Source organism: Microcoleus sp. PH2017_08_TRC_O_A (assembly GCF_020738665.1).
Taxonomy (GTDB): domain Bacteria; phylum Cyanobacteriota; class Cyanobacteriia; order Cyanobacteriales; family Microcoleaceae; genus Microcoleus.
Genome location: NZ_JAEQCE010000022.1, coordinates 57672 through 115342 on the forward strand (window position 1 = coordinate 57672; position 57671 = coordinate 115342).

Below are 57671 nucleotides of genomic sequence, written 5' to 3' on the forward strand. Positions count from 1 at the left end.
TTTTCCTACAATTGGCGATCGTTACATTCGAGCAAGACAAGCTGAAGTGCATTTAAATTGTATAGTCAAGTTTAAAAAAAGTTCTGTGGGGTGGGCCAGAAAGCCCGCCCGAAAAATACAATTTAGACGCGAAACAGCTTATTCAGCCGAGATATATTTGAAATTGAAGCAACGCCTGATATTACAGTCGCCAAACCTCGATATCATAGAATCCGTTTAACAAAAAAGTCGCCTCCCTACTTAAGCATCCAGCTAATTCTAGTGAGGACATCATTGTTTACCGTCAAAGCCTCAAACCCTTAAGTATATTGAATGCTTGATGAATATCAGATTCTGTAACTGCACCATATCCAAGTACCAAATAATAATTTGCCTCTTTTGCATCAGGCTCAAAGTAAGCTGCCCCTGACCACAAACCCACTCCTCGTTCTGCTGCGAGATCCACAATCTCGTCTGCGGGCTGATTAGGTGGAAGCTTAATCCAAAACTGCATACCACCACCAGGGAGTTGCCAACTCCACTCTGGAAACAACTCTCGTAAATACAGCGGTTATCAGAAAGATTCGCGGACGTTGTTGGGCTTGGGCCCTCTTGGTTTAAACGGTTATGTAAGCTGTCAGTTATACCTCATCTTTTTGAGAAAGGCTATACGTAGCGATCGAGTCTCGTTCTCGAACTTTCAACGAAACTTTTAGGACTAAGGGTAAGCATCCTATGGATAGTAACCACTAGAGGGTTTGCCCATACAAAGCACCATATATTTGGGCATTGTGTTGATACTAGGATTGGTATCGCTAGATTTTTAGTATCCTTTTTCGTTAGAAATCATACAAGACGAAATATTCCAGCAATGGTACACTCAAAATATCTTTAATTGGAGCATTAGTTAGCTCCAATGACGCCACATCATATATAGTAGTAAATGTTTGTTACTAATGAAACGGAGTTGATTAGGAATTGTAAATATTTATTGCCTGTAACGTTGTTTCCCTTAATGTCAAGGAACTTTTTCATGATGACAGTGAACAAGCTAGGTGCATCTATCTTTCAGGAAAACTACAAAAGCCCTTTGGGCCGATGGAATGAATCAAGTTGGATACGGAACAAACCTCTTCGGGAAGGTAACATTGAAGGTTTACCCTTTTCTCCAGATCTCGTCCCGTTAGCCGATCATCCTGCCATTGCGTCAGATTCAACTCATCGGGTAACGGTTCTAGCTTATCGACTCCTTGCTCATTTACAATTCACAACTTTGTTGGAATTGAGTCATGTCAATCCTGTTTGCAGCAGTCTGGCTCAAGGAAATGCACCCATTTTTTTAAGCACGCTTCAGCGCAATGATGCTCTGCGAATTTATTGCGATGAAGGAGGACACGCTCTCTTTGTTGAATTATTTTCAACTCAGGTGGAGGAGGCATTCGGACTCGATCGATCGGTTATTGGTCGTCCACACTTCGATCGCATCATCGAGAAAATTATTGCTGAACATCAAACTCGGCTGTCGCCCCATCTCATTCAACTGTTTTTTGTCACAATCTCAGAAACTCTGGTGACAAAGGTTCTTAACAATGTTCCCCACGATCCTCAAGTCTCTCCTATTGTCCGTGCGGTTATCGGCGATCATGCGGCTGACGAAGCGTTGCACAGCGTTTATTTTCGTGGCTTGTTCCCCATCCTTTGGCAAAGCCTTGGATCCTATGAGCAAGAGGAAATGGGACAATTACTGCCACAACTGGTATGGGCATTTCTGGGCCCCGATCGCCAACTCGAATACAGTATTCTGAGGCGCTTAGGCTTTAATGCAAAGGATTCGGAAGGAATTCTAGAAGAGGTTTACGTACCCAGCCAAATTGCTAAATTTGTTCGACAAGCTGCCAATCCAACCTTAAAAATGTTTGCAGCCGCTGGAGTGTTGGACGATCGTACAATTGAGCAAGTTTTCGCAGATTACGAATTGATTTAAGGGTGACTACTTTGAAACACGCCACTGTCATTAGACATATTGCCTTTGAGGATCTGGGAAGTTTAGTTGAAGCATTGAATCAGCAAAACTACACAGTCAGATATTTAGAAGCTGGATCGGATGATTTGACTCAGATCGATCGCAACACAAGTCTGCTGATAATTCTTGGAGGCCCAATTGGAGCTTACGATGAGCAGGATTATCCGTTTCTAATTGATGAGTTACGTCTATTAGAATATCGTCTTGCTAACGATTTGCCTACGCTAGGGATTTGTTTGGGGGCACAGTTGATGGCTCGTGCTTTAGGAGCGAAAGTTTATCCTGGATTGCAAAAAGAGATTGGATGGTCTCCTCTAAACCTGAGTCTAGCAGGTCAGCAAACACCACTTGCTCACTTAGCAGGAGATAAAACAGCCGTTCTTCATTGGCATGGAGATACCTTCGATCTGCCTACTGATAGCACTCATTTAGCGGCTAGTGCGATTTATCAAAACCAAGCTTTTTCATGGAAAAAAGGAGGATTGGCGTTGCAGTTTCATCCAGAAGTCACAGCTCAAGGATTAGAACGGTGGTTCATTGGTCATGCGTGTGAAATTGGAGCAACGCCTGATATCACAGTCGCTAAACTTCGAGAGGATACAATTCGTTATGCTGGACATTTATCAGTTCAAGCAGCGAAGTTCTGGGAAGATTGGTTAGCGTCTTTACCGCAGGCTTTCAACAGTTGACAGTTGACAGTTGACAGTTGACAGTTTGAGAGTATATGTAGGGTGTGTCGCCCTAAACAATCTCTAAAAAAGAGTGAAAATCGGTGGGGCGACGCACCTTACACATTGGGTGAACGAAACAACCCTCCGTTTCACATCGCCCAACAATTTTATTGTTGCAACATTTTTTCACGCATGATATTACAAGGGCGAAGCATTTCGGTAGACAATTTATTAGTGAGAACCAGAGATTGACTACCGAAATGCTTCGCCCCTACGAATATATTTGCACTCATTGAAATGCACCCGTCCGAATCCCTGTCATGGGAGCATCTCAGTTTTGCAAGAAGCATTGTTTATGGTAGTGCGAGCTTAAGAGCTCGCACTGTAAATGCAAAACTGAGATGCTCCCCCTGTCATGGCTTCCTTCTTTGTTCTGCTCAAGTCTTGCGGCTGACAGCGTTAATTCGATCGCTCAATTGACGCAAAGTTTGGGCTAAAGTCGGATCGGTATTCCGCAACTGAGCAATTTTGTCGCAACTATAAAGCACTGTCGTGTGATCCTTGCCGCCGAAAACTTCGCCAACCTTCGGCAAACTCAAATCGGTATGCTGCCGAATTAAATACATCCCGATTTGACGGGCAAAGCTAATTTCTCGCCTGCGGGAAACACCCTTCAAGTCTTCCACAGAAACATCAAACACCTCAGCCACAACTGCAATGACTGCATCGGGTGTCGCCTCTACGGTTTCAGTTTGCGGGTTCAAAATCGGGGTGATATTCTCCACAGTCATCGGCAAACCGGTAATAGAAAGATATGCTACGGCTCGAATTAAAGCACCTTCTAATTCCCGAACGTTGGAAGTGTAACTAGAAGCAATGTATTCTATGACATCTCGCGGCAGCCTCATGTTTTCATACTCGGCTTTTTTCTGCAAAATTGCCATGCGTGTTTCCAAGTCTGGCAATTGAATATCGGCAATTAATCCCATCGAAAATCTGGAACACAAGCGCTCTTGCAGGCGGGGTATCTGCTGCGGCGGGCGATCGGAAGCTAAAACTACCTGATTTCCGGCTTCGTGCAATGTATTAAAAGTGTGAAAAAATTCTTCTTGGGTGTATTCTTTGCCTTCGATAAATTGGATGTCATCTATTAATAAAACATCGGCTGCGCGATAGTGATCGCGGAAAGTTTGCATACTATCTTTGCGAATGGCAGCGATTAAATCGTTAGTGAATTTTTCAGTTGAAACGTAAAAAACTTTGGCGCTGGGGTCAATTTCTAAGCGATAATGACCGATCGCCTGCATGAGATGAGTTTTGCCCAAACCAACGCCGCCGCACAAAAATAGGGGATTGAATTCTCGGCCCGGAGACTCGGCTACTGCGAGGGCTGCTGCGTGGGCCATGCGGTTGTTGGAACCGACGACAAAGCGGGAAAATACGTATTTGGGGTTTAAATGGGCAGGTTTCGGCGGGTGTAGGGAGTGGCTTTCGGGGCTATCGGCGATCGGGGATGGCCAAATCATGGCGGAGTCGTTGCTACCACCTGTTTCATTTCCCCCGGCAATTGTCAAGTAAATTTCTACGGGATAGCCGAGAATTTCTTCAACTGCGTCGGCGATCGTTTTGACGTAGTATTTTTGCAACCAATTGCGAGCAAAGGGGTTGGGGGCGCTGACGATCAAACAGTTATTTTCGAGTTGTTCGGCTCTGGCCGTTTTGATCCACGTCTCAAAGCTAGGCCTGCTCAGTTGTACCTGGAGACGTTCAAGTATCTGATTCCACAGACTTTCGAGCGTAATGTCCACTGCTTACCTTTGCCGATCGGCATTCAAGAGATTCAATTTGTATTCTCACAGAACTCAGTTTAATCGAAGTGGCGATTTTGAATGTCGATCGATCGAGCGACATGGTGTCGGCTTGGGATCTGTTTGGGAACCCATATCTAGAGGCTCTGCCTCGTTGATAGTGGAGTAAAACAATTGCCCAAAATATTTTCCGTAACAATTATATACACGCTAAAGCAGTGTTAGACTCACCTTAACAAGCAAACAAGCGCCCCTAGCTGTTACTAGAGACGCTTTCGATCGCTTGTTTTTTTCAGAGCGACTGGCTGCCACCAAAAACGCTCGTCAATTTCCCATTTTTATGGTCTTTGTACAGACCAAGGAGTTTATATGCCGCTTCTAAAAACCTACAGAAATCTGTAAATCAAACTTAGCGGTCTATGTTTTGCCTAGAGCAAGTGCTATATGCTTGCCTTTTTGCTCAGGTTGGCCTACTCTTCCCAGTTAGAGACTGCCTTGATTAGCAGAGGACTTGAAATATTTGGTTTTTTGACGATCAGTTTGAGCCAAGTGTTTTTCTGTGGTTTTCATACCCAGTAAGCTTTAGCAACCCGCACTAATCAAGCGTTTCCCCAGTTTATCACAATTATTGTTGGTTTTCGTCAAATTCTGAGAAAACCTAGACAAACCTATGTATTTTGGCAACTGCCTAAAACCCTGAACAAAAAACACAAATAGCCCTTATTTCCCAGGCTCTTCCTCGCTTGTGTCTGATTCACGGGAGGTAGAGCCGATCGATTTATGTCCCCAAGTAGAGCCGGGAGACGAAAAAAAATGAGAAAAAATTTGAAACATGAGTGTAGATCAACAAGTTGTCTGAAATATTAACCTTAGCTAAAATCTACAATCGGCTGACCAAATTACTTTCGGTCAATGCTAGAGTTTAAGGGAGTCTGCCGATCGCCCAAAAATTTTGTTTGTGGCTCTGCGGATATAGCAGGTATCAAAGAGCTGCTAGGCAAGTATTTAAATTTGGCCCGAAAGCCTTAAAACGTAGCGATGAAGAGTTCTACTGGCAAATTTTGGAAGCAACCGGCAATTTATATATTGCTGCTGGTAACGGGAGCAGGAGCCGCCATGTTGGGCGATCGGCTGTCGGTTTCTCAATTGCGTGCAAATTCGGGGGATGGGGGACAAAGAACCCTGCAACCGAGATTGGAAGTGCCGCCTGCTAATACTAAGCCTCAAGCTAGCAAAGTCTTGTCGCCTGTTCCCTTGTCGGGGGATGCGGCTAATGTGAATTTTATTGTGGCTGCGGTGGCAAAAGTGGGGCCGGCTGTGGTGCGGATCGATGCTTCGCGCAAGGTGAAACCAGGAAATAGAGGGGTTTCGCCGGAGGATTTTTTTGGTGGACAACCAAATTCGGGCGGCAGGGGCGGAATCGAACGGGGTACTGGTTCGGGTTTTGCGATCGGGACTGACGGCGTGATTCTCACTAACGCTCACGTTGTGGAGGGCGCGGATACGGTAAATGTCACTCTCAAGGACGGCCGCAGCTATCAGGGGCGGGTGTTGGGGGCGGATAAGGTGACGGATGTTGCTGTGGTGAAGATTGAGGCGAATGATGTGCCTGTGGTGACGATCGGCAATTCTGATAAGCTGCTGTCTGGGGAATGGGCGATCGCGATCGGCAATCCTTTGGGTTTGGACAATTCGGTGACAGCGGGGATTATTAGCGCTACAGGGCGATCGAGTACCGAGGTGGGCGTACCCGACAAGCGCATTGGTTTTATTCAAACAGACGCTGCAATCAATCCGGGAAATTCCGGCGGCCCGCTGCTGAATGCTTCGGGTGAAGTGATCGGGATGAATACGGCGATTATTCAAGGTGCTCAAGGATTGGGGTTTGCGATTCCGATTCAGGCGGCGCAAGAGGTGGCGCAGGAACTGATTTCGACGGGGAAAGTCGAACACGCTTATCTGGGTATTGAAATGGCGACGCTGACTCCGGAGGTGAAGCAGCAAATTAACGGCAATGCTAACAGCAATTTGCGAGTTGCAGTCGATCGGGGTGTGGCGATTGTGAGTGTTGTTCCTAATTCTCCCGCAGCCGCCGCAGGTTTGCGGGCTGGAGATGTGATTCAAAAGATTAATAATCAGCCGATTATTCAGTCGGAAGCTGTTCAGGACTTCGTGCAAAATGCGAAGGTTGGCGGCAATTTGCAAATGGAAATCAACCGCAACGGGCAAATAGTTAATTTGAGTGTGAAACCGGGGAGTTTGCCCGTTCAACAAGTTCGATAATCAGTTGTCAGTTGGCAGTTGGCAGTTGGCAGTAGTTATTTAACAATAACCAAATAACAAATAACAAATAACCAATAACAAATAACAACTAACCAATAACTATGCCAGAAATCTTGCAAATTTCACAATTAGGAAATCCGGTACTGCGCCAACCGTCGCAAGTTGTCGAGAATGTGAAGGACGATCGCATTCAACAGCTAATCGACAACCTAATTTCTACCGTCCAACACGCGCACGGAGTGGGAATTGCCGCCCCTCAAGCTGCGATGTGCGATCGGCTGTTCATCGTCGCATCCCGCCCCAACCTGCGGTATCCCCAAGCACCGCACATGGAACCGACAGCGATGATTAATCCCCGGATTGTCGCTGCATCAACAGATACAGCCAAAGACTGGGAAGGCTGTTTGAGTATTCCGGGGATTCGGGGATTGGTGCCGAGAAGTAGGGCGATCGAAATTGAATACACTTGTAGAGATGGGAAACTTCACGGACAACAATTGACAGACTTTGTGGCCAGAATTTTTCAGCACGAATACGACCATTTAGATGGGATCGTGTTTTTAGACAGGGTGGAAAGCACGACAGAACTGATGACAGAGGATGAGTATCAGCAGCAATTTGTTAAATTACTTTAGCTGTGCAATACTGTTAGCCGATTGTTACTCATTGTACTGGTGAGCAGACTGTTCGTGCAACCTATACAAAGTAGTAAATTCGAGATTTTGAGATTACATAAGTACGGCGATTGCATCCTCAAGATGCCATCTTTTTTCTTTGCTTGAAACCCGCAAAACCAACCAATGCTAAAGCAGTTCCCGCAACAGTCATTGGTTCGGGAACTGGTTCGGCTGCCGTGTCTGCCAGTTCATACAACATAGTGTTACCAGAGCGATAGGGCGATCGCTCAACACCAAGAAAATGAGTGCGAGCGTAGATATAAGTTTCAGTATATCCCTCAAATCCAGATATCCACCGACCGGGATTAGATAATCCATTGGTATCCAAAGACCAGGCTGCTCCTGACTCGTATCTCGTGTAATACTCTCCAAATCCTGTGTCTGGAATGTCAACTACTTCGGTTAATCTGTCTGAACCCCTAGCTTTTATGCCGCGAAATTCCCCTTCAAAAAATAAAGCTATTGCTCCTGCTAAATCATAATATTCTCTGCGTGGCAATCGATATTCTGGCGAACTTGGTCCAGCTAATCCGGCAACAAATACAGTATTTAATCTCCCTTCAGAAACTGTAGCTTCTTCTATGCCTATTCCTGCAATCCCAGAGTTGCTAAACTTAACCAAACCGCTGGCAAATCCGGGCGCCTTCAAATTATACGTGAGAACTGCCGAGCGGGCGATCGGCATATCGGCTATTGAAATTGCTCCGTAGCAGATCGCTGTCCCTGCTAAAACTGCCAGTATGTTTCGAGTATTATTGGTCATAACTTTTCAATGAAGTCCCTAATCAACTCGCTCTCTAATCGATGTAACTAGAATATCCCTCATAATAAATAATGGCAAGCAAGTATCTACAATATTCACAAACGTTTACGTTTTAAAATATTTTTATCACTCATTTTCTTGTATAGTTGTTATTGATATTAAAAGTTGGTGGTATAATTTTTAACATTATGAACAGCAATCAACAACCTGAAAATCATCAGCCACAAATTATTTTAATTACCGGAAATATGGCTGCTGGAAAATCAACAGTTGCCCAATCACTTGCCGAAAGGTTGCCCAAAAGCGTTCACCTGCGCGGGGATATCTTTCGTCGCGCGATCGTGAATGGGCAGGCCCAAATGACGTTAAATTTGTCAGCAGAGGCATATCAGCAACTTCAATTGCGCTATCACCTGGCAGCAATGGCAGCGCGACAATATCTCCAGGCTGGCTTTACCGTTGTCTATCAAGACATTATCATTGGTTCGGCACTTGCTGAGATAGTTGCCTCGTTTCATGATGTGCCGTTGTGTGCGATCGTTCTGTGTCCCTCGGCAGAGGTTGTAGCGGCACGGGATGCAGCACGATTGAAGACCGGATATGCCAACGAAACCATGGTTTATGAATTCGATCGCATCCTCCGCACCGAAACCCCTCATCTCGGTTATTGGCTGGATTCAACCCATCTAACGGTTTCAGAAACGGTCGATCGGATTTTGGCACATTTACAAGATGAATCAGTGAGTTGACATCGCTATGTGCCGAATGCGCGCTCCTAAATCAATCGTTTAAAGAGAAGACATATGATCCTTGACATTTAAAATTTGTCGTATAATTGTTAAATAACATCAGTGATGTCGCGAACAGGAGAGCAAATGTCAATCAACTTGGAAAAAGGCGGAAGAATCAATCTTTCTAAAGAAGCACCGGGGCTGAAAAATGCCGGGATCGGTTTGGGATGGGATATCAACGCTACAGACACCGGAGCGGCATTTGACTTAGATGCTTCCGTGTTTATGCTGGGCGCTGCTGGTAAAATTCCCAGCGAAAAATACTTTGTTTTCTACAATAACAACGAGTCGCCGGATTCTTCTGTAAAACATCTGGGAGATAGCAGAACCGGAGAAGGAAGTGGCGATGATGAAAGAGTTACAGTCGATTTAACCAAGGTAGATCCTGCGGTGCAAGAAATTGTGTTTGTGGTGACAATCCACGAAGCGGAATCGAGAAGGCAAAATTTCTGTCAACTGCGGAATGCTTTTATCAGGATTTACGACACTACTACTGACATTGAAGTCACTAGATACGATTTGGATGAGGATTTTGGGAAGGAGACTGCGGTGGAGTTTGGCAGACTTTACAAGAAAGATGGCGAGTGGAGGTTTCAAGCTGTCGGACAAGGTTACAATTCAGGTTTGCAAAGCTTTGTAGATAAGTACGCCTGATCAGAAGGAAATAGAGAAGACGTAGGATTGAAACCTCGTCTAAAAAAACAAAGTCCCCAGAGGCGGACTGAAGAAAGTCAGGTAATTTCAATCGCCCGTTCTTCAACCCGCTGATATCGAGCTTTGTTTGTATAGGCGCGGTTTCAACCTAAATCTGATCAGAACTGTATTGCACGATAAACCTTACACAATTACAAAGATATGGCTATTAACTTGACAAAAGGACAATCGATCGTACTCAGCAAAAGTGAATTCGACTTATCCCGATTAACATTAGCTTTGGGCTGGGATGTAGCGCAAGCTAAAACAGGTCTTTTCGGTAGAAGCAGCGGTGCAAATTTTGACTTAGATGCCTACGCTTTGCTGCTGGGAGAAAATGGCAAATTAAAAAATTACAAAGAAGATGTAATTTATTACTCTCATTTAGAGTCGAAGGATAAAACAGTTGTTCATTCCGGCGACAATCTCACGGGAGCCGGAGACGGAGATGATGAACAAATATTTGTGAAACTAAGCTCTTTACCAGCAGAATATCACAAAATTATCTTGGGCGTAAATATTTACAATGGAAAAGACAGACAACAGCATTTTGGCATGGTAGAAAATGCTTTTGTGAGGGCTGTAGATGCAGCCGGAAAAGAAATTGCTCGCTATCGCTTGTCAAGCGATCCTTCCTATGAAGGCAAATTAAATATGTTGATGGGAGAAGTTTATCGAGAAGGTGGCGAGTGGAAATTTAAGGCCTTGGGAAATCCTTTGGCTGAAGATTTGAACGGTGTTGTCGGTTCGTTTATGCGGTGAATAAAAAGCTTCACTTGTGTTCAAAAGATAATTCATCTTTTCACATATACCCGCCTTCATTCAGTTGACAGTTGACAGTTGACAGTTGACAGTTGACAGTTGACAGCACTTGGGCTAGAAGGAAAAAGATAGGAGCAATGAATAGTCTGATTTTAGTTTATTCCTACAAGGGAGAGAGGCTTGAAACCAATTCTTTCTGGTAAAACAGACGGGGATTACATTTAGTTGAATAAATCAAAAATTGACAACCACAATTTTTGATTTAAATAAAAATCTATGTTTATCTAGGTTGTCTGTGGTGGTGGGGCGGGTTTATATAGATTGTTTGTGGGAAGTAAATGTGATTGGTGAACCCGCCCTTACAGATTTGTTGAAAATTGTACAAGATTTATGGGTAGGGACACAGCATTGCTGTGTCCTAATTTGTATGCTAACCAATCAGTTATTCTTGGATAGCCATGCAGGTAGAAAGCATTTTTGCCACTCCAACAATCGGCAATTGATTGAGCATTTCCGCCGCAAAAGCATCAATCAGCAAATAGCGACTTCTTTCTAAATCTAAGCCGCGGCTTTGCAAGTAGAAAAGTTCATCATCTTCCAACTGGCTGACAGTTGCACCGTGGGAACATTTAACGTTATCCGCCACAATTTCCAACTGCGGTTTTGTATCGACACGTGCTCTCGGCGACAGCAACAAATTCCGGCTCAATTGTCCGGCATCTGTTAATTGTGCGGCTTTGCGAACAAAAACTTTGCCGTTAAATACAGCGCGGGCTTTGTTACCGACAATGCACTTGTGCAATTGCCGACTTGTGCCGTGGGGATGATTGAAATCGATTAAACTGTGAGTGTCCGCCAACTGTTCGCCAAAGGCTACGGTTAAGCCGTTTAAAGTTGTTTCGGTGCCTTCCCCGCGCTGAAATACTTCTAAATTGTGCCGCGATATTTTGCCGCCCAAACTGATAGCATGACAAGTATAACGACTATTGCGCGCTTGCTCGATCGCGCTTTTGCCAATATGCACCACATCCAAACCTTCGCGCTGAAGCCGAACATGATTCACAGTGGCGTTTTCGCCGACAACAACATCCGTCACAGCATTCGTAAAAGCGGGTACATTGCCGATAGTTGCGTAATCCTCAACGACAGTGATGTTGCTGCCAGCCTCAGCTATGATTAAGCAGTGCGGCTGACACATCGTCCCAGATGCACCTGGTGCGGTCAAGAACAGCAAATGAATCGGAAGGTCGATCGACATATTAGCCGGTACGAACACCACCGCAGCATCCACCAAACCCGCAGTATTCAAGGCTGTGAACACTTCAGTTTGCTGTTTGTGCTTGCTCAAAACATCGGTGATGCGCGATCGATATTTTTCCGGTACATTGGATAGATTACCTACATAAAAGTCCGGCAAATTCCCCGTTGACAAATCCGGCGCATAAAAACCGTTAACAAATACCAATCTTAATGGTAAATCATCCCGATTTTTCACAGGCATAATAATATCAGTCAGCTTAACATTTGACTGATTGCTCTGCGGTACATGAAAAGGAACTTGCAAAACCGGCGACAAATCAGTAAAGCGCCATTCCTCATCCCTCACCGTCGGAAAACTCGCAGCCAGCACATATTCAGTCGCCGCATCCCGCAAATCCTGCAACCCGTAAGTCGAACTTTCGCTATTAGCAACCTCCAACTTACCGCACTGATTAACCAAATCAGCCAAAAACATTTCCCTAGTAGCAACCTGAGTATTTATCATCGCGCGCCAACTCCTGCTGCTTCTTCTTCCACAACCCAGTCATAACCGCGCTCTTCCAATTCCAGCGCCAACTCTTTCGGGCCAGTTAAGATAATTCTACCAGCTTCCATGACGTGAATGAAATCAGGGATAATGTAATTCAACAACCGCTGATAGTGAGTAATCACCAACATCGAATTTTCAGCATTTGACAACTGATTCACACCGCCAGCAACAATTTTGAGAGCATCGATATCCAAACCAGAATCAGTCTCATCCAAAATAGCTAACTTCGGTTCTAATATAGCCATTTGCAAAATCTCATTCCGCTTTTTCTCGCCGCCGGAAAAACCTTCATTGACGCTGCGGTTCAAGAAAGAGTCATTCATCTTAACAATATCCAGCTTTTCCTCGACAAAATCCTGGAAATCAAAAGCATCTAATTCTTCCAATTCGCGATGTTTACGGTGAGCATTGTAAGCCACGCGCAAGAAATCCAGATTGCTGACACCGGGAATTTCCAAAGGATATTGGAAAGCTAGAAACACGCCAGCTAAAGAACGTTCTTCTGGCGGTAATTCCAGTAAGTTCTGCCCCAAAAATGTTACTTCTCCGCCTGTTACTGTATAAGCGGGATGGCCTGCTAATATTTTGGATAAGGTGCTTTTTCCTGAACCGTTCGGGCCCATGATGGCGTGGATTTCGCCTGATTTAATTTCCAGGTTCAAACCCTTGAGGATTTGAGTATCTTCGACATTCGCAGTTAAATTGCGGACTGATAGAATCACTTGACTATTTTCAACAATCATCTCTTTTTTTCCTTGGCCTCAATGCAGTTTACAGTGGGTGGGGGCGGGTTTATTTAACCTGTTTGCACCGTTTAAGGTTTTTGGTGAACCCGCCCCTACAAGTTTTTGATAATGGTGCAAGATGTGAGTTCTATCAGGGGCTTTTTGGTGGGTGGGGGCGGGTTTATTTAACCTGTTTGCACCTTTTAAGGTTTTTGGTGAACCCGCCCCTACAGTGAGTTCTATCAGGGGCTTTTTGGTGGGTGGGGGCGGGTTTATTTAACCTGTTTGCACCTTTTAAGGTTTTTGGTGAACCCGCCCCTACAGGTTTTTTGATAATAGTGCAAGATGTGAGTTCTACCCGACACTTCCTTCGAGTTTCAGGCTCAACAGCTTATCAGCTTCCGCCGCAAATTCCATCGGTAACTGATTGAAAACGTCTTTGCAGAAACCGCTAATCATCATCGAAATGGCATTTTCTGCGGAAATTCCCCGCTGCGCGAAGAAGAACAATTGCTCTTCCCCAATCTTAGAAGTCGAGGCTTCATGTTCCACTTTAGCAGTATGGTTCTGCACTTGAATATAAGGGAAAGTATTCGCTTGAGCGTTATCGCCAATCAGCATCGAGTCGCACTGGGAATAATTGCGAGCGCCTTTCGCACTCGGCCCCATTTTCACTAAGCCGCGATAACTGTTAGAAGAATTCCCCGCCGAAATTCCTTTGGAAATAATCGTGCTGCGAGTGTTTTTGCCGACGTGGATCATTTTGGTGCCGGTATCAGCTTGCTGCTTGTTGTTTGTCAGCGCTACCGAGTAGAATTCGCCCACCGAGTTGTCACCAACTAACACGCAACTGGGATATTTCCAAGTAATCGCGGAACCGGTTTCTACTTGTGTCCAAGAAATCTTGGAATTGACTCCTTGACACAAACCGCGCTTTGTCACAAAGTTGTAAATGCCGCCTTTCCCATTAGCATCGCCGGCGTACCAGTTTTGCACTGTGGAATATTTGATGTCGGCATTGTCCATTGTTACCAATTCCACGACGGCGGCGTGCAGTTGGTTGGTGTCAAACATCGGCGCAGTGCAGCCTTCCAAGTAAGACACAGAGCTGTTTTCTTCTGCGATAATTAGGGTGCGCTCGAACTGGCCGGAATCTTCGTTGTTGATGCGGAAATAGGTTGACAATTCCATTGGGCATTTTACGCCTTTGGGAATGTAAACGAAGGAACCGTCGGTGAATACGGCGGAGTTGAGGGCTGCGAAAAAGTTGTCGCCGACTGGTACGACAGTGCCAAGATATTTTTCGATTAGTTCGGGATAATCTTTGACGGCTTCTGTGATGGAACAGAAGATAACGCCGTCTTTGGCTAGTTTTTCTCTAAAGGTTGTGGCAATTGAAACGCTATCGAAAACGACATCGACGGCGACATTTCCCAGCCGTCTTTGTTCGGATAGGGGAATTCCCAATTTCTCGAAGGTTTCTAATAGTGCCGGATCAACTTCGTCCAAACTGTTGAGCTTTTTGGGCTTTTGTTTGGGCGCGGAATAGTAGATAATGTTTTGGTAGTCGATCGCGGGATAGTTGACATGAGGCCAGGTCGGCTCGGTCATGGTCAGCCACTTGCGGTATGCTTTGAGGCGGAATTGCAGTAAGAATTCCGGTTCGTTTTTCTTGGAGGAAATCAGCCGCACTACATCTTCGCTCAAGCCGCGAGGGATGGTGTCTGACTCGATGTCGGTGACGAAACCGTATTTGTAGGGCTGGTTGACTAGGGTTTGGGCTGTGGTAGAACTCATTATTTTGCGTGTTCAGTGTTCTAGATAATGCTCTCAAAGATGGCAGACGGGCAATCAACGGAATTTTAGATTTTAGATTTTGGATTTTGGATTGGGGAATCTTGGTGCAAGCCCTGTCCTTTAAGGACGGAACAATCGTAAATAGTAAATCTAAAATTTCTAAGCTTCACACTGAGCGGGTGGAGTAAATCTAAAATCCAAAATCGTAAATCCAAAATTGGTTGGCTGTCTGGGCTTGAGCGAGTTTTGCTGGACTGCTCTGTTGAGTTAAACAACAAATCTGTTGCTTTACTATATTTTAAGCTACATTAACAATAGTGATATTGTCAAAGTCTCAGAAATATTTTTTTGTGAAGATGATGCAGACTCAGCAGACTTCCACTAAACAAGACATCTTGCAGTTTTTGCTCAAGGGGGGTCAAGGGACGGCTCTCCAGTTGGCGGAGTCTTTGGATGTCAGCCCCCAGGCGATTCGCCGTCATTTGAAGGATTTGGAGGGGGAGGGGCTGATTCAGTATCGGTCGGTTCAGGCTGGGATGGGGCGACCGCAGCACATTTATGAGCTTACCAGTCTGGGGCGCGATCGCTTCCCGAATCGTTATGGCGATTTTGCGGTTTCTTTTCTGCATACTTTGGCTGAGACTGTTGGCCGCGAGCAAGTGATTTCTATCCTGCGAAAACAGTGGCAAGGTAAGGCGATGGAGTACCGCAGGGTGATGGGTGCGGGTTCGCTGCAAGAGCGGGTGGCTAGGTTGATGGAGCTTCGCAGGGATGAAGGTTACATGGCTGAGTGGTATCCTGTAGATTCTGTGGATGATGATTTGTGCGATCGCGATAAGGGCGATCGATTTGTGTTTATGGAACACAATTGTGCTATTTCTAATGTGGCTGAAACTTTTCCGAGTGTTTGTGGTAATGAGTTGGAGATGTTTGCTGCTGTGTTGCCGGATTGTACGATAGAGCGCACTCACTGGATTATTGATGGGGAACACCGCTGCGGTTATTTGATTATTGCAAGGAAGGAAGTTCGGCAACGGATTTTGTAACGGATTTTGTAACGGATTTAACGGATGTCACGGATGTCATGGATTAGCAGTAACAAATAACAAGTAACAAGTAACAAATAACAAATAACAAATAACAAATAACAAATAACAAATAACAAGTAACTAATAACTATGGAACCATTAGCTGATTTTTTAAAGCCGGAAGAGTGTGCGGAAGTTGATATGGCGCTGTTGTCGTCGAAGGAAAAGTTTTCGGCGCGGCTGGCAATTTATGCTTTGAGGGTGTTGAAGCAAATTGCTGGGGAGACTGGTTTGCCGGTGGCTGAGGTGACTAATGGGCAGGTGATGGATTGGGTTAAGAATGATGAGAGTATTCAGCAGTCAATTCAAGTTGATGCTAGTTTTGAAAACTTTTTTACGAATTTGGTGGTTGCGTCTTTGCGGCCTTTGAGGCAAATTGCTGTGGAAGTTGGAGGGGCGATCGAGCAATTAACAGTTAAGCAGGTTGTGGCGTGGTTTGTAAAGGATGGGAAGATTCGCAGAGAACAGGGTGTGGATGCGGCGTTTTTGGATTTGTGATAGGACTGATGGGCGGGCAGGATGCCCACCCCACAAGAAAATTTACTCTTTGTGTCTTTGTGGAACAGGCATCTTGCCTGTTCAGTGAGAAAGGTGCAACATCTCAGCAAAAAATCTTTCAAAAAGGGGTTGACAAACTTAGGGGAGTTTGGTAATGTAATGGATGTCGAGCGAAAGAGATGCAAAACATCAAATTTAACGCAGACACAGGATTCAAAGTTTTCAAAGCTTTCCTGGTGCTTATGATGTAATGGAACCACTCCGATCCATCCCGAACTCGGTTGTTAAACGTTGCTATGGCGAAGATACTCGGCGGGTCACTGCCCGGTAAAATAGCTCGGTGCCAGGTTAATAATAAATTAAAGCTCTTTTCCCGCAACAACGGAAAGGAGCTTTAGTTTTTTGGGGAGTTGTTAGTCATTATCTTTATCACTCGGCGGTTGAAACCGCTTCTACACAAACGAAGTCCGCCTTCGCGGACTGAAGAATAAGAGGTAAAACTTTATGAAGATTAGTTATGATTCCGAAATTGACGCTCTATACATTAGACTTGTAGAAGGTAAGCATGAGTGCCGAACTTTACAGTTAACTGACGAAATTGCTTTAAATATTGGGGAAAATGAGTTATTGGTAGGGATAGAAGTTTTAGATGCTACACAGGTTTTAGGTAGTGGAAATGTACCTAATGTGGTGCTAGAAAATATAGCTTTTACTGTAGCTTAAACAGGGAAAGCGATCGCTACCTGTGCAAATCTAAGTAAGGATGAGTGGAAAAATGATCCGTACTTTTGATGCAAAATCTTATACAGATTTAGTGGTTCGGTATCAACCAAAACCGATCGCCAATGAAGCAGAAAACGAGGCTGCGATCGCTCTCGCTTGCGAACTGGAACACGGCCCTATGCGATCGCAGGAGGAAGAGCTATTTCTGGAGCTTTTGATAACGCTGATTGAAAAATTTGAGGCTGAAAATTATCCAATTCCCGCAGGAAATGGTGGTTCAATGTTGCAACATTTAATGGATGCGAGAGATTTGGACAAATCCGATCTGATTCCTGTTTTGGGAACGGAAACTGAGGTTGATAAAGTTTTTGTTAGTGGAAGGGCGATCGAAATAGATGAAGCCAGAAAATTAGCCGATTTTTTCCACGTGGATATTAGTTTGTTTCTTTAATTGCGATCGCAGTTATCGGTTGGGAAGGGCGGGTTTATCAAGATTATCGGTGGGTGGCAAGAGCGATCGGTGAACCCGCCCTTACAATTTTTATTCAATATCGCCCTTAAACCAACTCCACATCACACTGGAAATGCCGAATGACCGTAGGGGCGGTGCCCCCGTGCCCGCCCGATTATAGCCGTTATCGCCGCGTCAAGCCCTCTACCGAAGTAACCGTATAGACGTTCTCCAAGAAATCTAGGGGATTAGGAGCTCCAAGAAGATCGAATGATAGTTGTTTGTAATCATTAGCAAATAGTCCTCCTCCCCGTCCATTCCCAATCCCAACGTCTAAGAAATTATCCAAGCTTTCACTACCCGGTCCTCCTAGCTCTCTCCCGCGATTTGTCAAAGTGAAATTTAACTCTCCTTGACCCTTTTTATCTTCTGGAATTAGAAAACTGGTAGATCCCAGACCTTTTTGACCACTACCCGTGATCTCTACAATTCTGCTGTCGTTGGCCGGATTCGAGTATTTGACATTCAGGTTAGCAGTCCCCAGATAAGGGATAGCAGACGGTTTTATCTCTATTTTTAAGGAGGCAGTGGCTGGTGCTGGGGGACTTGGATTTGTACTTGGCGGTGGCGGAACTGTCGGAGATTGCGGATCGCAAGCATTGATTCCTAATTCTTTGCGAAGATTAGATGATAGTTCGCCTTTACCATCAAAGAAAAATTTGTTGATGCCACTAAATAAGTTTTGAACTGAATCGCCAATCTTAAGAAGTTTTGTCAGTGGCCCAGGAAGAGGAATTTTATCTTCGGCCGCTCCTGTTACTGCTTTTTTGAGGGCTTCGTCGTTGCCAAACAAAGCTGTACAAATAACACCAGAAGTTTGACTGATTACTTCAAATTCCTCAATGGCACTGCTACTCCCATTTACTGGTAATCGAAATTTTTCCAACACAGATCCAACCTTTGCAGCACCATCTTTCCATTTACTTACCATATCTGCTGTTTGCTCAAATGCGTCACAAAAACCTTTGCCAAAAATGCAACTAATCTCTAATGCTAAATTTCTGGCAAAGTCAGTTCCAAAGTCTCCTATTTTCCCAACTTCGGTTTCGCCTGTCGCACTTTTCTCTATTACGCTGCCTGATTTATTGTCAATTCGTTGCAGGATAACTGAGTTGGAGGAACCTGCTTTTTGAAGTTCGCCTCTTGTCCCATCTGGATTGTAGCGAACTGTGAATGGTTGAAGGCCACTGTTGCCCTGATTCGATGGTGTGTATCTGACAGATTCCTGATACACTTGAGTGTCAGTTTTTTTGATGGTAGAAACAAACTGACTTCCATCACTGCCTGCAAGAGTCATTTCATAAGTATCGGCTGATATCTGTCTGGCTTTTGGGATGTCATAAGTTACAATGTTTGCTTTTACTAAGCGTCCTCGCACGTCTGTTGGTGACACTCCTGCAACTCGACCCAAGATCGCACCAGTAGCACTATTTTTAATTACCGTATCTGAACTTCCTGGTACGATAGAAGCTGCTTCTAAAGTCACTCCTGCTTCTGTTAAACCGTCAGTTAATCCAATAAAATCATCGCCTTTATTGAAGTCGGTGATTATATCGGCAGCAGAGGTCGTGATCGCAGCACTACCACTGGGCAAAACAAAAATATCTTGACCCGTACTGCCAGTCAAAGTATCTATCCCAAAGTCACCGTACAGGACATCATCACCATTGCCACCGTCTATTAAGTCATCACCCTTTCCCCCATAAATTGTGTCGTTCCCTTCGCCGCCGGAAAGATTATCGTTCCCTTGATTTCCGTTCAGAAAATCGTTTCCCGCGCCACCCTTGAGCAAATCAGCACCACCTCGGCCCTCAATTCGGTCATTTCCTTCGTCGCCATAGACGATATCCCCGGATTCTGAGCCTGTAATCGAATCCGCACCGCCTAAGCCTCGCAAACCACCTAAAAGAGTATCGAGCAAGCCAAGGGGAATCGTAAATGTGTCGCTTCCCTCTGTCAAAATGTAAGCACTACCATCGATCGAAAGTGAGCCACTACCGACTTGAGAAGTCGATCGCCCAATATCGCCATCAGCACTACCGGAGATAAAGTCGTTTCCTGTGTTACCATTCAAAAAGTCTTGCGTGACAGAACTTTCTAGCGTATCGTTGCTTCCCAAGCTAAAGATATTCTGGATATTCTGAGAATTTGATACCGTCTCTTGAGTCGCGGCTTTTTTGAAAGGACAGCCGCAATCCGCTTGATCTTTGGCGCTGCTACCGTTCAGTATGTCATCGTTCTTGTCCAGCAAAGCTAAATTGTCAGGCATATAGTGCTTCTTTGTGTTGGTGATTTAAGAAATCTACCTCACCTGTCTCATCTATGTCATGGCTGAAAAAGCCCGAAAAAGACTGAAAAAGCCCGAAGTTTCCCCAACTTTATATTTTCTTCACTTAACCCATGCAGCCCAACGACGATCGCCCGTTGCAAGCCGTCCCTGACGATAACGAATTGCTGAAATTGGTCGATGGTCTAATATTTGAGAAAACAGGCAAACATCTCAACACGCTACAACAGCTAGTGTTGCAGGGAATGTATGATGGCAAAACCTACGAAACGATCGCCCGCGACACCCGCTACACTACAAAATATGTCCGAGAAGTCGGCTACAAGCTGCTCAAAAATCTCTCCGCAGTGATGGATGAAGAGATGCAAAAAGGCAATCTCAAAGCTGCGATCGATCGCCGAAATATCAGCAACACTTCAAACTTCGGTAGAGATTATATTCAATACGTCGAATACGTTCACACCCTCAACCTTAAACCCTGTCCTTTTTTGCCTAGCAACTCCGACAGCGATCGCTCCACTGAATCGAAATTCAAAACTCAGATCGAACGGCTCGAAATTGATGTCGCTGAAGTCGTTTGCAAATTGCACAGTCAAGGTATCGAACCATCTCAAATCGCTCAGTTGCTTGGCTTGTCGGATACGGTAATCGACAAAATATTGCGTGAATTATCATAGATAAGGGCGATATTCAATAATTTATGCTGCTTTATAACTTAATGCTTTACTGTCTTCCAAGTACCAGAGAAAAGTATGAGTATCTAGTAGAATATTCATGTTTACATATAATCCTTTAAATCTTCGATAGGTTCATCAAAATCATCAGAGATCCAGATTTTACCTTTCCACATTCCAAGCCCCCCTCGCTTTGTCGGCTTTTCTTGGGTTGAGTTTTTAGCCTGCTTTTCTATCAAAAACTCAATATAATGAAGCACTTCTGTCTGAAGAGACTCAGGGAGTTCTGCTAATTTTTCTAAAATGAGTGGCTGTATCATGGTTTCTGCTCGCGATCGCACCATTTACTCCATTAAAGCACCAAAACCCAATGTCAGCAACAGAATAGCCCATTATCTGGCCCGATCGCCCAAAATCGCACTCACACCATCATCATTCTGCAACTTGCCGAAAATCACCCGATCGACTATTATTCCTAGTAGCAGTCCTAGACGCACGGGTAGTCAGAAACCGGGTTTTTTCCGAGATTCTTTGTTACAGCCCAATTCAATCGCAAAAACCCGGTTTCTTGGGTTTTGATGCGTAATTCCTATTGATATAACAACCGACAAAAACATGACAGCAATATTGCCACCTTGGATAGTTTTAGACTCCCTACTGCACAACTGGCTGCTAGAAGATATCGGTAGGGGCGATCGCACAACATCGGCTTTATTCCCCGCAGCCAGCATCCAGGGTACTGCTAAATGGATTGTCAAGGAGGCTGGAGTCGTCGCTGGATTGCCGATCGCACATCGCACATTTAAACTTTTAGACAGCAGCCTCAGTTTCATCCCCCAAGTACCCGAAGGGAAACTGTGCGAAAAAGGAGAAGTAATCGCCGAGATTTCCGGCAATTTCGATGCGCTGCTAACCGGAGAAAGAGTAGCATTAAACTTGGCAATGCGTTTGAGCGGCATCGCTACTTTAACTCGGAAATATGTTGACAAAATTGCCGATTTACCCGTGCAATTGGTGGATACCCGCAAGACAACACCAGGATTGAGATTGCTCGAAAAATACGCGACTCAAATCGGTGGCGCTTGCAATCACCGGATGGGATTAGATGACGCGGTGATGATTAAAGACAATCACATTGCGGCGGCTGGGGGAATTGCCGAGGCGATCGCCCTAATTCGCAATTCTATCCCCTATCCGCTGACGATCGAAGTTGAAACCGAAACTCTGGCTGAGGTGGAGACAGCTCTTCAGCACAAGGCGGATATTATCATGTTAGATAATATGTCCTTCGATTTGATGCGGCAGGCTGTGGCAATAATTCGGGAAAAGAGCGATCGGGTAAAAATTGAAGCTTCCGGGAATGTGACTTTGGAAACTATTCGGAGTGTGGCGGAAACCGGAGTTGACTATATTTCTACGAGTGCTCCAATTACGCGATCGACTTGGCTGGATTTAAGTATGAAAATCAGTTGACAGTTGACAGTTGACAGTTGACAGTTGACAGTTGACAGTTGACAGTTGTCAGTGGGAGCATCTCAGTTTTTTATCTATAGTGCGAGCGTCCCCGCTCGCGTTTTTTATCTATAGTGCGAGCGTCCCCGCTCGCGTATTGTACAATACGCGAGCGGGGACAGCACTATAATAAGACAAATGCTTTTTATAAAAATGAGATACTCCGGTTTACAACTATCAACTGACTACTGTTAACAGTCAATTATTAGACATCTCCCATAATTGTTGTGGAACAGGCATCCTGCCTGTTCAAAATTGGCATTTTGGGAGGGTTCTATTGGTTAGTTATTACCAATAACAAATAACAAATAACCAATAACCAATAACTACTTCGAGATAAAATGCACCCAAAAATTCCCATCAGCCATACAAACGCTGCGGATTAAGCGATAGGAATAGTGCAAGTAAGAACCGCTGACAGTTGTGTCATAACCCGTGGGGAACCATTCGCCATAGGGATCGTGAACGAAGAATCCTTCGCTGTCGTAGCCTGCGGCAACTATAATGTGACCGAAAGATGTGAAGTATCCGTGGATGACAGCGGGATTTCCGCTGGCGAGCCAATCTTGAACATCATCAATCGTTGCATTCTCGGTAAAGTAATCTTGAGCGCCGTAATCTCTAACAATTTTGGCTAAATCTCTCGGTTCCCAGCGACTGTAACCTTTGTCGATCGCATATTGGTAGAGTTCATCTTCATATTGTCCGGTTTTTTGGCGCCGGGGAACTCTCAAAAAGTCCAAACACATCGCGATGGAAGTAACATTGCAAGAACCTGTAGGATTGTACAAGTTATCCATTTGCGATCGATAAGGAATGCCCAGTCTGACAGTCGGCGGATTCGGTTTGGGATACAGCAAAACGCCGTCTAGAGTAACTTGAGCGTGTCCTCCGTAAACATACCAAATCCCTGAACCTTTGAAAGACTCGTTGCGGAGAGCAACTCTAATATGGCCGCGAATCGGAGCAAAAGCCAGCAGTTCAAACTCTTTTCCCGCTGGGATTACTTGTTTTTCCGCTTCCTGAAGTTGAGAAGACGCCAGCGGTTTTGATTTAAAAATTGTGTCTTTGAGGATTTTCAGGATGGGGCGAGGTTTGGGAATGTCCGCCGGTTTGGTTTCGATCAGCTTTTGGGCTGTGATTGCTCCCAAAAAACCCGGCTCGCCGCACTTCATCAGGGTTTGAAATCGGTGGAGGGCTGCGGTAGAAAGAGGGCCAAAGATGCCGTCTACTGGAGGTTTCAGTAAACCTAGGTCAATGAGGCGACTTTGAATTTGGCGGCTCAGTTCGTCGTCCGCAGCGATCGCCCTAGAATCATACCTAATTTTTGACTTGAGAAAGTTTTGTAATTTCATGATTCCCTGCGCGCTTCAATGATTCCAAGTTTATCCTCTCAGAAATTTACGGCAATTTTACCGATCGTCCGCACCTTAAGGGCTTTGTATTCATGATTCGATACAAACCTTTAAGGCGACAGCCGATCGGACTTGACGGAGTATTCTCTAATTAAACATGACGGTGATTTAACTTTTTGGTGCCGTTGCAAGTCTCCCTAGCTTAGCCATGAAACGATCGCGCTGTTTAGCAAAAAGTCGATTTTATGCTTCGCTGGGGCGAATTACCACCACACCCATGGCGTCGGGAGATAGGTATTTGACGGCGGCTTCCCGGATATCCTCCGCAGTTTGAGCTTGGATGCAGGCTGCGTAGTTGAGGGCGGGAGCGATATCTCCTACCATCGACTGATAGTAACCGTACAAACTTGCTCGATCGCTCGGAGTTTCGTTACCGAAGATAAACCGATTTGCTACTTGGGTGCGGATGCGGGAAATTTCGGCATCTGTCACCAGTTCGGTTTGTAGAGTGCGGATGTGTCCGACGATAGCTGCTTCCACTTCTTCTATATTTTCTGTCGCTAGTTGAGCAGAAATCGAGAATACACCGCCGAGTCGCTGAGTCATGTTGCTGACAGAAATTGACGAGACTAGCCCTCTGTCTTCGCGCAAATCCTTAACCAAGCGAGTTGTGCGCCCGTGGCCCAAGACTGTCGCCAAAACGTCGAGGGCATAGGTTTCGGACATTTCCACGAAACCTGGCACCCGCCACATGACAATCAGTCGGGCTTGCTGGAGGGCTGAGTCTACAAATTCGCGGCGGACTGTTTCGGTAAATGGCGATTCTTGGCCGTAGTTGAGAATTTCGGATTCTGGGTGAAAGCTGCTGACGGCGGGCAGATTTATGGTGCTGTTTTGTGCTGTGCTTTTGGCGGCAAAACTTTCTGCGACAATTTCAATTAGTCGATCGACCGGCAAATTACCTACTGCGACTGCTGTCATCGCCCCTGGCTGGTATCTGCTGCTGTGGAAATCCCGCATTTGTTGGGCGGTAAGATTTTCGATGACGGAAGTCGGGCCGAGTACGGGTCGCTTGTAGGGCAGGACTTCAAAGGCTAATTGCATCGATCGCTGATAGGTGCGGCGGCGCGGATTGTCTTCCGATCGTCTAATTTCTTCCAATACTACCAGCCGTTCGCGATCGAAGGCGTCGTCGGGAATGCTGGCGTTGAGCAAGACATCGACTTGGAGGGGAGCTAGTTCGGCAAAATCTTTAGGAGCTGTAGTGATGTAATAGTTCGTGTAATCTTGGCTGGTAGCTGCATTGGTGACAGCGCCGCGTTGTTCGATCGCCCGCTCAAATTCTCCGCTAGGAATGCTGGGAGTTCCCTTAAAAATCATATGTTCTAAAAAGTGCGCCATGCCGTTGATTTCGTCGGATTCAACGGCTGAGCCTAAATTCATCCACACGCTGAGGTTAACGGCATCGACCGGCAAGTGTTCGGCTATAACTGTGAGGCCGTTGGGGAAATGGCGCACTGTTGGGGCGTTGAGGGGCGATTTGGAGGAGGCTTTGAGTAGGGTTGATGTCATGCGCTTTTAAAATTATCTTGTTATCTATATCTTAAAGGGTCTTTTACGAAGGGATCGGGCATTTGGCATCTGCCATTGGCTATAAAAACTGCGATCGTTCTGGTTTTTCACTCTTGGACGCACCAAATGGCTAAAAACCCGGTTTCTTCCTAGATACCTCGTTACCAAACCGAATATTCTGCGAGAAACCGGGTTTTTTCCTCACTCCTAGGCGGAAGTCCTGTTAAGATTTCTGCGATGGCTGCTCCGTCGTTGCCGATCGCGATCGTTAATTTATTTTAATAATTTGTGCAAAGTCCTCAGTTTTTTGGTGACAGCACTCAATGGACAATCGAAAATTGCATAAAAATTTAATATTTTCACAGCCTGCTTGGCAGCGATTTGGGCGATCGACCTCTGGGAAAATCGGCTTAATTTTGACTGTAGCGCTGATTGTTGTGGCAGTGTTAGCCCCCCTAATTTACCCTTATAATGCTGCGGTCGATCGCGATTATTTATCCCGATTAGTGGCTCCTAGCGTCAAACATTGGTTCGGAACCGACAGTTTGGGGCGAGATTTGCTGGTGCGGGTATGGCACGGATTGGGGATATCTTTGATTGTCAGCCTGGTTTCTGTGGGTGCGGGATTATTTGTGGGCTCTCTGTTGGGGCTCTTCGCCGGATATTTTCGCGGATGGGCTGAAGTGGCGATCGGGATTTTGGCGGATATTTTGCTAGCTTTCCCTTCGATCTTACTGGCGATCGCCATTGTTACCGTCACCGGGCCCAGCTTGCAAAGCGTAATTATCGCCGTCAGCGTCGTCCAAATTCCGATTTACATCCGCCTCACACGCAGCATGGTGCTATCCCTGCGAGAACAAGAATTTGTGTTAGCTGTCAAGGCCTTAGGCGCCAGCGACTTGCGGATTATTTTTCGCCACATTTTGCCGGGAAGTCTCGCCCCGCTTGTTGTACAAGCAACTCTTTCCACAGGTACAGCGACGCTAGAAGCTGCTGGTTTGGGTTTTCTCGGTTTGGGCGCGCAGCCGCCAGCCCCAGAGTTGGGGACGATGCTTTCCGATGCTTTCAAAGGCGGATACGCTCTTTCGTCTCCTTGGACGATTTTGTTTCCCGGTTTGTTGATTACCTTGACAGTTCTGGGTTTCAACCTTTTAGGCGACGGGCTGCGAGACGTTTTAGACCCCAGGGGGAATTAAAGGGGAGAGTCGGACAGTGGGAGAATTTATACTTTTGGCTTCAAAATCTAAAATCTAAAATCTAAAATCTAAAATCAACTTGACTGGTGTCACAATGTACGCGAAACTTTACATACAACTGATGTATTGCTTCTACCTATTAATAACTTCTGTTAAGTTGTGACTCAAAACCTATCAATTAGTCAAAATTGATATAGCGGTTTGTGAGTCCGCCAACTCTTAAGAAGCGACCTCAGGAGGCATCGTCCCCGGCTTGCTGGTGTCGGTGTCATTATTGTTCCTATTCAGTCAGCCCGGATTATGGAAACACTAGAATTTGTCATTTATCCAGATGGCCGCGTACAGGAAACAGTCACCGGCATTGTCGGTGCTTCCTGCGCTGAGGTAACGGCAGCAATTGAAGCCCAGCTCGGTGTGGTGCTTCATCAAGAGTCAACATCTGAATATTTCGCGCAAGTGCTGCATCAGTCAGCCGAAGCGACGGCCCAAGTGGCTTTTAGCGATTGGTAATCTTTTTTGTTCAGTTCACTTAAATTTTTTTGGAACCACCATGTCACACTTTAGCCAAATTAAAACCCAGATCCGCAATTTGAATTCTTTGGAAGCTGCTTTAACTGACTTGGGTATCGACTGGAAGTCTGGCCCCACTGAGGTGCGCGGCTATCGCGGCCTCACCAGCACTGCTGAGGTGGTGATTGAGCAAAAAAACGGCTATGACTTAGGTTTTAGCTGGAACGGGACTGAGTATGAATTGGTGGCGGATTTGCAATTTTGGCAGCAAGCTTGGTCTGTCGATCGTTTTCTGAATAAGGTGACTCAGCGCTACGCTTACCATACTGTGGTGAATGAAAGCGCTAAGCAGGGTTTCCAAGTTTCTGAGCAAAAGCAAAATCAAGACGGTTCGATCCGCTTGGTGGTTCAGCGCTGGTGCGCTTAAGGGTTGTTTGAGATTTTTACAATTCAAGTCTCATCTCAAGTCCGCCCGTGCGGACTTATTTATTATCAGAAAATTGGGTTGAAAACCCTGTCCTTGTAGCACGGCTTTTTGCCATTTTTAAGTAAAAGAAAAAATCCATCTTCACCGAATAGCGGGGGTTTGAAGCCCCTGCCTTTAGGCAGATTGTGATAAGAACGGAGTTTAAATCTCCGTTCTTATCACTTCGCTGTCAACTGTCAACTGTCAACTGTCAACTGTCAACTGTTTAAAAATGAATATGGTAGGATAAACAAATCAGACAAGATTTAAAAACCTACCCCCGGACTGGGGGAAAGTCTACGCCCAAAACATTTTTGAGGAGATATGACTACGCACTTGAGAGTGCAAACGTAGTCAGCCTGGGAACCCACGCTTGCGCGGGATATTTTGACAGAAATGTCTTAAGAATCCCCGTACCTTTAGGTCGGGGAGTGTCAATATTGTGAGGGATCTAAATGTCTGAGCTTTCTGGACTCGGAATAGATACAGCAGGCGATCGCACTGGTTTAGAGCCTGAGTTGGGCGGATTTTTGCGGGATGCGCCCGATCGCACTGGTTTAGAACCGGAGTTGGGCGGCGTCTTGCGCCAAAAAGGCGTTTATGTTGATGAGATTACCTGCATCGGCTGCAAGCACTGCGCCCATGTTGCTCGCAATACTTTCTACATTGAGCCGGATTACGGGCGATCGCGCGTAGTCCGACAAGACGGAGATTCCGAAGAGTTGATTGCTGAGGCGATCGACACTTGTCCGGTAAATTGCATTCACTGGGTTGACTACACCGAACTCAAGAACCTCGAAGAAGAGCGTAAGGATCAGGTGATTCCCGTAGTTGGTTTTCCCGTGGATATGGCTACAGTTCAGGCGGGTGTTCGCCAGCGCCAGAAGGCTAAGGGCGATCGTAACTCCAAACACAACCATTGAAACCCACCATCAAAATCCACAGCTTGAAACCTGTAGCGACAAAAACAAAGCCCGCCTGCGCGGGCATTTTTTATACAAAATATAACTTTCTCCGACTCTTAGTCCGCGGAGGCGGACTTCGTTTGTATAGCAGCGGTTTCAACCGCCGAGTCAACCGCCGAGTAACTTATTTCAAAGGATGGTGATCCGCGAGAATTTTCTCAACTCTAGCCTCATCAATTCTCGCAGTCAATCTAGTTGCCTCATTGTTATCCCGAATCGTTTTTGCTAAAGTAAAAGACGAACCAACCGAAAAAGTTAAACCCATACCCACGAAACTTTTTACCCAGATATCTACGGGCAGATAAATGACACCTATAGCCGTAGTGGAAATAGCTAGAATAAAGGAAACCCAGCACTGTAAAATCCAAGCATTAGTATCTCTTTGACGTACAATTTGTTGCTGCATAATGCCTCTATCTAAAATATATCTTTTGGTTCATTAACTTTAAGAATAGAGAGTATAAATGAAGCGATCGGGAGAGATAGGGACAGTTTGGATAAGTGCACAGGGCGATCGATATTTTTAGTAAAAATGCGATCGCTGTAGATAGGGTTTAAGGCTCTCTAAAGACTTGGTGGGAGTAGACAGTTAGGAAACTGCACTAAGGGAGATTGATTTGGGATGATTTACTCACTGGTTTTAGAGCATTCTCAAAAGTTCTTTTCGGTTCTTGCAGGGCTTTACCAAACCCGACTGGTACACCTTAGCGATGAAAGGTGATTGATTCCCACGAATAAATCGTTGCATATTTTCCAAGGCATTTACAAAAGCTTGTGCCACTACAACTCCAGAAACATCGCCACCCACAAATGCAAACAGCCGTACATTACCTTGAGCCACAGCCAATAACTCCAAAGGACGACTAGCAATTTTCTTGTCCTTTGTAAGTACAACCCAATTGCTTTCTCCAACTATCCTCAGCCAATCCTCATCCTTGACATCTTGCTTAAAATGATCGTCATGAATTTCTACTGTCGCCCCCGCATTTCGTAATGAATCTGCCAGTTTTTTTCCTAAACATCTGTCAATAAAAAATATCTCATTCATGCTACTAGCGGAAGTTCGCAGCGAATACCTTCCTCTATTTGGAGGCGCGAGCAATTGTAGTCCTCGGCAAGTTCGTCTATGGAATCACCCGCCTTGTAACGTTCTGCCAGCATAGCTGTAGGAATGCCAGTTCCAGCTAAAACAGGGCGGCCAAAGGAGATTGTGGGGTCAATCATCACTGTTTTAGGTTCGTCGGAACCTGGTAGCTTCGTGAAAGGGAAGAGTTTGATAGGTAATCCAGCTTCATCTCGTACAATGCGATCGAAATAAGTGTCTAGAATCTGCCTCGCTTCCTGCTTCCTGTCCGATGTTGCAAGCTTCTGTCCGCATTTCTCAAACAAAAGAGCAATTCCCTCGACTTGAAACTCAATTCGAGCGTATAAGTGAGGATTAGAAAAATTACGGTTGACGCATTTGAGAGCCGTACTAAGTTCCTGGCGGGAGAAGCCTGTAGCCTTAACAATAGCAATCAACACATGAGCCTCTACCAAATTGGTGAAAGAAAGTAGTCTAGTTTTGGACTGGGGCAGCAGTTCAAGATTATTGTGTTGAGGTAACTCAATCAACGGCTCAAAGAAGTGCTTGTCCGTTTTTGTTTGCGAGTACCAGCCAACAACCCAATGTCGCAACATATCTCTCCGCAGCCTGAGATATTGTGCTGCTTGAGGGATAGAATATATCGGAATATCCCGCAGTTCAAAGTTGTTAGTATCAGCCATAGCAGTTGTCCTAATTCTAAATACTTATATTTTTGCACAGTTCGCGGGCGATCGCAAAAATCTCTCCCGACCATACCCAGATACCCGACTTCTTCAAGAAACCGGGTATCTAAAGCAACCTATTTAGCTGCTGACAGCGCTGCGGATTACTTATTTTTCTGCTGAGTCTTGGCTTGTTCGATCGCAATTTCCCTCACAGCTTGGAAAGAACTCAAATTCGACGAACCCTCAATCGCCTTCACCGCCAAATCTTGAACCTGTTTCAAAGCAGAATCAAGCTGTTTCGACAAACTCGCAATCCGCGATTCCTGATTTTGAATTGTCTGCAACATTCCTTGAATTTGCAATTCATAATTTTGCTTTTGTCCCTCGATATCCTTAGCAGACAAATCAGCCTTAACCTTAGCTTGATAATTGCCAATATTGCGACCATTATCTTTCCCATTCTTGATATTAGCTTCCAGTTCCTTCGGGAAAGCTTCCACCTTAGCCTTAACTTCAGCAGACAATTTTTCCCGTTCCGAAATAGATTTTTCCCGTTCCGCCCACTGTTTCTCCTGTTCCTGACGAAACTCTTCAATTTCTTGATACAGTCTTTTCTGACGCTGTTCGTATCCTTCGATATCCAAATCTCGCTGAAGATTCAGATCGTAATCATACAACTCTTCATCCCGATCGCAATTTTTTTGCTGATTCTCATTGCGTTCTGTAACAGCCAACTTTTGCAACTCCTGCTCTTTTTCCCAAGCTAGACGCTGTTCCAGCAATTCCTGTTCAACAGTATCGCGCTGTTCGGTGAGTTCGTTAGTAAAAGTTTTCGCACTTTGTTCGTACTGTTGAATTAAATTATCCAGCGTATCTTCCGCAACATCTTCTAAACTGTGCAACTCTTGCAGTTGTTGAACTTCCTCCCCCACAGTGCGCCGCAATTCTTCCAGTTTAGCAGCTTCCGAAGTTAATTTTTCCGACAACTCGCTGACAGCGCCACCAAAGCCAAATTGTAGCAAGATTAAATTATCAATTGTGGACTGCATTTTTTGTTGAGATTGACTTAAAGCCATTGGTTTTTGTGCCTCCACAATAGGTTTTTCTGGTGCTGCTGCTGCTGCTGATGGTTGTTTTGGAGAAGCATTTAGCTGTTTAATTTGCAATTCTAACGCAGCTTTTTCTTGCGCGGCTTCCTTGTACGCTTCTAAGATTTCAGCCTTAGTGCTTTTGTCCGTAAGTTTTTTGTTCATGGCTTTTCATTTGTTAATATTTGGGAATTTGTTTCGTAGTAAGGACTTCAGTCCTCAAGTGTTGAGAAAATAATGAATAAAGTCCTCACTGCGAACCGGGGAAAGGACTAAAAGCCTCACTACCAACCGGATTTTAAGCTTTGCTCGCAAAAGCTTTCATTGCCAAATCTTGTGCTTGCTTCATCGTAGCTTGCAGTTGTGCAGAAATTTCGGCGATTTGTTCAGTTTGGCGCTGCATTGTCTGCTGTAAAGATTGTACTTTCAACTCATATCCCTGCTTGCTTCCTTCCCATTCTTTATCCGCTAAATCTGCCTTGACTTTAGCTTCGCGGGAAACTTCTTGAATTGCTTCTTCTTTAGCTTTGATGTAAGCCTGTTTGAGTTCTTCTTCAAATCCCGCAGCTTTGGTCTGATTCTTTTCAAACTCCGCTTGATTGTCGCTGAGGACTTTTTCTCTTTCTGCCCAGTTTTTATCTTTTTCGCGGGTAGACTCTTGCAATTCCCGTTCTAGTTTGCGCTTCGTTTCTTCGTATTCGTCGGTTTCAATTTTGCGATCGCGCTGCAATTCGTATTGATAATCTGCCGCTTCCTGCTGGCGCTGTTTAGTTGTGAATGCAGTTTTTTCGGAAACTGCGGTGTCAAATTCTTGCTGTTTTTTCCCCCAAGTCTTGCGTTTTTGGGTCGTGTCTTTTTCGATAATTTCACGTTGGTTCGCAGCATTTTGTTCGAGTACAGTCAATTTTTCTTGATGCTCTTGAGTTAAAATGTGGAGGGCATCTGCTACAACTCGAATTTGCTGCAACTCCTGTAATTGTTGAGCTTCAATGTCGATCGCCTTTTTTAACTCATCTAATTTTGAAGATTCCGCCTTCAGTTTTTCGGAAAGTCCGCTGGTGATGCTACCGAAATCTAATTGTAAGTCGGCCAAGCCTTTGACAATGCTGTCAATTGTGTAGGTAGAGGCGACTTCGAGGAGTTGTTTGTTTTTAGCTTTTTCGGCTGATTGTTCTTTCGTTTCGACTTTAGATTCAATTTTTTTCTTTTCAGCTAAAATCTGCTGAAAATTTTGCAAAATTTTGGCTTTGCTATCTTTAACATTTGCTAGTGTCATAATGCTTGTTGCTCCTGATTCAAACTTTTCGAGACCTTGTTACTAAGACGTGTTGAACTATCCTAAGTTCCGGAGTTGGCTGAGAATAGATCGATATTTTTTGGCTGCATTTGGTGGGAAGTTTGGATGATTGCTCTCAAGAGATTTGAGAATTTTTTTACAGCGAGCGCACCGATTGGCTTGCCAGCACTCGCAATCGTCAACTATACTTACAAGTGTGTCTTTAAGCAGTTGATTTTCTGAGAGCAAAGCTTGGTAATTTCGCCGGATAGATTCGGCAACTACACTCATGTGCTGGAAGTCTTCGGTGAGACTTTCGATGTCGTTAATTGTATCTGCCCGAATTTGGTCGAGTAGCTCGCAATTTTCTCGCAAACGGCTTTCTTGCAGGTTTGGTTTGGTTTTAATTTTCGTTAATTTCTTCATTTTACTTTTCGCTGTCACAGTTACGGAAAAGGCGCGATTAAATCGCGCCTTTTCCACAAAATTAGAACAAGTCAGCAGTTGCTCTGTCTTCCGCTGATGGCAGCGACATATTACCGTTGGAATTCAAAGCAATAGCATCGCTTTCACCGTTGGCGTGAGCGGCCATCAAGGATGCAACTTGTGCTGCTGGTAGGTTATCTAAACAAATCATAGCCCTGGTTCCTTCCAAGTCAATCATCCGCGATTGATTGCTCAGATCGGATAAAACTGCTGCTGCTTGATCGATAACTCCCCAGTCTTTTCGCTCCATCCACGACCATTTTAAACTGTAGTAATTAATCGGTTTTACTACTCCGCTGTCGTCGGGTTTTTGACCGGAATGTTTGACAAATTCGGGGATAAAAATTCCGGTTGCTGGCTCTACGCCGCGCGATTGAACTGATGCGACTAAACGGTTAAAATCGTTCAAGCTGCGGTTTTTGATGTAGGTCACCATCACAACTCCTTGGGGCAGTTCGCCTGTTTCTGCGACGAACCAAAGTTGACCCCAAAGTGTGTGGGAAGTTTGACCGAGGGAACCGAAGAATTTGGCAAATTTGAGGATGGTGATCGAACACTTGGAACCGTAGTCTGTGTCGCCGATCGCCCATTGGCCGCTTTGGCAGTTGTTGCGAACTGCGATCGGGATTTCTGGTACTAGCAAAGCATTGCTCGGTTTGGCTCCAAATACTGAAAATGTAGGTCTTTCTTTTGTAGTAGTCATTGTTCGTTTTTCCTTGGTTATTTATTTGCTGGTAATTGGTAATGGGTAATTGGTAATGGGGAATTGGGAATTGGTAATTGGTAATTGGTAATTGGTAATTGGTAATTGGCTAATTCTCCCACTCTCCCCCTCTCCCCCTCTCCCACTCTCCCCCTCTCCCCTTCCGATTACCGAATGAGATGTGTTGTCGCTTTTGGTTCTGGATATGTATACTCAAGCATCGCCTCTTGTTGAGCTTGCATAATTCGCAGCGCGGTGAGCAAATGCTCTAACGTTTCTAAGTGCGCTGGGGTGAAGTGGATGCTGAAACCTTCGCCATCCCGTGCGTAGCCCGGACAAACCAGTGAGGCCGAGCTTTGTTCTTCGTGGGTGGCGATGTATAGCCAGTCATCGTCTTCGAGCTTGTAATGCGTGTCTGTCCAGGTTCTCAGCATTTGCTATCTGTTCCTCCTTAATTTGCTGCGTACAAGCGTTTTGACGCCCAGCGCCGATCGCTCCTCTAAAGTTAATGGTGCTATATCTAGTGTTTTGTCTGGGATATTTTGCACCCTCAACCATACCTGTGCGGTTAAGTTGGTTGATTAAACCGTCAACTAAACCTATGGTAGCCTGTGTTGATTTTCCCGTCAAGTATTTTGTTGAACTTTTCATCAAAACAGGCTAGAATGCCTGTCAGGAGGCGAAAAACCGTGGAACAAACATTTGGAAGACTGATCCGTCAAGCTCGCAAGGACAAAGCTTACTCACAACGTGAGCTAGCGGGTATGTTAAGTGTGGATTTTACTTATTTGTCGAAGCTGGAGAACGATCGCGCCGATTATGCGCCAAAAGAGGAGGTAATCCGAGCATTAGCGCGGAATCTCGATATCAACGAAGAGGAATTGATTTTTCTGGCGGGGAGACTGCCTCAGCAGTACGAAGCGCTGCTGAAGCAGAATCCGAAGGAAATGCAGGCTCTTTTCCGGCGGATGCAAGAAAATCCAGATTGGCTCAAACAATCTTTTGAAGCGTAACAGAGGCCTATCACAGTGAGTATTTTTAAACCGTATTGCTTCTATCCCAAAGAATCGATCGAGCGTTTGGCAAATGACATCCTGATGCAGATGCAGAAAACGCAAAATTTTGCTCCGAAATGGCCTTTTGAAGCGACAACGGTGGCTGATTTCCTGGATTTGGGCGTAGTCTGGGACTGCATTGAACCCGATGAGGAAGGTGCGATCGCCGCTAGGATTTTACCCCAGCAGCGGTTAATCGAAATCAACGAATTGATTCTCGAAAAACCGCCGGGGTTCATCGAATCGACGATCGCCCACGAAATCGGCCACTGGGTGCTGCACGTCAATCAAGACGAAGCAGACGGGACTGTGAAACAGTTGGAACTCAACTTGGGCGATACAGAAAAAACCGCCCAGGATGTCGAGGAACCGTTTGTGTGTCGGGGCGCGGGTGCGGATAATAAGGTTTTGTCGATCGAATGGCAAGCGCAATATTTCGCAAGCTGCTTGTTAATGCCCCGATGTATTTTGGAAGATAAAAGACAGGGACGGGATTTAACAAAGTGGTCGCATTTATACAAAATGAGAGATGAATTGGGAGTGAGCATTTCCAATTTGACAAACCGCTTGCAAGAGTTTGGCTGGATTTACATTCCCAAGGGAACCCGCGAAATTTATGCCGGGAAAGAGGCAGCAAACGGTCAGCAGCGGTTGTTCGGATAAAGTACGATGGGATTTGAGAGTTTATTTCAAATCTCTATCATCTTTTGAGGGTGTGAGGAATGACGGAAACAGATTTAGAGAATACTGAAGAAGAGCGAAACTGGAGACAAGACAAGCTGCTAACTATTGATGAGATTGAGAGGCTTCAAAAAGGGGGTGAAAATATTCATCTACTCAAAGGTAAACGCAATGCTTCAAAAAGAGACCTCTACAAAGACACAGAAGGAAATATTTATGTTAAACCTAAAGGTGGTATTGGAACAGGTGAATTCACTGATTTGAATATTAATGATTTTTAATTAATCAAAGAGGAGCGGGCAAATGGAGTCAGAAATTTACGCTTACTTTATGTTGACTGGAATGGAATTCGATCCCGACGAAGTGACTGCAAAGGTAAGCATCAATCCAACTGAAAGTTGGAGGAAAGGGGACTTAATTAGTGCCAGGGGTACTAGACGGCATAAAGAAAATGGTTGGAGTGTGTATTCTAAAATTGAAAAATCTGCCGACTTAGAAGAACACATTAATTCGGTTTTAGAACAGCTTCAGCCTGGGTGGAGTCCTTTGCGAGAGTTATGCAAGTTTTATGCTGCGGAGATTGCTTGCGTCATTTATTACAGAAGTGGCAGTGTGCCAGCGATTCATTTTGATAAAAGTATCGTTGAAAAGGTACATCAATTGAATGCGGCAATTGATGTAGATTTTTATGTTTTGCCAGAGGAGACTGCCTCGGATGAAGCAGTAGCAGCATGAGGGGTATAGTGTTGTTGTGTTAAGAGCGATCGCCCTTCTGGGTTCCTTGCTTCCTACTGTGGTACAGTATGAATGAAAAAAATCAGGGCTTACCAGAAAGAATTGGTTGAAAGCCCCAAGCCGGAGCGGGGAGAAATTAAAATTAGACTATTCATTACTCCAATCCTCTTCCTTCTAGGTAGAGGTCGCTCTCAAACTGTCAACTGTCAACTGTCAACTGTCAACTGTCAACTGTTGAAGCATGGTGGCTAGAAACCGGGTTTCTACGATTTTTACGTTGAGTGACGAGAAATAGACGAAGAAACCCGGTTTAGTAAAGTCAGCGCGCGCAACTCATAAACAAATATACTGTGCAAATTATGCAGACAAATATCAGTCTGATTCTCGAAGCTTGTCAAGAGTTAAATATCAGTTATGAAATCCTCGCACCAAACCAAAACTTAGTTAGAATCAAACTGAACGGTCAAGACTATTATTTTGTCAATTTCAGTATGCCGTTTAACAACGAGCAAATCGTACACATATTTAAAGACAAAGAATATACCTATCACTTGCTAAAAGGCAAGATTCAAACTCCTCACACCCTAGGATTTCTCTCGCCTTTTTGCGAGGAGAAGTATCACAAATATTTAGAGTTTAAAGATTGTGCAGAAATTGCAGCCGAAGTTGGCAAAACATTTTCGCTACCCGTGATTGTGAAAAGAAATCGCGGTTCGGCGGGAAACAATGTATTGCTTTGTGAAACGAAAGAGCAAGTTCAAGCAGCGATTGAACTTGTATTTAATGTCAATAGCAAAGATTATGACTATGTTTGTCTAGCTCAAGAGTACATTGATATCCGACACGAATATCGGGCGGTTTTTTTCAATCACAAGCTGGTTTTGCTGTATGAAAAAGATAAATCAGACGCTAAATTTGCGGGGAATTTAAGCCCGCTGCACTGGGAGGGTGCAAAAGCTAAGCATATTACCGACTCAGAGATTATTTCGGAAATTGAAAATTTTGTTCGCCCTGTTTTTGAAGAGATTCGGATTAATTATGGTGGGTTTGATATTGCGCTAGATACAAATGGGGAATATTGGTTAATTGAAATTAATTCTAGTCCTAATTTCGAGATTTTTGTGAGAGATAATCATCGCCGGATTGCTGTAAAGATGTTTAAAGATATGTTGGAGAGCTTGACTATTAATCAAAAGCCGTAAATGTTCGATTTTAGAGATGCGCTACAATTAACTAAATCCAACAATTACACAAGAAAACATAATGACAGGACAAGTATTAGAAGTAGAGGGTACGTGGGAAGAGATTGTAGCCCTATCCGAAAAATTTGCTGGACGCAGAGTTCGCATCATCGTTCTTGCTAACGAAGACGAAGAAGCACTCCCATCTCCAGAAGAAAGCTTTCGGCAAGCATGGCTGGAAATAAAGACAGGAAAAACTAGACCTGTATCGGAACTATGGGAAGGTATTGATGCAGCGATCGAGATGATGGAGTCTCTGCCAGAAAATTTACAGCAGCAAGTAGCAGAATACTTGAAAGAGTATATCGCACAATTAAAAGATGAGCTTCAATGGGAAGAATCTTTCCACAAAACGCAACCGCAACTTGTGGCGGCTGCCAAACGCGCAAAACAAGAAATTGCTCTTGCTAAGGAACCGCTGAAGTCAGCAGAAGAGTGTTTTCGCCAAGGATGGTACGAAGCAATGACAGGGCAGACTATACCGCTTTCTGAACTGTGGGATGGAATTGATGCAGAATAATCCTCCTTTAAGGCAGATTATACCCACGCGAGAATTCCAACGCGACTTACGCGCTCTTTCTAAAAAGTACCGCCATATCCGATCGGATGTTCAGCCAATTATTGAAAAACTGCAAGCTGGAGAGTTGCTGGGAGTTCCGATACCTGGGATTGGTTACGAAATATTTAAGGTGCGTGTTAAAAACAGCGATGTTCAAAAAGGAAAAAGCGGTGGATATAGATTCATTTACTACCTTCAAACAATGACGATCGTTATCTTGATTGCCATTTATTCAAAATCAGAACAATCAGATATTGCCGCCGATCGAGTTTTAGCAATTATCAGCGAATTTAACGAGTTGATTGAAGACGCAGGAGAAACGACAGAAGAAATACAAGATAAGGACTAAAGTCCTCACTACAAACCTTAGATTACATCCTCTCCAACACTTGAATCCCTAACAATCCTAATCCTAACTTCAAAGTCCGTGCCGTCAAATCGCACAAAATTAACCGCGAAGTCCGTAACGGTTCCTCCGCTTTCAACACCGGACATTGCTCAAAGAATTGATTGAACTTTTGACTTAATTCAAACAAATACTGACAGATTCGATTCGGCAACAAATCGCCGCCAACAGCATTTACAACTTCATTCAACTGCAATAAATGCTTGGCTAAAACTAACTCCGCATCCGACTCCAAAATTACTTTTGCACTAGCATCTAAGTTGTCAAAATTAATCTCACCTTTGCGACGAATTCCCTGCACGCGCACGTAAGCATACAGCATATAAGGTGCGGTGTTTCCTTGCAATGCGAGCATTTTGTCGTAACTAAATACATAGTTGCTCGCCCGGTTTTGACTTAAATCGGCGTACTTAACGGCGCTCAAACCAACTATGTGAGATACGTTGGCTATAAACTCTTCTGTCTCCTGTCTTTCTTCTGTGACTAATCTCTCTTCTAAATCTTGGCGCGTGCGGACGATCGCCTCATCGAGCAAATCTTGCAACCGCACTGCCTCCCCAGAACGAGTTTTCAATCTTTTGCCGTCTTCTCCTAATACCAAACCGAAGGGAATGTGCACAATCTCAACATCTTCGGGAATCCAATTGGCTTTTCTGGCGACTGCAAATACTTGGGCGAAATGGTTGGATTGTCCGGAATCTGTGACGTAAATTATGCGCTTTGCTTTGTCGTTTTCGATGCGGTAGCGGATGGCAGCTAAGTCTGTTGTGGCGTAGTTGTAGCCGCCGTCGGTTTTTTGGACGATTAGCGGTAATGGTTCGCCTTCTTTGTTGGTGAATCCGTCTACAAATACGCATTTGGCGCCGTCACTTTCTACTAGCAAACCGAGATTGGTTAAATCTTCGACTACTCCGGGCAATAATGGATTGTAAAATGATTCGCCGCGTTCGGTTAATTTGATGTCGAGCAAATCGTAGATTACTTGGAATTCGCGGCGGGATTGATCGCATAGCAATTTCCAGGCGCGTCTGGTGTCTTCGGCGCCGGCTTGCAGTTTTACGACTTCTTGTCTCGCGGTTTCTTTGAAGATTTCGTCTGCGTCGAAGCGCTGTTTTGCTTGGCGGTAAAATGCAACTAAATCGCCTAAATCTAGGGCGTCAGCAGTTGTTAATGCTTCGGGGTGTACTTCGCGCAGGTAGGCGATTAGCATCCCGAATTGGGTGCCCCAGTCGCCGATGTGGTTGATTCTGATTACGTCGTGGCCTTGAAATTCGAGGGTGCGGGCGATCGCATCTCCGATGATTGTCGATCGCAAATGTCCGACGTGCATTTCTTTGGCGATATTCGGGCTCGAAAAGTCGATCGCGATTCTCTGAGGCGTTTGAGTCGGTGAAATCCCCAAACGGGTGTCGGCGGCGATCGCGCTTATCTGCGCTTCCAAATAAGCCGGTTTCAGCTTCAAATTGATAAAACCCGGGCCGGCGATTTCTGGAGTTTCGCAGATGTCGGCAATATCTAGATTTTCGACGATCGTAGAGGCGATCGCCCGCGGTGGCTTGCCTAACTTTTTGCCCAAACTCATCGCCGCGTTGCACTGAAAATCCCCAAACTTGGGATTATTCGCAGGCGCTAGCATCAGATCCGTATCGGCATAACTCTCGCCGAATGCGGAGGTGAAGGCTTTTTCAAATCTTGTTTTTAACTGTTGGGCGATCGAGTTCATCTTTTATATTTTGATTGGATACTTATTTTAAACTCTAGATTAAGCACTTTGTGTCAATAATAATCTTACAACTCAGGCAATTTCCCTCTCCCCCTCTTTCCCTCTCCCCCTCTTTCCCGATTCCCAATAAAATTTTGTGTGCTTAGGTTTGAGCTGCTGGTGCAGTCGAAATCACTGACCGCATTAACACATAGTACATTTTATCACAGTTGCGATCGCTACACAAAGCAAAAAAGATCACATCTAGTCAACGATCGCGATCGCTAGATAATTTATTTAAATCAGTTACATTAACGTATGTTAATATTTTTTTAATGCTCCCGAAAATTCTACCCAAGGAAGTAGTTATGTTATCTCAACCTGTTTTTGGCGATCGTTCTCTGACCCAAGCCTTTTATCAAGCTGTAATCGATCGCTTCGATGACCCTCTGAGTCTTTCGACTCAAGCACTATTACGAGAGTGTACCCTCGGTTTCGCCCCTTGTCCCGAGGGAGTCAAAACCTTTTTCATTATCGCGCCGAGTCTGGAGGCTGCCGAGCAACTAATTGGCAAAATGGACAACATTTTAGAGCGAGTTGCCGAACTCATGGCTGGAGTCGGACAAGTTGCCCTGTGCATCGTTCCCCCCGGCAGCGAGGCCGAGGAACAAGTAGATCTGCAAAACTTAGAAAAAGTTCCCCCCGATTGTCTCGCTTGCAAATTCTTTACAATTATATGTGCCGATGCTACGAGCGATCGGTAAAATTGACACTTAGCAACCAGCAACTTGCTGTGTTGCGCCGAACCTGTGCCAGTACCGGCGCGGGAGACATTGCCTACTTAGTAACAATCCCTGGAATCATCAGGGCAAAGCGTGCAGGTAATTCGATCGAAAGCAAGGTTGCACTCGCTATCAAAGATTGTTCAACAAGCAGGCACAATTAACATACCTTCATGCCCGCTTATCAGTCGATCTGATTTTTACCTGCCGGCTCAAGCAGCCGTGCATCTACTTTTTAGCTCCCCAATCAAAGCCGCCAAAAAGCCGCACTAACTTTCCTCGGTGTCTCGCTTCAAAAGATAGCAAACAGTTGTTAGCTGTTAGTTAGTTGGTAGGGGCGGTGGATGGTGCAGGCCCGCCGTCTTAGTCATCAGTCATCAGTCATCAGGAAGAAGGAAGTTCATCCGAACTTGCAATGTACGGAATGTAACGGATTTAAAAGTCAAGGAAGAGAGAAGAAGGCTTGCTTCGGCTACGCGATCGCGTCAAAAGAAGGAAGAGGTTCGAGGGCAGAAGATATACACAGCAAGCTTTTTAACAAGAGATATTTTAGGTTGAATTAGGTGCATTTACTGCTCGTTGCAAAAGAGAGTTTTGCTTGACATTCATTAAGTTTGCAGCGAGCAGAAATATTGGAAAAAATAGATAGTTAGTAGTTAGTAGGGTGCATCAGTCGGGTGCATCTGGGTTTGGCGAATACATCCGTAGGGGCGAAGCATGACCGCAGAAAATATGGGATGATAACTAATAATTTATATGCGGTCATGCTTCGCCAATTTAAACACAGAGAAACTGACGCAGTTTACCAAGAAGAATGGGTTTAAAGCCTCCTCATTAAGCAGGGGGAAATAAAACAAAATTATTTACTGCTTCAATACTCGGACTTCTAGGTAGAGGTCGATCTCAAACTGTCAACTGTCAACTGTCAACTGTCAACTGTTGAAGGGGATATATAGTGCGATCGCATCCCAGGCTCATAGAATTTGTTAAAAATTTAAGTTGAAAAATTGAATTATTAAATTTTATGCCTAGCATTGGCGATAAAATCTAAGATTGCAATTCTCAAATCTCCAATCAAGCCATCATGGTAAAACTGACACCGAACCCTAGCTTTAGTTTAACGATTCGCGTTGCTCTGCCGAACCAGCCGGGAATGCTAGCAAGCGTCACCAGTGCGATCGGCTCTGTGGGCGGCAACTTCGGCCAAATCGACTTGATCGAGCAAACCCGCGCCACTACAGTTCGCGATATCACCGTCGATGCTTACAGCACCGAGCACAGCGAAGAAATAGTCCAAGCAGTGAAAGCGCTAGCGGATATCAAAGTGATCGACGTGTACGATCGCACTTTCAACCTGCACCGCGGCGGTAAAATCAGCGTAGAAAGCAAAATTTCCCTCAAACGCCAGTCAGATTTGGCAATGGCCTACACTCCAGGAGTCGCTCGCATCTGTACTGCGATCGCCAATGACCCCCAACAAGTTTACAACCTGACTATCAAACAAAATACTGTTGCCATTGTTACCGACGGTAGCGCAGTTTTGGGACTGGGAAACTTGGGGCCCGAAGCCGCCCTGCCAGTCATGGAAGGCAAAGCCATGCTATTTAAAGAATTTGCCGGAATTGACGCCTTTCCTATCTGTTTGAATACCCAAGATACTGACGAAATTATTCGCACAGTGCAGAATATCGCCCCGGTTTTTGGTGGTGTTAACCTCGAAGATATTTCTTCACCTCGCTGCTTTGAAATTGAAGCAAGATTGCGGGAAACCTTAAATATTCCGATTTTTCACGACGATCAACACGGAACTGCGATTGTTAGTTTGGCAGCATTAATTAATGCCTTGAAACTCGTCAAAAAAACAATGGCAGAAGTGTGTATCGTAATTAACGGCGCCGGTGCGGCCGGAGTCGCGATCGCCCGTTTGCTGCGGAAAGCAGGTGCCGAAAACATCATCATGTGCGACTCCAAAGGCGTCCTTTCCAAAGATCGCACGGATATGAACCCAGAAAAACTGGAATTTGCTGTAGCTTCGAGCGGTACTTTGGAAGATGCGATCGCCGGTGCGGATGTATTTTTAGGTGTCAGCGCCCCTGGCGTGCTCACGCGATCGATGGTGCGATCGATGGCCGAGAATCCGATCGTTTTTGCCATGGCAAATCCCATTCCCGAAATTCAGCCAGAATTAATTATGGAGGATGCGGCGATTATTGCTACCGGACGCAGCGATTACCCGAATCAAATTAACAATGTTTTGGCGTTTCCGGGGATATTTCGAGGTGCTTTGGACTGCAAAGCTCGCACGATTACGACCAGTATGTATCTAGGTGCAGCTTACGCGATCGCCTCTTTAGTCAGTCCTTCGCAGCTTGACAAAGAACACATTATACCCTCAGTTTTTGACGAGCGAGTTGCCATTGCTGTCGCCGGTGCAGTGCAGTTGGCCGCCCGATCCGAAGGTATCGCCCGCGATTAACAGAAGGAACAGTTGACAGTTGACAGTTGACAGTTGACAGTTGACAGTTGACTCCGAAAGCAGGAAAGCAGTTGACAGTCGAGAATAGTTGACAGTTGAGGGAGAAAAGAGGGAAGAGGGAAGAAGGAAGGGGGAAGATACCATGTATAAATTCATGGTCTTTGTCGCAGTTTTGTACTTCTTGTTTTGGGATTTTTCTGGTTTATTCTCATTCTCCGTTTCCTCCTTCCCGTTCATTCTTACTCCTTTTTTCTTCCCCATCCTCTCTTTGTCCCTCTCTCCTCCCTCAGCGGATCGGCATTAAATTCCGTACACTGCTAGTTGCCGAACTTCCCTCGAACCTCGAACCTTTAACCTCTTCCTTCTGCCCCCGAACCTCAACATCTATCCCTTACCAGAAATCATTGGTTGAAAGCCTCTCCGTTTTAGGGATAAATTAAAATCAGACGATTCATTACTCCAATCCTCGGACTTCCAGGTAGAAGTTGCCCTCAAGCGGTCAACTGTCAACTGTCAACTGTCAACTGTCAACTGAATGAAATCCGTTATACAATCCGTTGCCGAACTTCCTTCTTCCTGCTTTTTTGCTGAGTGATAAAAATCACACCAATAAACCAGATAATCGACATAATAAAGATATAATTAATTATCCCAAGCCCAGCTAGGTCAGATGCAAAGCCAGTTAGGAGAAGAGCGCAGCAACAGCAAATTATTAGAACCGTCCCCGCTCGGGCTGGCATTGTGCCGGACGGACGGGACTTTTCTTGACGTAAATCCAGCTTTTGCGAATATTATTGGTCGGACAGTTGTAGAAACTCTCAACCTCAACTACTGGGAAATTGTGCAAACACAGTGTACTGCCAGAGACAAGTATCTAGAAATTCCAACCAAAAATAGGTGCGCGGGCACGTGTGCAGCAGCATACAAACATAAAAACAACCATCTCGTACCCGTGCGAGTGTCGGAGCGGGCAATTGAAACAGACGGAGAGTGGGCGATTTGGTTGAGTGCTGAACAAGTTGTTAATTGGGAGCCTGAAAATAGCGAGCTGCTGGAATCAGCGCCGTCGCACTGCAATTGTCATCTAGAAAAATTGCTGGAAAACCAGAATACTGAGTTGGCAAAAACTCACGAACTACTCCAAGAAAAAATCGCCGAACTCGAACTTGCAAAATCGCAACTGCAACTCCAAAATCAGATTTTAGAGCAAATTCGCGAAGCCGTAATTTGCACGGATGCTGGCGGCTCAATCACCAGTTGGAATAAACAGGCTCAAAGACTCTACGGATATGAGAATAGTGAAGTAATCGGTCAAAATATTGCTCTACTTTATCTGCAAGAACAGCGAGAATTACTATCTATATTAGTGGCTCAACAGCTAGAAGAAACAGGCGAGTCGGATCTAGAGATTACCATGCAGCGCAAGTCTGGAGAAAATTTTTACTCGCACTTGTCACTTTCTCTGTTAAAAGACGTTCGTGGCGAAATTATTGGAAGTGTCGGCTGCATCAGAGACATTAGCGATCGCAAAAAAATAGAACAAGAATTAGCACAGAGACAAGCACTATTTGATTCCTTTTTGCAGGAGGCACCCGCAGGATTTTGCATTTTTGATTCCCAACTTCGGTACGTGCAAATTAATCAATTTCTAGCCGAAATAAATAGCCTGAGTCCTGCTGAACACATTGGCAAGACTTTACGCGAAATATTGCCGGAAATCGCTCCAATGGTAGAGCCTTTATACGAACAAATATTGAGAACCAAGCAACCTCTAATTAACATGGAAATGAGCGCTGAGAATCCCAGAAATCCGGGGATTATGCGACACATGACAGCTTCTTATTTTCCTCTACTCGACAAAGACGGTGAGGCGATCGGCATGGGTGCACTGGTTATTGACATTAGCGATCGCAAACAAGCAGAAGCAGCCCTCCAAAAAAGCGAACAGCTCTACCGCACTATGGCAAGCAACATTCCCAACAGTGCGGTGATGCTGTTCGATCGCGAAATGCGCTTTACCCTGGTAGAAGGCACAGAATTAGCAGGAGTGGGGCTTTCTAAAGAGTTAATGGAAGGCAAGACAATCTGGGAAGTATTCCAGCCGGATTTTTGCGCTGCTGTCGAGCCAAATTATCTGGCGGCCCTGGCTGGAGAAACAGTTGTTACAGAATTTACCTATGGCGATCGCATTTACCTCGCTTATACTTTGCCAGTCAGAAACGAACGGCAAGAAATCACCGGCGGATTGCTAATGACTCAAAACATTACGGCTCGCCAATTAGCAGAAGAAGCCCTCAGAGAAAGCGAAGAAAAATATCGCTGCATTGTCGAAACAGCCGATGAAGGCATTTGGATGATCGATGCGGAGGGTAAAACTACTTTTGTTAACCAAAAAATGGCTGATATGCTAGGCTGCACCGCAGAGGATGCGATCGGGCAGTCACTATTTGCTTTCATGGATGCAGAAGGCATCGCGATCGCCCAAGCCAATCTCAACCGCCGCAGTCAAGGAATTCGCGAACAGCACGATTTTAAGTTCCTGCGCCGAGACGGGAGCGAGTTGTGGGCGATGCTTTCTACTAATCCATTGCCAGACAAAGAAGGGCGCTATATCGGCGCTTTGGCAATGGTTGCCGACATTACCGATCGCAAGCAAACAGAAGCCGCATTACAGCAGTCAGAAGCCAAATTTCGATTACTTTACGAATCAACCAGCTTGGCTGTTTTAATGTTAGATGAAAACGGTATCCGCAATGTCAACAACGCCACCATAGAACTATTTGGAGCCACTAGCCAAGGGCAGTTTGTCGGCAAGAATCCAGGCGAATTGTCGCCTCCTTTCCAACCCAACGGCAGAGACTCTTTGAGCATGGCGAATGAGATGATGGCGATCGCCTTTGAATGTGGTAATCACCGTTTTGATTGGGTTCACCAGCGTTTAGACGGTACGAATTTTCCCGCAGAAGTCGTGCTGACAGTCATCGAAGTTGGAAATGAAAGCGTTATTCAAGCAGTCGTCCAAGATTTAACCGATCGCTTCCTTGCAGAAGAAACATTAGTGCGATCGGAACAAGCCCTCAGACAGCAAGCTCAGAGAGAACAACTACTCAATCAAATAGCCAACCAAATTCGCATTTCTTTAGATTTAGACACAATTTTAGCAACCGCCGTTCAAGAAATTCACAATCTCATGCAGCCAGATTGGTGCATCTTCACTTGGTACCGTCCCAACAGCAATCCTCCGGTTTGGAATATAGTCTGCGAAGCCAAAAATGTAGCTTTGCCAAGTTTCCTAGGTACTTATGTTGTAGAGGACACATCTAGTGCAGGAGTAGAACAAATTTTGCGCCGAGAAATTCTGCAAGTTGATGATGTTAGCACTTTTGACAATGTAGAATTGCGCCAAGCTTTCCAGGCAATAGAAGTTAACTCAGTGCTGTCGCTACCAATTCACACTGCTTCCGGCGATATTGGGGCGATTACGTGCTATCAGGCTTTGTATGTGCGACATTGGAGCGACTCAGAAGTCGAACTGATGCAAGCGGTGATTGCTCAAATTGCGATCGCGATCGACCACGCAAAATTGTACACCCAAACCCGCACAACCGCTCGATTAGCTCAAGCTCAAACTCAACAGCTAGAACAAACTTTACACCAACTTCAACGCACCCAAACTCAATTAATTCAAAGTGAAAAAATGTCTAGTTTGGGACAATTAGTAGCAGGTGTCGCCCACGAAATCAACAACCCAGTTAACTTTATCTACGGTAATCTCAGCTACGTCAGCGAATACACTCAAAACTTGCTAAAAATGCTGCAATTTTACCAGCGTGAATACCCCGAGCCTAGTGCAGCAATTTTAAATGCCAGAGAATCCTTGGAAATTGATTATATTTTTGAAGATTTACCAAAAATTGTCACATCTATGAAAGTCGGAGCCGATCGCATCCGCGACATAGTTTTGAGCCTGCGGACTTTCTCAAGATTGGACGAAGCCGAAATGAAGCAAGTTGACATTCACGAAGGCATAGAAAGCACGCTGATGATTTTGCAAAATCGCCTAAAGAATAAAGCCGATCGCCCGCAAATTAATATTATTAAAGAATACGGTAACTTGCCTTTAGTTGAATGTTATCCCGGCCAGTTAAATCAAGTATTTATGAATTTGTTGAGCAATGCGATCGACGCATTGGAAATGGAGACAAATAAACCAGAATGCAAGGAAGGGAAGGATTTAGCAATTAGAATTCGCACCGAAGTAACCGACAATAACTGCGTAATGATGCGGATAGCTGACACAGGCCCCGGGATGAGCGAAAACGTGAAACGGCGCTTGTTTGACCCATTTTTCACCACAAAACCCATCGGCAAAGGCACAGGCTTAGGATTGGCGATTTCGCACTCTATTGTCGTAGAAAAACACGGAGGCGAGCTGACCTGCAATTCTGTATTGGGAGAAGGTTCCGAATTTGCGATCGAGATTCCGCTGCGGCAAAAAAGAAATTAGTTATTGGTTATTGGTTATTGATTATTGGTTATTGGTTATTCGTAGGGTGCGTCAGTTAGGGATTCAAATAGCACAGAAAATGGGAGCATCTCAGTTTTGCAAGAAGCATTTTTTCTTGTAGTGCGAGCGTCCCCGCTCGCGTGCTTGTAAGCACGCGAGCGGGGACAGCACTGTAAATACAAAACTGAGATGCTCCCCAGAAAATCCTGTAAGCTGACGCACCTTTCAACAAACTATGGTGCGTCAGCCACTAGCTTCTCAACATCACCAAATATCGCGCATACTGACGCACCCTACGACACTACGACAAACTACCCTTTACCACCAGACGCACACCGCCAGCGGGCGCCATTGTCAAACCGCGGCGTACAGGCACAACCGGACGATTTTCTGCAAGTTCCAAACAATATCGCGACAGCACTTTCGCCAAGACTAACTTCATTTCAAACATCGCAAATGCCGCGCCAATACAGCGACGGTTCCCTCCCCCAAACGGCAAATATTCGTAAGGTGAAAATTGCCTTTCTAGAAAACGTTCTGGTTTAAAACGATTTGGTTCGGGGTAAAGATCCTCTCGGTGATGAACCAAATAAATGCAGGTAGAAAGCATCACTCCTTGAGGAATATCATAACCCATTAACTGCATCGGAGCTTGCGGAACGCGCGGAAATGCAAAAAATACGATCGGATAAATTCGCAGCGTTTCCGAACAGACAGCATTCAAATACGGCAGTTTAGCAATTTCCATCCCATCGCAATTGTCAACATCAATAGAAGAGAGTTCTTGCAGCAGTTTTTCGCGAACTTCCGGGAGATAGTGAATCCAATACAAAGCCCAGGCTAAAGCTGTAGCTGTAGTTTCGTGTCCCGCGAATAACATTGTCATTAATTCATCGCGCAATTCAACATCGCTCATCGGCTCTCCGGCTTCGTCGCGGGCTGAAACCAACAAGCTGAGGATGTCTTCGCCCAAGGGTTGAGATTGAGTTTTGCGATCGCGAATTTCTTGATAAAGCAGTTCATCCAAACGCTGTCTCTGCCGCAAAAACCGTCCCCAAGGACTCCAAGCCCCCAAATCTTTTTGCAGTGACTTTACCAGCAAAAAGGTAGCATTTAATGGATTACTAAACACGCTGAACATATCAACCATTAATTGGTGAATTTGTTGGTAGCGTTCTCCTTCGCTCAGCCCAAAAACTGCGTGCAAAATCACATCCAAAGAAATGTTTTGCATGGTTGCTTGGGCGATGAAAGTATTACCAGGAGTCCAAGTATTAATTGCTTTTTCGGTGATGTCGCGGATGATTTCTCCGTAAGCTTTCATACGTTCACCGTGCAAAGGTGGCATTAAAAGCTTGCGCTGCTGCAAATGTTGATCGCCATCTAACAACAATAAGGAATTGGGGCCTACCAAAGGTAACGTTACTTGGTTTCCCGTACCAGATTCAAAGAATTTACTATCCGCTGTGAAAATTTCTTGAATTGCTTGAGGATTGCTAATAACTACCTGGGGCGGAAAGTTGCTGAATTGGGTGGTGAAAATGTCGCCGTATGTCTTATAATTTTTCTCTAAATAATAGAGGGGATTTAAAATCCCCCGGACTGTCTGAACAAATCTCCCCTGTTTAGGGCCGTCTAGCAATTTGTTGCTAGTGTTATTTTGAGATTGAGAATTTTCTGTGAGGATAGTCATTGGTTTTTATCCTGCTTTTGTTGTTTCAGATGACTGAAAGCATTATTACTATTTCCAAGCGATCGCGAATCTCTATTCTAGCTTGTTGACGCCGAGAGATTTTACGTAAACCCGATCGCACCTTGCTGTTTCCACACCCGTTGTCGGTAGATATCCGCTAGTTTCGTACATTTTAACAGCTTCTTTGAGAACGCTAGCAGTTTCGATCCAGATTTCATCAAAGCCGCGAGCCATTATTTTACTTTCCAATGCTTGCAGTAAAAATTTCCCCAAACCTTGTCCCCTTGCTGCTGGCAAAATATACATTTTGCGAATTTCCACAGCATTCTTCCCGCGCTCGATGGGATAGTAAGCCGCCGTACCGACTATTTGATCGTGCTTTTCAACTACCCAAAATTCCCCGCCCTTCTTCTGATAGTGTAGTTCTACATCATAGACATCTCGATCTGCGCCATGAACTTCGCATTGTAAACCGTACTCTACCAAAACATTCTGAATTAAATGGAATGCCTCAGCCCGATCGCGCGTTTCCCACGAACGAATTAAAAAATCCCGATGTTGGGTTCTCATTAGTTGTTACTAATTATACTTATTTTTGGACTTTGGCAACTGTAATTTTACTGATAATTAGTGTTTTACAGTCTGGAAATGCACCCAACTTTTAACTATGAATTCTCGGTTCAGGATAAAGAGTTGCCAGCAACTCGCTCTCTATCAATGATAATTGCTCCAGCCGCTCAATAACAAGAGCGCGATCGAAATAAGTTGTTGCCAAAATCCAATATACCCCGTAATGGCGCGCTTCCGAAGCCATCAAACTGCGGTAAAACTTAGCTAATTCTGCGTCGGGACAGTGTTCGCCTAGCAGCCCCAACCGCTCGTGACTCCGCGCTTCAATCAAACCAGAAACCAACAAAGAATCCAAAAGTCTCTCCGGTTCCTGCTTGCGAATTTGGGCGGACAAACCCCCACCGTAGGGAGGCGCAGCCAAAGGGCCCAAAGCGATCCCGCGCTCTTCTAAGCGCTGGTTGACTTGCTCGAAATGCTCCAATTCTTCGCGGGCGATGGCGGTTAACATCCGCACCAATTTTTCCCGCGCTGGGTAGCGAAACATTAAATTTAACGCTACTCCGGCCGCTTTCCGCTCGCAGTGGGAATGATCTAATGAGATTGTATCCAAATGGGCGATCGCCTGTTCGATCCAAGCTGGCGAAGTCGGCTGTTTCAAAAACTTAATTGTTGGCAGTGTTGAACTCATATTATTTGACATTTTAGATGTGAGATTTTAGATCATTTCCGTTTAATTCGTCCTGGTATTCGATCGAGTTCTGTAGGGGCGGGTTCGCCGAAATATTAGATAAGTATCGACAAATTATATAAACCCGCCCCGCCCCTACGCCCGACGATGTAACCGGATTTGATTTGATATGATATCATGTCCGGTCGATCGTAATATCCGGTCGGGGCGGGTTTATTGGATTTAGGATTTGTGTTGAATATCAGGGTGAACCCGCCCCTACAACAATCACGATCTATTGACCAGATTTGATACGATCTAGTTTATTTTTGCCTCGGTAAGGATAGGCAACCGAGGACAATCTACTGTGCCGTTTTCCTACTTTTGGGAATTGACTTTGCCTAACTTTTCAAACACCGCATACATATCACCAGCAAACTTTTTCGGATTCCACAACGGCGACAAATTGGCTGCGTCTTTAGATTTCATCAACTGTGCTTGAATTGCCTTTCTTAATTCACCATCTTTACCCAATTTTACACCCATATTCACATATTCAGCCCAAGACCAAGCCACACCAGTTTCAATTCCCAAAGCCTGCAAAAACGAATAACCCATTCTCGACAAAAACTGTTCTCCCGTGCGAGTCACCACCGGCAAATTAAACCACAAAGCCTCTAAAGTGTGAGTACCTCCATTGTAAGGATAAGAATCTAACAAAACATCGGCCAGCAAATAGACAATTCTGTGTTCTTCCTCCGTAGCAAACCTGGGCAAAAACTTAATTCTGTGCCGGCTAACTCCCTCAGCTTCACAAGCTTGATGGTACGCACCTTCAAATACGGCAGCATCGCCCAAAGCTTTGTGAATTAAAATACTGTTCGGCACTTGTTTGAGAATCGCAATTTGTGCTTTTACTAAGTCGGAATTGAATTTTCTGCCGGGAGTGACGCACAAGTAAACTATTTGATCTAAACCGATGCGATTCGACTTTCTCAACGCCACCGGATCGACTCCATACCTCTGAAAACCTGACACTGCGACAAAGGAATCCGGCATTCTAATTAGCTGCTCGTCATAATATTTTTCCCTACCTGCTGGGTGCGAATGCCAGTCTGTAAGAAAGTGATTTTCCGAGGATATGTAAGGGGCGTCAAATCCGAGCCAAGAGACACAAACTGGTGCGGGTTTTTGGTGAAGAATTTCAGCGTGAATTGGGACGCAGAGAGAATCTAAATCGACTAAAATATCCAATTCATCTTGCTGAATTTGGTTGATAATTTCTGCGGAATTGGCAAGTCCATTTGGGTAAGTTTTAGGGAAAGTGAGTTTTCCCAAACTATCAAATTGCTGAGTGCGATCGTCAGGAGTAATTCTTTCGGAAGCGTACAGATATAAATTGGGTGTGAACTCGGACAATTCGCGAATGATGTCAGCGCTGCACCAACCTACAGAATGACGGCTGAAGTGATTGGACAAAAACCCAATTTTTAATTTACTGGCTGGGGATTGTGGTTTAAAACTGTAATTTGCGGGTTGAGAAAAATTAGGTTTGATACATTTTTCGATATACTTTTGGGCAATTAATCTGTAAAGTTTAGAGTTGGCTGCTAAGTCATCTCGCACATAGGGCGTGCTGAATAAGAAGTTTGCATAAAGCGATTTAATTTCTACCGAGCTAGCCGTTTCTAAGTTCTGCTGCAAGTACGACTCTAACTCTAAAAATCGATCGCGCGCAATTTGATTCAATCCCGAGACTTGATAGGTGCTGACGTAGTAAATCGCCGTCATAATTGGATCGGTTTCGGCGCACATTTGGCTGTATTTGTGTACGGCTTGCCGCGCGGCTGCTAAATCGCTAGTATCTCGGAGGATGCCGCACAAATGTTGGTGGGCGGCAATAAAATCTGGTTTGATTTCTAGGGCTTTTTGCAGGTTGGGTATGGCTTCTTTTGCTTTGCCCTGGTGGCGCAAAATTATGCCAATTTGACAGTAGGCTTCGGGTAAATCGGGTTTAAATGCGATCGCCTGTTGCCATGCAGCCACAGCCTCGTCTAACTTCCCTTGCCGCGCTAATTTATCGCCTAAATTTATGTGAAAATCTACCTGAGCTAGATGGGGATTGAGTTCTAGGGCTTTTTGCTCGTAGGCTACGGCTGCATCCGACTGCCCTTGCTGCTTCAGTGCGCCTGCCAAATTCCAGTAAGCAGCAGCCAAAGTTGGTTTAAGTTCGATCGCCTTTTGGTAATTGACGATCGCCTCCACGAAATGCCCTTGTTTGTAGAGCATACTCCCCAAATTAGCATAAGCCTCAGCAAAATCGGGATTCAGGGCGATCGCCTCCGAATAAAACCGCATTGCTTCCTGAATCTGGCCGCTTGCTTGCTGCACATTGCCCATTGTCACGTAAGCCGCCGCCCAATTCGGTTGCAATTCCAGAGCTCGGCGACAAGCAGCCACGGCGGCTGCTAAATTGCCTTCAGAGTAATAAGTTTCTGCAACGACAGTCAGCGATGCAGCATCTTCTAATTGGGGTGTTTCGGATTGGTTGCGAAAATCGGAATTCATTTGGCGCCCTATCTGTGCTATCAAGTTAAAGGTTGAATTTAGATTATTTTGCAGAGTAGCAGTTTTATCGGAACTACGGGCGATCGTCACAGATAATTTATGAGCGAGAAGCAAGCGACACAGCGCCAACATCACATCAAGTGGAAACCAAACCTCCTGCTGGGGATACTCTTGTTAGCCTTAGCAATCCCCTTACCCTTTGCCCAAAAGACTCTCGCGCAAAAGCAGACAGCCGACTTTCGGCAGCGACTATTTCAAACAGCCCTTTATTTCACCCTATATTTTGAGGGCGGATTCAGCAATCACCCCGCAGATAAGGGCGGCAGAACCTATCGGGGCATCCTGCAAACGGAATACAACTCCTACCGCTACAGTCGCGGGCTGCCACCCCTCGACGTGACGCAGATGTCGGAAGCAGAGCTCATGGAAATTTATAAATATTACTGGGATTCGAGCCTGTCGGGTACGATGCAGCCTGCTTTGGCGATCGTCATGTTTGACACTGCTGTTAATTTTGGTATTAACAATTCTATTACATTTTTGCAGCAAGCTTTAGGATTGCCGCAAACTGGTGTTTTTGATGCGCGCACGAGGGATGCACTAAAATCTGCTAATAACAAAAATACGGCGCTGCAAATGATTAACGAACGGATTATTTACCGCTACAAACGAGTGCAAGAAGATCCGAGTCAAATGGCTTTTTTCCGGGGTTGGCTGAGTCGCGATTACAGTTTGTGGGGCTACGTAAACAAGATTAAGTAGTTGGGAATTGGGAATTGGGAATTGGGAATTGGGAATTGGGCATTGGGCATTGGGCATTAATAGCCGTTTCTCCCTCTCTTCAATTGTCCAATTCTTCCCTTCTTCCCTCTTCCTTATTCATTCTTCCATCGGAATTCCATCCGTTACATCCGTTACACAATCCGTTGCCGAACTTCCTTCTGCCTTTTTAATATTATCTCTCTCTTCTTCTCTGCGCTCTCTGCGGCCTCTGCGGTAAAATCATCCAGAAAAAATCGTAGTTGCGAGATTCCCCACTTCTTAAAAAAGTAGGGAATCTCAAAAATGAATCTACAGCAACACGAAATCCGATGCAGTAACCAAACTATTGAACCCAGTCACCGTTGCCAACACTTGATTATCTGCCGCTGATAAAATCGTTACCGCTGGCGCCGATTAAAGTAACGCTACGATCGGTACCGAGTCGATCGCACTTTGCTGTAGTTATAGAAGGAAGACAGCCCTTCGGCTTCGCTCTGGGTAAAAAGCTAACTAAGGATTTTTTTTAATTGGGTACAGTCAAAATTGCAACGTGCTAATTTGGGAATATATTCTCTATTTAAAACTTGTACTTGATACAATAATCGCAACTATGAATCATGTCAATTCATAAAAGTCATAACTTAAAGTCATAAAAGTCATATTTATAAAAATATATTTCAATCAGTAGACAAAGCTATCAAAGTTAAGTCAAATCATGTATAACAGAAACTTAAGCATAGAAAAATGCGTGACTCCCGTACAAATCACTTAAAATATGAAGCCTATGACGGTAGAAGAAGCAATAACTTTTTTGGACAACCTGGTATACCAACAAACAGAAAAAAACCTGAGTCGGTTGCAGCAGTCGATAATTAAAGGCGTTTTAACTGGTTTGACGTACCAAGAAATTCAGCAAAACGATCCGATCGCCCGCGGGTACACAGTGGGATACCTGGGGCGATATGTCGGCTACAAATTGTGGAAAGACCTCACCAAGGTATTGAAGCAAGCAGAAATTATTCGACCAGAAGAAAGAGTAGTCGGAGCAAATCTTTGGGACTGTATCATGAGATCTCTAGAAAAAGGCACAAAACCTGTTAAATCTGTCGATCCGATCTTGCAAAGGCTGCTGCGGATGCGTTACCGAATCCGAGAACACTTAGTCAGCACCGAGTACAGCGATACATATCTCGCTGAAGATGAAAATTTGCCCGATCGACCTTTGTGTCTCGTCAAGCGCCTGAAAAGCCAGTCAGAGAAAACCAGCAAGCTATTCGATCTAGAAACGCGAGTGTTATATCGCTTAGGCCAACACGATCGCATACCAGAATTGTTAGCTCGATTTGAAGAAGATGGATATTTTTATTTAGTCTATCAATTCATCGAAGGACAACCACTGTATCAAGAACTCATCGAAGGTCAACCCTGGAAAGAACATCAAGTTATTGCTTTGTTGAAAGATATCTTAGAAGTGCTAGTCTTCGTTCACAAAGAAAATGTAATTCACCGCGATTTGCACCCTCAAAACTTAATCAAGCGATCACCAGATAACAAGATTGTATTAATTGACTTTGGGGCCGTCAAAGAAATTAATACCTCCCAAAATAGCAACGGTCAAACCAAATCGCGCGGCGGCGGCACTCATCAAGAATACATTCCTCCCGAACAAGCCATCGGCGCACCGAAATTTTGCAGCGACATTTATGCTGTTGGGATCATCGGGATTCAAGCCTTGACAGGGATGCGCCCGAAACAACTCAAAGTCGATAATTTAGGCAATCTTATTTGGCAGAAAAATGCAACCGTGACGCCGGAGCTTGCTAGCATTTTAGACCAGATGGTGCTGTACTCTTTCCCCCAGCGTTACCAGTCAGCAACCGAAGCTTTGGAAGCAGTTCAAAATTTGGTCTGTAGTCATTAGTCATTAGTTATTGGTTATTGGTTATTGGTTATTGGTTGTTAGTTATTAGTTATTGGTTATTGGTTATTAGTTATTGGTTATTTCGTGCTAATAACCAGTAACTAATAACCAGTAATATCGTTAATTACTTACTAACAACACACAACCGTTAACTAATTACTAGCAACAGTCAACAGTCAGCAGTCAGCAGTCAACAGTCAACAGTCATTAATGAAAGAAGGAAACCCAACACCGTTGAGGTCAGATTTGATACCAAATCCGGCTTGAATATCCCCCTCTTGAGTCTGCGAAAGCGGACGAAAGTTTGTGTAGGATTGGTTTCAAGCGCACAGTTTTATCTTTTGTGAGGTTAGCGGAGCCAACTGATAGCAGAACACGAACCACAGCCACAGCAGCCGGTTGACAATCCGACTGCTATTTTTGTTGTTAGCGCCCTGCGGAGTCGATCGCACAATCCTTTACCATTACCCCTCGAATGAGTGAGTAAAAACACTCTGCCCGGAAGATGAATCGGGCGATCGCACTTTTTACCACCTCGCAGGAACAAGGAATAAGTAACAAACAATAAGGACAAATCCGAAAGAAAAAAGAATTTTTTATTTTAACTAACAATCAAGAAAAATTATTGAATTCTGACCAATGCCTTATACATCAAAGCCTGTTACTTTAGTTGACACTCTATCTCAAGTTAGATAACATAGTTAGTATTATGTGCTATCTACGCAGTTTTAACAATCTCTTAAGCAGCTTGGTATATCTAGCAACAATATAAGTAGAGTGTTTATTGTTACCTTCAACACCTAGAAACCCACATAATTTGAGGGAGCGAGAAATTGGAATTTTTTGAACGATCGCAAAAAGTGCAGCCGCCCTCAACCCCAATTGCAGCACTCCAGTCTTTTTCCAAAAAGGCTGGTATTGCAGTAATCGCGATCGGCTGTACAGTCATGTTGGGTTGGATCTTCGACCTGCAACTCTTAAAGAGCATTTTTCCAGAACTCCCGAGCATGAAAGCCAACACAGCGGTCTGCTTTATTTTGAGCGGATTGTCTCTGTTTCTGCAACAGCGCAGGCGTGCCAAATCAACAACAATTAAAGCTCAAAAAATAGATAAAGCTTTAATTGTTTCCAGTTCACTTTTAATTATATTAATCAGTCTATTCACCCTAATTCAATATAGCTCTAATTTAGACTTAGGCATCGACCAACTGCTATTTAAAGACAATTCTAACCTCACAAGTATCTCAGCACCGGGACGGATGGCGCCGAATACTGCCACTGCTTTTTTATTGCAGGGAACTGCCTTGCTGCTGCTGTCTCTACGCCGCCCCAAATACCTGCGGGTTCAAATCTTAAGCTGTTGTGCATTTTTAATTGCATATCTGGGTTTGATCGGCTACATCTACGGCAAACCTTTCTTTTACACAATTGGCTATACAGGAATGGCTTTGCACACCTCCGTAGCATTTATGTTACTGAGCCTGGGGCTTTTATTTGCTAGTCCAGAGCGAGGATTGATAGCAGTAATTGTGAGCGATCGCGCGGGCGGCATCATGGCAAGGCGGTTGTTGCCACAGGCGATGGTTATTCCGACTTTGGCTGGTTACTTCATCATCTCGGGAGAGCGGTTGCAAGCCTACTCCCCGGAGCTAGGAATATCGCTGTTAAGCGTATTGAACGCGATCGTTTTTACTGTTCTGATTTGGCAGAATGCGAAAAGTCTCTGCACCGCAGACCGAAGGCGCTATCGAACCCAACTGGGGCTGATCAAAGCTAAATCAGACTTAGAAAGTCAAGTTGAGAAACGGACTCTTGAACTCCAACTTGCTAACGAGCAATTGCAGCAGCAAATTCTCGATTCTCACACAACAGAGCAGGCGCTCCAAAAAAACTACAACCTGT

At 44.8% G+C, this 57671-nt stretch carries 57 protein-coding genes and 1 rRNA gene (2 of these 58 cut by a window edge); 34 read left to right on the plus strand and 24 right to left on the minus strand.

Features of this window, described 5'->3' with window-relative positions; all coding sequences use genetic code 11:
• Positions 1–56, plus strand: the end of a protein-coding gene (locus JGK22_RS09695; RefSeq protein ID WP_293175400.1) for a hypothetical protein. It extends 235 nt beyond the left edge of the window; only the last 56 of its 291 coding nucleotides appear in the window; the start codon falls outside the window, past its left edge; its stop codon occupies positions 54–56.
• Between the two features lie 227 nt (positions 57–283).
• Here the strand turns inward: JGK22_RS09695 and JGK22_RS09700 are convergent, their stop codons facing one another.
• On the minus strand, positions 284–493 hold the full coding sequence (locus JGK22_RS09700) for a hypothetical protein (protein WP_293175398.1): 210 nt from the start codon (positions 491–493) through the stop codon (positions 284–286).
• 519 nt (positions 494–1012) lie between these two features.
• On the opposite strand from JGK22_RS09700, the gene JGK22_RS09705 reads away from it, so the two are divergent.
• On the plus strand, positions 1013–1963 hold the full coding sequence (locus JGK22_RS09705; protein WP_293175396.1) for a diiron oxygenase: 951 nt from the start codon (positions 1013–1015) through the stop codon (positions 1961–1963).
• 2 nt (positions 1964–1965) lie between these two features.
• Positions 1966–2691 carry a glutamine amidotransferase gene (locus tag JGK22_RS09710; RefSeq protein WP_293204404.1) on the plus strand — a complete coding sequence of 242 codons (726 nt, stop codon included), beginning with the start codon at positions 1966–1968 and terminating at the stop codon, positions 2689–2691.
• A gap of 419 nt (positions 2692–3110) precedes the next feature.
• Here JGK22_RS09710 and dnaA read toward each other — a convergent pair whose 3' ends face one another.
• The gene (dnaA, locus tag JGK22_RS09715; RefSeq protein WP_293204407.1) at positions 3111–4481 is read right to left on the minus strand and encodes a chromosomal replication initiator protein DnaA; all 1371 of its coding nucleotides are present in this window, start codon (positions 4479–4481) and stop codon (positions 3111–3113) included.
• A gap of 1038 nt (positions 4482–5519) precedes the next feature.
• On the opposite strand from dnaA, the gene JGK22_RS09720 reads away from it, so the two are divergent.
• Complete coding sequence (locus JGK22_RS09720; protein ID WP_293204410.1) at positions 5520–6764, plus strand: HhoA/HhoB/HtrA family serine endopeptidase; 1245 nt, start codon at positions 5520–5522, stop codon at positions 6762–6764.
• A gap of 101 nt (positions 6765–6865) precedes the next feature.
• Positions 6866–7399, plus strand: coding sequence for a peptide deformylase (def, locus tag JGK22_RS09725; RefSeq protein ID WP_293204413.1), 534 nt, complete (start codon positions 6866–6868; stop codon positions 7397–7399).
• A gap of 118 nt (positions 7400–7517) precedes the next feature.
• Here def and JGK22_RS09730 read toward each other — a convergent pair whose 3' ends face one another.
• The gene (locus JGK22_RS09730) at positions 7518–8204 is read right to left on the minus strand and encodes a PEP-CTERM sorting domain-containing protein (RefSeq protein ID WP_293204415.1); all 687 of its coding nucleotides are present in this window, start codon (positions 8202–8204) and stop codon (positions 7518–7520) included.
• Between the two features lie 188 nt (positions 8205–8392).
• Between JGK22_RS09730 and JGK22_RS09735 the strand changes: the two genes are divergently transcribed.
• The 3 genes from JGK22_RS09735 to JGK22_RS09745 all read left to right on the plus strand — a co-directional run bounded on the left by JGK22_RS09735 (position 8393) and on the right by JGK22_RS09745 (position 10450).
• Positions 8393–8953, plus strand: coding sequence for an AAA family ATPase (locus tag JGK22_RS09735; protein ID WP_293189485.1), 561 nt, complete (start codon positions 8393–8395; stop codon positions 8951–8953).
• Between the two features lie 126 nt (positions 8954–9079).
• Positions 9080–9649: a TerD family protein gene (locus JGK22_RS09740; protein WP_293312762.1), complete on the plus strand. Its 570-nt coding sequence runs from the start codon at positions 9080–9082 to the stop codon at positions 9647–9649.
• A gap of 201 nt (positions 9650–9850) precedes the next feature.
• Positions 9851–10450: a TerD family protein gene (locus JGK22_RS09745; protein WP_293175380.1), complete on the plus strand. Its 600-nt coding sequence runs from the start codon at positions 9851–9853 to the stop codon at positions 10448–10450.
• 442 nt (positions 10451–10892) lie between these two features.
• On the opposite strand, the gene sufD is transcribed toward JGK22_RS09745, so the two are convergent.
• The 3 genes from sufD to sufB form a co-directional block, all read right to left on the minus strand.
• Entirely contained in the window at positions 10893–12215 is a 1323-nt protein-coding gene (sufD, locus tag JGK22_RS09750; RefSeq protein ID WP_293229503.1) for a Fe-S cluster assembly protein SufD, read from the minus strand.
• Entirely contained in the window at positions 12212–13003 is a 792-nt protein-coding gene (sufC, locus tag JGK22_RS09755; RefSeq protein WP_293196594.1) for a Fe-S cluster assembly ATPase SufC, read from the minus strand. Before sufC ends, sufD begins: the two co-directional genes overlap by 4 nt.
• A gap of 336 nt (positions 13004–13339) precedes the next feature.
• On the minus strand, positions 13340–14782 hold the full coding sequence (gene sufB / locus JGK22_RS09760; RefSeq protein WP_293274583.1) for a Fe-S cluster assembly protein SufB: 1443 nt from the start codon (positions 14780–14782) through the stop codon (positions 13340–13342).
• A gap of 356 nt (positions 14783–15138) precedes the next feature.
• Here sufB and sufR point away from each other — a divergent pair, with 356 nt between their 5' ends.
• The 5 genes from sufR to JGK22_RS09785 all read left to right on the plus strand — a co-directional run bounded on the left by sufR (position 15139) and on the right by JGK22_RS09785 (position 17542).
• The gene (gene sufR / locus JGK22_RS09765; RefSeq protein ID WP_293229508.1) at positions 15139–15828 is read left to right on the plus strand and encodes an iron-sulfur cluster biosynthesis transcriptional regulator SufR; all 690 of its coding nucleotides are present in this window, start codon (positions 15139–15141) and stop codon (positions 15826–15828) included.
• A 132-nt stretch (positions 15829–15960) separates the two neighbouring features.
• Positions 15961–16368, plus strand: coding sequence for a hypothetical protein (locus JGK22_RS09770; protein ID WP_293229511.1), 408 nt, complete (start codon positions 15961–15963; stop codon positions 16366–16368).
• A gap of 232 nt (positions 16369–16600) precedes the next feature.
• Positions 16601–16717, plus strand: a 5S ribosomal RNA gene (gene rrf, locus JGK22_RS09775).
• A 155-nt stretch (positions 16718–16872) separates the two neighbouring features.
• On the plus strand, positions 16873–17091 hold the full coding sequence (locus JGK22_RS09780) for a DUF2283 domain-containing protein (protein ID WP_293312764.1): 219 nt from the start codon (positions 16873–16875) through the stop codon (positions 17089–17091).
• A 40-nt stretch (positions 17092–17131) separates the two neighbouring features.
• Positions 17132–17542, plus strand: coding sequence for a transcriptional regulator (locus tag JGK22_RS09785; protein WP_293196604.1), 411 nt, complete (start codon positions 17132–17134; stop codon positions 17540–17542).
• 184 nt (positions 17543–17726) lie between these two features.
• Here JGK22_RS09785 and JGK22_RS09790 read toward each other — a convergent pair whose 3' ends face one another.
• A complete protein-coding gene (locus tag JGK22_RS09790; protein ID WP_293175362.1) occupies positions 17727–19871 on the minus strand; it encodes a calcium-binding protein in 2145 nt (714 codons plus the stop codon).
• Between the two features lie 131 nt (positions 19872–20002).
• On the opposite strand from JGK22_RS09790, the gene JGK22_RS09795 reads away from it, so the two are divergent.
• Positions 20003–20566: a hypothetical protein gene (locus JGK22_RS09795; RefSeq protein WP_293175360.1), complete on the plus strand. Its 564-nt coding sequence runs from the start codon at positions 20003–20005 to the stop codon at positions 20564–20566.
• 101 nt (positions 20567–20667) lie between these two features.
• On the opposite strand, the gene JGK22_RS09800 is transcribed toward JGK22_RS09795, so the two are convergent.
• Positions 20668–20883, minus strand: coding sequence for a DUF2281 domain-containing protein (locus JGK22_RS09800; protein WP_293175358.1), 216 nt, complete (start codon positions 20881–20883; stop codon positions 20668–20670).
• A gap of 295 nt (positions 20884–21178) precedes the next feature.
• Between JGK22_RS09800 and nadC the strand changes: the two genes are divergently transcribed.
• Positions 21179–22036: a carboxylating nicotinate-nucleotide diphosphorylase gene (nadC, locus tag JGK22_RS09805; protein ID WP_293312766.1), complete on the plus strand. Its 858-nt coding sequence runs from the start codon at positions 21179–21181 to the stop codon at positions 22034–22036.
• A 365-nt stretch (positions 22037–22401) separates the two neighbouring features.
• On the opposite strand, the gene JGK22_RS09810 is transcribed toward nadC, so the two are convergent.
• Both JGK22_RS09810 and JGK22_RS09815 read right to left on the minus strand, forming a co-directional pair.
• A complete protein-coding gene (locus JGK22_RS09810; RefSeq protein ID WP_293270325.1) occupies positions 22402–23430 on the minus strand; it encodes a C39 family peptidase in 1029 nt (342 codons plus the stop codon).
• Positions 23431–23673: 243 nt separating this feature from the next.
• Entirely contained in the window at positions 23674–25002 is a 1329-nt protein-coding gene (locus JGK22_RS09815; protein WP_293276667.1) for a pitrilysin family protein, read from the minus strand.
• A 323-nt stretch (positions 25003–25325) separates the two neighbouring features.
• Between JGK22_RS09815 and JGK22_RS09820 the strand changes: the two genes are divergently transcribed.
• The 4 genes from JGK22_RS09820 (at position 25326) to JGK22_RS09835 (ending at position 28097) form a co-directional block, all read left to right on the plus strand.
• Positions 25326–26198: an ABC transporter permease gene (locus JGK22_RS09820; protein ID WP_293216830.1), complete on the plus strand. Its 873-nt coding sequence runs from the start codon at positions 25326–25328 to the stop codon at positions 26196–26198.
• Between the two features lie 300 nt (positions 26199–26498).
• Positions 26499–26708 carry a DUF2997 domain-containing protein gene (locus JGK22_RS09825; protein ID WP_194071124.1) on the plus strand — a complete coding sequence of 70 codons (210 nt, stop codon included), beginning with the start codon at positions 26499–26501 and terminating at the stop codon, positions 26706–26708.
• A gap of 40 nt (positions 26709–26748) precedes the next feature.
• The gene (locus tag JGK22_RS09830; RefSeq protein WP_293175346.1) at positions 26749–27135 is read left to right on the plus strand and encodes a DUF1257 domain-containing protein; all 387 of its coding nucleotides are present in this window, start codon (positions 26749–26751) and stop codon (positions 27133–27135) included.
• 494 nt (positions 27136–27629) lie between these two features.
• Positions 27630–28097 (plus strand): ferredoxin, encoded by a 468-nt coding sequence (locus JGK22_RS09835; protein WP_293312768.1) that lies wholly within the window; start codon positions 27630–27632, stop codon positions 28095–28097.
• Positions 28098–28263: 166 nt separating this feature from the next.
• Here the strand turns inward: JGK22_RS09835 and JGK22_RS09840 are convergent, their stop codons facing one another.
• From JGK22_RS09840 to JGK22_RS09880, 9 genes are all read right to left on the minus strand, one after another.
• A complete protein-coding gene (locus JGK22_RS09840; protein ID WP_293149023.1) occupies positions 28264–28545 on the minus strand; it encodes a YiaA/YiaB family inner membrane protein in 282 nt (93 codons plus the stop codon).
• A 234-nt stretch (positions 28546–28779) separates the two neighbouring features.
• Entirely contained in the window at positions 28780–29187 is a 408-nt protein-coding gene (locus tag JGK22_RS09845; protein WP_293175342.1) for a hypothetical protein, read from the minus strand.
• Positions 29184–29906, minus strand: coding sequence for a DUF433 domain-containing protein (locus tag JGK22_RS09850; RefSeq protein ID WP_293175340.1), 723 nt, complete (start codon positions 29904–29906; stop codon positions 29184–29186). Before JGK22_RS09850 ends, JGK22_RS09845 begins: the two co-directional genes overlap by 4 nt.
• Before the next feature lie 146 nt (positions 29907–30052).
• Positions 30053–31144: a hypothetical protein gene (locus tag JGK22_RS09855; RefSeq protein ID WP_293189456.1), complete on the minus strand. Its 1092-nt coding sequence runs from the start codon at positions 31142–31144 to the stop codon at positions 30053–30055.
• 133 nt (positions 31145–31277) lie between these two features.
• Positions 31278–32255 (minus strand): hypothetical protein, encoded by a 978-nt coding sequence (locus JGK22_RS09860; protein ID WP_293312770.1) that lies wholly within the window; start codon positions 32253–32255, stop codon positions 31278–31280.
• A gap of 57 nt (positions 32256–32312) precedes the next feature.
• Entirely contained in the window at positions 32313–32681 is a 369-nt protein-coding gene (locus tag JGK22_RS09865) for a hypothetical protein (RefSeq protein WP_293175334.1), read from the minus strand.
• Between the two features lie 61 nt (positions 32682–32742).
• Positions 32743–33444, minus strand: coding sequence for a hypothetical protein (locus JGK22_RS09870; protein ID WP_293175332.1), 702 nt, complete (start codon positions 33442–33444; stop codon positions 32743–32745).
• A gap of 167 nt (positions 33445–33611) precedes the next feature.
• Positions 33612–33878, minus strand: coding sequence for a hypothetical protein (locus tag JGK22_RS09875; RefSeq protein WP_293312772.1), 267 nt, complete (start codon positions 33876–33878; stop codon positions 33612–33614).
• On the minus strand, positions 33832–34095 hold the full coding sequence (locus tag JGK22_RS09880; protein WP_293175327.1) for a hypothetical protein: 264 nt from the start codon (positions 34093–34095) through the stop codon (positions 33832–33834). The genes JGK22_RS09875 and JGK22_RS09880 overlap by 47 nt, the downstream gene beginning before the upstream one ends.
• Before the next feature lie 38 nt (positions 34096–34133).
• Between JGK22_RS09880 and JGK22_RS09885 the strand changes: the two genes are divergently transcribed.
• The 8 genes from JGK22_RS09885 to JGK22_RS09920 all read left to right on the plus strand — a co-directional run bounded on the left by JGK22_RS09885 (position 34134) and on the right by JGK22_RS09920 (position 38064).
• The gene (locus JGK22_RS09885; RefSeq protein WP_190739559.1) at positions 34134–34457 is read left to right on the plus strand and encodes a helix-turn-helix transcriptional regulator; all 324 of its coding nucleotides are present in this window, start codon (positions 34134–34136) and stop codon (positions 34455–34457) included.
• A gap of 15 nt (positions 34458–34472) precedes the next feature.
• On the plus strand, positions 34473–35162 hold the full coding sequence (locus JGK22_RS09890; protein WP_293204447.1) for an ImmA/IrrE family metallo-endopeptidase: 690 nt from the start codon (positions 34473–34475) through the stop codon (positions 35160–35162).
• Between the two features lie 59 nt (positions 35163–35221).
• Positions 35222–35461, plus strand: a complete 240-nt coding sequence (locus JGK22_RS09895) for a polymorphic toxin type 33 domain-containing protein (RefSeq protein ID WP_293175323.1) — start codon at positions 35222–35224, stop codon at positions 35459–35461.
• Between the two features lie 22 nt (positions 35462–35483).
• Positions 35484–35915: a DUF4279 domain-containing protein gene (locus JGK22_RS09900; protein WP_293175321.1), complete on the plus strand. Its 432-nt coding sequence runs from the start codon at positions 35484–35486 to the stop codon at positions 35913–35915.
• 72 nt (positions 35916–35987) lie between these two features.
• Positions 35988–36167: a hypothetical protein gene (locus JGK22_RS09905; protein ID WP_293175319.1), complete on the plus strand. Its 180-nt coding sequence runs from the start codon at positions 35988–35990 to the stop codon at positions 36165–36167.
• 107 nt (positions 36168–36274) lie between these two features.
• A complete protein-coding gene (locus JGK22_RS09910; RefSeq protein WP_293312774.1) occupies positions 36275–37117 on the plus strand; it encodes a YheC/YheD family protein in 843 nt (280 codons plus the stop codon).
• 61 nt (positions 37118–37178) lie between these two features.
• Entirely contained in the window at positions 37179–37676 is a 498-nt protein-coding gene (locus JGK22_RS09915; protein ID WP_293312776.1) for a hypothetical protein, read from the plus strand.
• Positions 37666–38064 (plus strand): type II toxin-antitoxin system RelE/ParE family toxin, encoded by a 399-nt coding sequence (locus tag JGK22_RS09920; protein ID WP_293175313.1) that lies wholly within the window; start codon positions 37666–37668, stop codon positions 38062–38064. Before JGK22_RS09915 ends, JGK22_RS09920 begins: the two co-directional genes overlap by 11 nt.
• A 22-nt stretch (positions 38065–38086) precedes the next feature.
• Here the strand turns inward: JGK22_RS09920 and argS are convergent, their stop codons facing one another.
• Positions 38087–39844 (minus strand): arginine--tRNA ligase, encoded by a 1758-nt coding sequence (gene argS / locus JGK22_RS09925; protein WP_293216845.1) that lies wholly within the window; start codon positions 39842–39844, stop codon positions 38087–38089.
• A gap of 347 nt (positions 39845–40191) precedes the next feature.
• On the opposite strand from argS, the gene JGK22_RS09930 reads away from it, so the two are divergent.
• The 3 genes from JGK22_RS09930 (at position 40192) to JGK22_RS09940 (ending at position 47588) form a co-directional block, all read left to right on the plus strand.
• The gene (locus JGK22_RS09930) at positions 40192–40587 is read left to right on the plus strand and encodes a hypothetical protein (RefSeq protein ID WP_293204452.1); all 396 of its coding nucleotides are present in this window, start codon (positions 40192–40194) and stop codon (positions 40585–40587) included.
• A 1102-nt stretch (positions 40588–41689) separates the two neighbouring features.
• Entirely contained in the window at positions 41690–43081 is a 1392-nt protein-coding gene (locus JGK22_RS09935) for a malic enzyme-like NAD(P)-binding protein (protein ID WP_293175307.1), read from the plus strand.
• A 670-nt stretch (positions 43082–43751) separates the two neighbouring features.
• Positions 43752–47588 carry a PAS domain S-box protein gene (locus tag JGK22_RS09940; protein WP_293175305.1) on the plus strand — a complete coding sequence of 1279 codons (3837 nt, stop codon included), beginning with the start codon at positions 43752–43754 and terminating at the stop codon, positions 47586–47588.
• Between the two features lie 301 nt (positions 47589–47889).
• Here JGK22_RS09940 and JGK22_RS09945 read toward each other — a convergent pair whose 3' ends face one another.
• The 4 genes from JGK22_RS09945 to JGK22_RS09960 form a co-directional block, all read right to left on the minus strand.
• A complete protein-coding gene (locus JGK22_RS09945; protein ID WP_293312778.1) occupies positions 47890–49281 on the minus strand; it encodes a cytochrome P450 in 1392 nt (463 codons plus the stop codon).
• Positions 49282–49353: 72 nt separating this feature from the next.
• The gene (locus tag JGK22_RS09950) at positions 49354–49851 is read right to left on the minus strand and encodes a GNAT family N-acetyltransferase (RefSeq protein ID WP_293175300.1); all 498 of its coding nucleotides are present in this window, start codon (positions 49849–49851) and stop codon (positions 49354–49356) included.
• Between the two features lie 91 nt (positions 49852–49942).
• The gene (miaE, locus tag JGK22_RS09955) at positions 49943–50539 is read right to left on the minus strand and encodes a tRNA isopentenyl-2-thiomethyl-A-37 hydroxylase MiaE (RefSeq protein ID WP_293196621.1); all 597 of its coding nucleotides are present in this window, start codon (positions 50537–50539) and stop codon (positions 49943–49945) included.
• A gap of 357 nt (positions 50540–50896) precedes the next feature.
• Positions 50897–53086 (minus strand): tetratricopeptide repeat protein, encoded by a 2190-nt coding sequence (locus JGK22_RS09960; protein WP_293312780.1) that lies wholly within the window; start codon positions 53084–53086, stop codon positions 50897–50899.
• 99 nt (positions 53087–53185) lie between these two features.
• On the opposite strand from JGK22_RS09960, the gene JGK22_RS09965 reads away from it, so the two are divergent.
• The 4 genes from JGK22_RS09965 to JGK22_RS09980 form a co-directional block, all read left to right on the plus strand.
• Positions 53186–53848, plus strand: coding sequence for a glycosyl hydrolase 108 family protein (locus JGK22_RS09965; protein ID WP_293175294.1), 663 nt, complete (start codon positions 53186–53188; stop codon positions 53846–53848).
• 362 nt (positions 53849–54210) lie between these two features.
• Positions 54211–54375 (plus strand): hypothetical protein, encoded by a 165-nt coding sequence (locus JGK22_RS09970; RefSeq protein WP_293175292.1) that lies wholly within the window; start codon positions 54211–54213, stop codon positions 54373–54375.
• Positions 54376–54623: 248 nt separating this feature from the next.
• Entirely contained in the window at positions 54624–55769 is a 1146-nt protein-coding gene (locus JGK22_RS09975; RefSeq protein WP_293175290.1) for a serine/threonine-protein kinase, read from the plus strand.
• A gap of 833 nt (positions 55770–56602) precedes the next feature.
• Positions 56603–57671, plus strand: partial view of a PAS domain-containing protein gene (locus tag JGK22_RS09980; protein ID WP_293312782.1) — the beginning only. The gene runs 2075 nt beyond the window's last position; only the first 1069 of its 3144 coding nucleotides appear in the window; the start codon lies at positions 56603–56605; its stop codon lies beyond the right edge, outside the window.

Coding starts and splice junctions, on each gene's coding strand:
- JGK22_RS09945 (WP_293312778.1), bottom strand. CDS start 49,281: ATGACTATCCTCACAGAAAATTCTCAATCTCAAAATAACACTAGCAAC.
- JGK22_RS09875 (WP_293312772.1), bottom strand. CDS start 33,878: ATGCTGAGAACCTGGACAGACACGCATTACAAGCTCGAAGACGATGAC.
- JGK22_RS09815 (WP_293276667.1), bottom strand. CDS start 25,002: ATGACATCAACCCTACTCAAAGCCTCCTCCAAATCGCCCCTCAACGCC.
- JGK22_RS09915 (WP_293312776.1), top strand. CDS start 37,179: ATGACAGGACAAGTATTAGAAGTAGAGGGTACGTGGGAAGAGATTGTA.
- sufD (WP_293229503.1), bottom strand. CDS start 12,215: ATGATAAATACTCAGGTTGCTACTAGGGAAATGTTTTTGGCTGATTTG.
- JGK22_RS09720 (WP_293204410.1), top strand. CDS start 5,520: ATGAAGAGTTCTACTGGCAAATTTTGGAAGCAACCGGCAATTTATATA.
- JGK22_RS09820 (WP_293216830.1), top strand. CDS start 25,326: ATGGACAATCGAAAATTGCATAAAAATTTAATATTTTCACAGCCTGCT.
- JGK22_RS09700 (WP_293175398.1), bottom strand. CDS start 493: ATGCAGTTTTGGATTAAGCTTCCACCTAATCAGCCCGCAGACGAGATT.
- JGK22_RS09960 (WP_293312780.1), bottom strand. CDS start 53,086: ATGAATTCCGATTTTCGCAACCAATCCGAAACACCCCAATTAGAAGAT.
- JGK22_RS09930 (WP_293204452.1), top strand. CDS start 40,192: ATGTTATCTCAACCTGTTTTTGGCGATCGTTCTCTGACCCAAGCCTTT.
- JGK22_RS09860 (WP_293312770.1), bottom strand. CDS start 32,255: ATGACACTAGCAAATGTTAAAGATAGCAAAGCCAAAATTTTGCAAAAT.
- JGK22_RS09800 (WP_293175358.1), bottom strand. CDS start 20,883: ATGATACAGCCACTCATTTTAGAAAAATTAGCAGAACTCCCTGAGTCT.
- JGK22_RS09920 (WP_293175313.1), top strand. CDS start 37,666: ATGCAGAATAATCCTCCTTTAAGGCAGATTATACCCACGCGAGAATTC.
- def (WP_293204413.1), top strand. CDS start 6,866: ATGCCAGAAATCTTGCAAATTTCACAATTAGGAAATCCGGTACTGCGC.
- JGK22_RS09840 (WP_293149023.1), bottom strand. CDS start 28,545: ATGCAGCAACAAATTGTACGTCAAAGAGATACTAATGCTTGGATTTTA.
- JGK22_RS09780 (WP_293312764.1), top strand. CDS start 16,873: ATGAAGATTAGTTATGATTCCGAAATTGACGCTCTATACATTAGACTT.
- JGK22_RS09905 (WP_293175319.1), top strand. CDS start 35,988: ATGAAAAAAATCAGGGCTTACCAGAAAGAATTGGTTGAAAGCCCCAAG.
- JGK22_RS09845 (WP_293175342.1), bottom strand. CDS start 29,187: ATGAATGAGATATTTTTTATTGACAGATGTTTAGGAAAAAAACTGGCA.
- JGK22_RS09850 (WP_293175340.1), bottom strand. CDS start 29,906: ATGGCTGATACTAACAACTTTGAACTGCGGGATATTCCGATATATTCT.
- JGK22_RS09975 (WP_293175290.1), top strand. CDS start 54,624: ATGAAGCCTATGACGGTAGAAGAAGCAATAACTTTTTTGGACAACCTG.
- JGK22_RS09790 (WP_293175362.1), bottom strand. CDS start 19,871: ATGCCTGACAATTTAGCTTTGCTGGACAAGAACGATGACATACTGAAC.
- JGK22_RS09880 (WP_293175327.1), bottom strand. CDS start 34,095: ATGAAAAGTTCAACAAAATACTTGACGGGAAAATCAACACAGGCTACC.
- JGK22_RS09870 (WP_293175332.1), bottom strand. CDS start 33,444: ATGACTACTACAAAAGAAAGACCTACATTTTCAGTATTTGGAGCCAAA.
- JGK22_RS09865 (WP_293175334.1), bottom strand. CDS start 32,681: ATGAAGAAATTAACGAAAATTAAAACCAAACCAAACCTGCAAGAAAGC.
- JGK22_RS09855 (WP_293189456.1), bottom strand. CDS start 31,144: ATGAACAAAAAACTTACGGACAAAAGCACTAAGGCTGAAATCTTAGAA.
- JGK22_RS09785 (WP_293196604.1), top strand. CDS start 17,132: ATGAGTGGAAAAATGATCCGTACTTTTGATGCAAAATCTTATACAGAT.
- sufB (WP_293274583.1), bottom strand. CDS start 14,782: ATGAGTTCTACCACAGCCCAAACCCTAGTCAACCAGCCCTACAAATAC.
- JGK22_RS09825 (WP_194071124.1), top strand. CDS start 26,499: ATGGAAACACTAGAATTTGTCATTTATCCAGATGGCCGCGTACAGGAA.
- JGK22_RS09740 (WP_293312762.1), top strand. CDS start 9,080: ATGTCAATCAACTTGGAAAAAGGCGGAAGAATCAATCTTTCTAAAGAA.
- sufC (WP_293196594.1), bottom strand. CDS start 13,003: ATGATTGTTGAAAATAGTCAAGTGATTCTATCAGTCCGCAATTTAACT.
- JGK22_RS09770 (WP_293229511.1), top strand. CDS start 15,961: ATGGAACCATTAGCTGATTTTTTAAAGCCGGAAGAGTGTGCGGAAGTT.
- argS (WP_293216845.1), bottom strand. CDS start 39,844: ATGAACTCGATCGCCCAACAGTTAAAAACAAGATTTGAAAAAGCCTTC.
- JGK22_RS09705 (WP_293175396.1), top strand. CDS start 1,013: ATGATGACAGTGAACAAGCTAGGTGCATCTATCTTTCAGGAAAACTAC.
- JGK22_RS09950 (WP_293175300.1), bottom strand. CDS start 49,851: ATGAGAACCCAACATCGGGATTTTTTAATTCGTTCGTGGGAAACGCGC.
- JGK22_RS09940 (WP_293175305.1), top strand. CDS start 43,752: ATGCAAAGCCAGTTAGGAGAAGAGCGCAGCAACAGCAAATTATTAGAA.
- JGK22_RS09910 (WP_293312774.1), top strand. CDS start 36,275: ATGCAGACAAATATCAGTCTGATTCTCGAAGCTTGTCAAGAGTTAAAT.
- JGK22_RS09900 (WP_293175321.1), top strand. CDS start 35,484: ATGGAGTCAGAAATTTACGCTTACTTTATGTTGACTGGAATGGAATTC.
- JGK22_RS09810 (WP_293270325.1), bottom strand. CDS start 23,430: ATGAAATTACAAAACTTTCTCAAGTCAAAAATTAGGTATGATTCTAGG.
- JGK22_RS09745 (WP_293175380.1), top strand. CDS start 9,851: ATGGCTATTAACTTGACAAAAGGACAATCGATCGTACTCAGCAAAAGT.
- JGK22_RS09735 (WP_293189485.1), top strand. CDS start 8,393: ATGAACAGCAATCAACAACCTGAAAATCATCAGCCACAAATTATTTTA.
- JGK22_RS09795 (WP_293175360.1), top strand. CDS start 20,003: ATGCAGCCCAACGACGATCGCCCGTTGCAAGCCGTCCCTGACGATAAC.
- JGK22_RS09965 (WP_293175294.1), top strand. CDS start 53,186: ATGAGCGAGAAGCAAGCGACACAGCGCCAACATCACATCAAGTGGAAA.
- sufR (WP_293229508.1), top strand. CDS start 15,139: ATGATGCAGACTCAGCAGACTTCCACTAAACAAGACATCTTGCAGTTT.
- JGK22_RS09935 (WP_293175307.1), top strand. CDS start 41,690: ATGGTAAAACTGACACCGAACCCTAGCTTTAGTTTAACGATTCGCGTT.
- JGK22_RS09835 (WP_293312768.1), top strand. CDS start 27,630: ATGTCTGAGCTTTCTGGACTCGGAATAGATACAGCAGGCGATCGCACT.
- nadC (WP_293312766.1), top strand. CDS start 21,179: ATGACAGCAATATTGCCACCTTGGATAGTTTTAGACTCCCTACTGCAC.
- JGK22_RS09830 (WP_293175346.1), top strand. CDS start 26,749: ATGTCACACTTTAGCCAAATTAAAACCCAGATCCGCAATTTGAATTCT.
- miaE (WP_293196621.1), bottom strand. CDS start 50,539: ATGAGTTCAACACTGCCAACAATTAAGTTTTTGAAACAGCCGACTTCG.
- JGK22_RS09730 (WP_293204415.1), bottom strand. CDS start 8,204: ATGACCAATAATACTCGAAACATACTGGCAGTTTTAGCAGGGACAGCG.
- JGK22_RS09895 (WP_293175323.1), top strand. CDS start 35,222: ATGACGGAAACAGATTTAGAGAATACTGAAGAAGAGCGAAACTGGAGA.